The following is a 56,334-nucleotide window of genomic DNA, read 5'->3' as shown; positions in this document are numbered from 1 at the left end:
GCGCGAACAGGAACGGCTTCACGGCCGACTGGATGCTGAACCCCGACTCCGCGTCGGCGCTCGCGCGGACGGACCCGTCGGGCAGGACGAGCGCGATCGCGCAGAGTCCCGGGTCGGCGTCCGCGAGCGCGGGGATGCTGTCGTCGACCTCGCCCCCGTCGTCCGGCAGCACCTCCCGGCGCAGCGCCTCGAGGTCGAAGGCCAGGGGATCGGGGAGGGGGCTCATCCGTCCACTCTGTCAGGGCGGGGAGCCCGTCGCGTCCCGGGCCTCAGACGAGCCCGAACTCCGCGTCCAGCGCGTCCAGCTCCGCGGCGAACGACGCGCGCAGACTCTCCTTCTCGTCGGCGGGCAGCCAGGAGGCCTCCGCTCCGGTGAGCGCCATCGCGCGCAGCTGAGCGGCGGTCGCGCCGATCGGGCCGGCGGCGAGACGGTACTCGTCGGCGAGCGTGGTCGGGAACATCCCGGGATCGTCGGAGCACGGCACGACCCGCAGTCCCGCGTCGAGCATCGCCCGGATGGACGCGCGCCGCCAGGGCCGCCAGGAGCGGCGCGAGGTCGTCGAGGCGACGGTGAACACGACGCCCTGCTCGCGGACGCGCTCGACGACGGCGGGGTCCTCGAGGACGAAGTAGCCGTGGTCGATCCGGTCGCAGCCCAGCAGATCGAGGCAGGTCGTCGTGTTGGCCGCGGTCGGGGCGTGCTCGGAGGAGTGGGCGGTCCGGCCCAGGCCGGCCTCCCCGGCGAGGCGGTAGGCGTCGGCGAAGCGCTCGGGCGGACCCGCCGTCTCGAGGTTGTCGAGCCCGATCCCCGCCACGTACTCGTGGGGGTGGCGGACGACCTCGCGGACCAGCTCGAGCGCCTCCTCCCCGCTGTGGCCCGGGGCCTGAGCCGGGACGGTTCCCGACGGGGCCCGCGGGTCCGCGCGGCTCCGGGAGGCCGGACGCGGTCCCGCGGGTCGGACGCCGCTACTCCGTGAGCGCGACCGCCGTCCACGAGACGGGCGGGAGGGTCAGCGTCAGCACGCCGTCCTCGAGCGTCGCCGGGGCCTCGCGCAGGCGAACGCGGTTCTGGTCGTCACGCGTGTTCTTCGCGTAGGGGTCCTCGTCGAACAGGGCCACCGCCTCCGCGATGCTCGACACTCCGAGGCCGCTGACGTCGACGGTGACCTCGATCGGCTCCGTCTGCGACCGGTTCACCAGGAAGACGGCCGCGCGGCCCTCGTCGACGGTGGCGACGGAGTCGATGAGCGGAGCGTCGCCGTGACGGGCGGTCGAGTAGGTCCCCGCGTCGATCCGGGGGCGCAGCACCGAGCCGGAGGCCAGGCGTGCAGTGGTCGAGAACGGGAAGAACGTGGTCTGGCGCCACGCGGCTCCGCCCGGCTCGGTCATGATCGGCGCGATCACGTTGACGAGCTGCGCGAGGGAGGCGGAGGTGACCCGGTCGGAGTTCTTCAGCAGCGTGATCATCAGGTTGCCGAGGACGACGGCGTCGGCGACGGAGTAGACGTCCTCGAGCAGGCGCGGGGCGTAGGCCCACTCGCGGGCGCTCTGGTCGCCCTCGGCGTCGGCCTTCTCCTTGGCCTGCCACTCCTCGAGGTACCAGACGTTCCACTCGTCGAAGGAGAGCTTGATGTCCTTCGTCTTCTTGAGCTTGAACTTCACGTGGTCCACCGTCGCTGCGACGGTGGCGATGAAATACTCCATGTCGAGGGAGGAGGCGAGGAAGGAGCCGAGGTCGCCGTCGTACTCCTGGTAGTAGGCGTGGCACGAGACGTACTCGACGTCGTCGTACGCGTGCTCGAGGACCACGCGCTCCCACTCGCCGAAGGTCGGCATCGACGAGCTCGACGAGCCGCAGACGACCAGCTCGAGCGAGGGGTCGGCGATCTTGAGGGCCTTGGCGGTGCGGGAGGCGAGCTTGCCGTAGTCGTCGGCGCTCATGTGGCCGACCTGCCAGGGGCCGTCCATCTCGTTCCCGAGGCACCACATGCGGATGTCGTAGGGCTCGGTCCCGCCGTTGGCGATGCGCTGGTTGGCGAGAGCGGTGCCGGCCGGCCCGTTGGCGTACTCGAGGACGTCCAGCGCCTCGAGGACGCCGCGGGTGCCGAGGTTGACGGCGTACATGATCTCGCTGCCGGTCAGCTCCGCCCACTTCGCGAAGTCGTCCAGCCCGACCTCGTTGGTCTCGAGCGAGTGCCAGGCCAGGTCGCGGCGGCGGGGGCGCTCGGAGCGCGGGCCGACGCCGTCCTCCCAGCGGTAGCCCGAGACGAAGTTGCCGCCGGGGTAGCGGATCGTCGTGGTGCCCAGCTCCTTGACCAGCTCGACCACGTCGAGGCGGAACCCGTCCTCGTTCGAGGCGGGGTGGCCGGGCTCGTAGATGCCGTCGTACACGCAGCGGCCGAGGTGCTCGACGAACGAGCCGAAGAGGCGCGGAGTGACGGGGGCGACGACCGCGGCGGGGTCGAGGCTGATGCGCGCGGTGGCGGCGGGGGCGTCGGTCATGAGGGCCTTTCGGGCTTCGGGCTCCCGCAGCGGGCTCGGCGGCGAGCGGTCTTTCTAACGTTGTACACGATGGTCCGCCCCGGCTCGGCCGCTGTCAAGAGCGGCACCGGCCCCCTCCTGCCTCGCTGCTCACCGCTGCCGACGGCGGCAGACCTCTTCGGGCGTCGCGTCTCCCCGCCGCCGCTCAGCGCACCTGTGCTCGACTGGGCGGGTGCCCTCCTCCGATGCCGTCACCGACGCCTGCTCCGAGCTCGCCGACCGCGCCGACGCCCTCGCGGCGTCGCATCCCCGCCCGCGCGCGTTCCTCGCGGCCGTCGCGAAGGACGTCGCCGGCATCCGCAGCGCCCCGCTCGGCGCTCTCGACCTGGCGCACGGCGGCCGCAACCGGGTCCGGGGGAAGGGCTTCCGCCGCCCCTACGACGACGGCACCCGCGGCCAGGCCCGCCACTTCGCCGGCGTCGCGGGCGCCACGCTGTACCTCGGCGGCCCGCTCGCGCACCTGTTCCTCCGGACCGTCGGCGGCGACGTCCGCGGCTCGGCCGACGACCGGCTGACGACGCGGGCCGTGGAGTGGAGTCGGCTCCTCCGCCGCGGCGAGCTGGCCGTCGCGGACGCGGGAGCGTGGATCCGCCGCGAGATCTGCGGCAGCGGGACCTGCGCCTAGGCCCCGGCCGACGCCCGGCCGACCGGCGGGTCCTCCGCGATCGGCCGGCCCGCGGTCGACTCCCGGGCGACCACGGTGAACGCCGCCTCGTGGAGCGTCCCGGGGCCGGTGCGGGTGCCCTCGATCCGGGCCTGCAGCACCTCGACCGCGGTGCGCGCGATCTCGTCGCGCCCCGAGTCCACGGTGGAGAGGCTGGGGGAGGAGTAGCCCGCCTCGTCGATGTCGTCGAAGCCGATCACCGCCACCTCCTCGGGCACGCGGACCCCCGCCTCCTGGAGCGCGCGGACCGCGCCGAGCGCGAGGGTGTCGTTGAGTGCGAACACGGCGTCGAAGTCGAGCCCGGAGGCGAGCACGCGGCGCATCGCCTCGGCGCCGCCGGAGCGCCGCCACGGGCCCGAGACGCCGATCATCCGCTCGTCGTAGGCGATGCCGGCCTCGGCGAGCGCGGCGCGGTAGCCCTCGAGGCGGAGCGACGCCGAGCTGACAGCGGCGTCGGGGTGGGTCCCGAGCGCCACGATCCGGCGCCTTCCGGAGGCGAGCAGGTGCGCGGTGGCCGCGCGCGCCGCCGCAGTGTTCTGCATGGTGACGTGGTCGACCAGCCCGGTGAAGATCCGCTCGCCGAGCAGCACCAGGGGGAAGCCGACCGCGAGTGCGTCCTCGTCGGCGAGGCCCAGCGGGCTGAAGAGCAGGCCGTCGGTGAGCTGCCGGCGCTCGCTCGCCAGGACGCTCCGCTCGCGCTCGGGGTCGCCGCCGGTCTGCTCGATCAGCACCGTCAGGCCGCGCTCGTCGGCGGCGCGCATCACGCTGTCGGCGAGCTCGGCGAAGTAGGGGAGGCTCAGCTCCGGCAGGGCGAGGCCGATCACGCCGGTGCGGCCGCGGCGCAGGCTCCGCGCGGAGAGGTTGGGGCGGTAGCCCAGCTGCGCGATGGCCGCCTGCACCCGGGAGCGGGTGGCCGGGCGCACGTGCGGATAGTCGTTGATCACGTTCGAGACGGTCTTGATCGAGACGTCGGCGGCGCGGGCGACGTCGTGCAGCGTGACGGCCACGGTCCTCCCTCCGCTCGGCCCTCACGCTACCCCGGGGCTCCGCTCCGGCCTGTCGCGGATCGACGCCGGGGCGGCGTGCGGGCGGGGCGCGCCGCCGGAGCAGGACGCGCCCCGCGGCCGATCAGGTGTACCAGCTGGGCTCGGGGACGGTGTCGAGCAGGGCGAAGACGCCGACCTCGCGGCGCTTGTAGGGCAGCGGATCGTGCAGGGAGTGGGTGCGGAGGTTCCGCCAGTAGAGGTCGAGTCCGACCGAGCTCGCGGAGGCGCGGGCGCCGGTCAGCTCGAAGACGCGGGTCGCCGTCGCGAGGCCGTCCTCCACGATCCGCGCCTTGGCCGCGGCGATCCGCACGGCGATCTCGCCGCGGCGCCGAGGCGTCAGCTCCTCGCGCGGAGCGTGCAGCGCGGCCGAGAGCGCGGCCCCCGTCGCGTCGATCAGCGCCTCGTCGGCCCAGAGCCGGGACTGCAGGTCGCCGTATCCCTCGAGCACGTACCACTCGTCGCCGGCGCGCTCCTTGTCGTCGCCGCCGTACGGCCAGGCCCGGGTGCGCTCGCGGGTGTACTGCGCCGCGCGCTCGAGCGCTCCCTGCGCGATGCCGAGGTAGAACTCGGCGAAGACCTGCTGGATGACGGGCACGTTGAGGGTGTTGTAGACGAGCGGACGGTAGACCTTGTCGACGAAGCCGGCCGCCGCCGCCCACGGCACGCGGACGCCGCGGATCTCGACGGAGCCGGACTCGGTGAGGCGCTGGCCGAGGCTGTCCCAGTCGCGGCCGAAGACGATCCCCTCCTGATCGGTGGGCACGATCGCGAAGAGGTGGGTGTCCGTCCCCTCGAGCACCCCCTCGAGCACGGTCAGGTCGCTGACCACGCCGCCGGTCGAGAACGACTTGCGGCCGGTGAAGACCAACTCGTCGCCCTCCTCCCGCACGGTGAGGTCGGAGTCGCGCGGGTTCACCGCGCCTCCGTAGAGGAGGTCCCCCTCGGTCGCGAGCTGCTCGACCGCGATGATCTGCTCAGGGGTCCCCACGAGGCGGGCCGCCCAGGCCCAGAGGTAGTGGTAGCCGAGCAGCTGGCCGATCGAGCCGTCGCCGCGCGCGACGGTGCGGACGACGCGGAGGGCGGTGGTCCACTCCTGGGCGCCGCCGCCGTGCTCGGCGGGCCCGAGCAGCGTGACGAGGCCGGCCGCCTTGAGCAGGGCGACCTCGGCGAAGGGGGCGGCGCCGGCGCGGTCGCGCTCGAGGGCGTCGGTCGCGAGCACGGCGGCGACCTCCTCGGCGCGGACGAGCCAGGCGTCCGGGGAGTCGGGCCGGGGTGCGGCCGACCAGTGCTCGGCTGCGGCGCCGATCGGCGTCGCGGCGTCGGTGGTCGTGGGTGCGGTGGTGGTCACGGTGTCCTCGTCTCGTCGGGGGCGGTGTGCAGCGACTGTGCCAGGGGCGAGGTGCCCGGAGCGAGGCGCGTGTCGCCCCGTGTCCGTGTGTGTCCGCGGATGACCGGCGGGCGCCTCTGCACGATTTTGACAATCGTTATCAATAGCCGTTAGCGTGGGAGCACCCGCCCGGCCCCTGACCCAGATCGGCTCACCGTGAAGACCCGCCTCCTCGCCCTCACCGCCCTCCTCGGCGGCACCGCGCTCGCCCTGAGCGGCTGCTCCGGAGCGGGCAGCGCCTCCAACAGCTCCGCCGCCGCCGCCGCGGGCGGGCCCGTGAAGGTCGTCGCGTCGACGAACGTCTACGGCGACCTCGTCTCGAGCATCGGCGGCGACCTGGTCGAGGTGACCAGCATCATCGACAGCCCGGACAAGGACCCGCACGAGTACGAGGCCACCGCCCGCGACCAGCTCGCCGTGTCCGGCGCGACCCTCGTGATCGAGAACGGCGGCGGCTACGACCACTTCCTCGACACCATGATCAGCGCGGCCGGCACCGAGGCCCCCGTCATCACGGCCACCGTGATCGCCGGCCTGGAGGACGTCCACGACCACGCGGAGGAGGAGGAGTCGGAGGGCGGGCACGAGCACGCGGAGTTCAACGAGCACGTCTGGTACGACCTCTCGGTGATGAAGGAGGTCGCTGGGCGGATCGGCGACGAGCTCGCCGCGCTCGACCCCGACAACGCCTCCGCCTACTCCGCCAATCTCGCCACCCTCGACGAGGGGCTCGACGCCCTGATCGCCCGCGAGGGCGGGCTGAAGGGCACGCTCTCCGGCCGCTCCATCGCGATCACCGAGCCCGTCCCGCTGTACATGACCGATGCGCTCGGCCTGACCGACGCGACTCCCGAGGCCTTCAGCGAGGCGGTCGAGGAGGGCACCGACGTCCCCGCGACCACGCTCCAGGAGACGCTGGCGCTGTTCTCCGGCGAGGCCGTCGACGCGCTGATCTACAACGAGCAGACCGAGGGCGCGCAGACGGACGCGGTGCTCGACGCCGCGAAGGCCGCCGGGATCCCGGCCGTCCCCGTCACCGAGACGCTGCCCGAGGGCGACGACTACACCGGCTGGATGACCGCCAACCTCGACGCGATCGAGGGAGCCCTCTCCCAGTGAGCCACGACTCCCCGACCAGGCCCGTCTCCCCGGAGGCGGGCCCTTCGGCGTCCGTGCTGCGGCTGCGCGGCGCCGGGCTCCGCTTCGGCGACCGCGAGCTGTGGAGCGGCGTCGACCTCGACGTGCGCGCCGGCGAGTTCGTCGCGGTGCTCGGGGCGAACGGCTCCGGCAAGACGAGCCTCCTGCGCGCGGTGCTCGGCCAGCAGCAGCTGAGCGCGGGGGAGCTGCAGGTGCTCGGCGAGCCCGTGCACCGCGGCAACCGGCGCATCGGCTACATCCCGCAGCAGAAGCTCGCCGACGAGGGCACTCCGCTGCGCGCCCGCGATCTGCTCGGGCTCGGGATCGACGGCCACCGGTTCGGCCTGCCCCTGCCCTCCCGCTCCCGGCGCGCGGCCGTCGACGCGCTGCTCGAGGCCGTCGGCGCCACCGCCTTCGCCGACGCCCCCATCGGCAGCCTGTCCGGCGGCGAGCAGCAGCGCGTCCGCGTCGGCCAGGCGCTCGCGGGCGACCCGGCGCTCCTGCTCTGCGACGAGCCGCTGATCGCGCTCGACCTCGCCCACCAGCGGGCGGTCAGTGAGCTGATCGACCGGCACCGCCGCGAGCGGAACCTCGGCGTCCTCTTCGTCACGCACGACGTGAATCCGGTGCTCGGCATGGTCGACCGCGTGCTCTACCTCGCCGGCGGCCGGTTCCGGATCGGCACCCCCGACGAGGTCCTGCGCTCGGAGGTGCTCAGCGAGCTCTACGATGCACCCGTCGACGTGATCCGCGCCCGGGGTCGGGTCATCGTGGTCGGCGCACCCGACCACTCGCACGTGCACGAGCACGAGGAGGGGCAGTCGTGACGGACGTCTGGTCGCAGATCTTCGACTTCTCGGACTACGGAGCGCTGCTGTCGCTGCTGATGAACTCGGTGATCGCCGGCGCGGTCCTCGGAGTGGTCGGCGGGCTCATCGGCGTCTTCGTGATGTCGCGCGACATGGCCTTCGCGGTCCACGGCATCAGCGAGCTCTCGTTCGCGGGGGCCTCCGCGGGGCTGCTGCTGGGCGTCGGCGTCGTCGAGGGATCGATCGTCGGCTCGCTGATCGCGGCGGTCCTGATCGGCGTGCTCGGCTCGCGCGCCCGCGACCGCAACTCGATCATCGCGGTGCTGATGCCGTTCGGACTCGGCATCGGCATCCTCTGCCTGGCCCTCTACCCGGGCCGCAGCGCGAACAAGTTCGGCCTGCTCACGGGTCAGATCGTCGCGGTCGACGACCCGCAGCTCGGGTGGCTGATCGGCATCTCGGTGGTCGTCCTCGTCGGTCTCGCGCTGATCTGGCGCCCCCTCACCTTCGCGAGCGTCGACGCCGACGTGGCGGCCGCGCGCGGCATCCCCACCCGGGCGCTCTCGATCGCGTTCATGCTCCTGCTCGGCCTCGCGGTCGCCGTCTCGGTGCAGATCGTCGGCTCGCTGCTCGTGCTCGCGATCCTGGTGACGCCGGCGGCCGCGGCGCTGCGCCTGTCCGCCTCGCCGGTGATCGTGCCGCTGCTGAGCGTGCTCTTCGCCGTCGGCGCGCTGGTGGGCGGCATCCTGCTCGCGCTGGGCGGATCGATCCCGATCAGCCCCTACGTGACGACGATCTCGTTCGCGATCTACGCGGTCTGCCGGATCATCGGCCGCAAGGGCGTCCGGCGCTCCCGGCTCGCCGTCGGCGGGGGGCGGTAGCGTGGCCCGGGTCGTGCGGAGTGGAGGTGGTCCAGTGGTCAAGCGCAACACGTGGCAGCGCGAGGCGGTGCGCGAGGCTCTCGGGCGTCGCGAGGACTTCGTCAGCGCCCAGGGCCTGCACAGTGCGCTGCACGCCTCCGGCTCGCCGATCGGGCTCGCGACGGTCTACCGCGCGCTCTCGGACCTGGCCGTGGAGGGCGAGGCCGACTCGCTGCAGTCGCCCGAGGGCGAGAGCCTCTACCGCGCCTGCACGCCGGGGACGCACCACCACCACCTGATCTGCCGCCGCTGCGGGCTGACGGTCGAGATCGCGGCCGACGAGGTCGAGGAGTGGGCGCGCTCGGTCGCGTCGCAGAACGGATTCACGGACGCGCACCACGTCGTGGACGTCTTCGGGCTCTGCGCGGCCTGCACCGCGGAGCTCGCCGAGGCCTGACGCCGGTCCGGCCGGGAGCCCGTCCGCGGGCGCCCCTCGATCCTGGTCCGGCTCAGGCCGGGAGGAACACCCCGATCGACCGGTCCTTCACCACGGAGCCGGCGGGCAGCACCCGCCCGCTCATCGCGAGGTAGACGCCCGGCGGCAGCAGCTGCACGGCGGCCACCGCGGTGCCGAGGTTGAACGCGGCGTCGCTGTCGAGCATCCGTGCGGGCTGCATCGCGCCGGTGAGGACGACCACCCGATCGCGGACGACGCCGAGGGCCTCGGCCGTCGCGGTCATCGTGTCGGTGCCGTGGGTGAGGACGATCCGGTCCTCCTCGGCGGCGAGCACCCGCTCGCGGATGAGGGCCCGATCGGCGTCGTCGAGCTCGAGGCTGTCCTTGGCGAGGACCTCCTCGACGCGGAACTCGAGCGTGGTGAGCACCGGGGCGAGCAGGCGCGGCACCATCGGGGCGCCGATCTCGAGCTCGCCCGCGAGCGAGTACTCCTTGTCGACGGTGCCACCGGTGGTGAGGACGAGGATGCGGTCAGTCACGCGATCAGACTAGGCGCCGCCTCCGACACCGGCACGTTCGTGCGCACTGGCCGCGCCACGGCGGCGGCGGCGGCCCGCATCGGGAACGATGGAGCGCATGACATCCTCCTCCCCGTCCCTCCTCCGCACCGGCGCCAAGGTGCTCCTCGGCTCCGCCCTCCTCTTCGCGGGGGTGAGCCACCTCACCCGCAAGCGGGAGGAGTTCCAGGCGCAGGTCCCCGAGTGGGTGCCGCTGGACAAGGACGCGGTCGTGCTCGCCTCGGGCGTGGTGGAGATCGGCCTGGGCGCCTCCCTGGTGCTCGCGCGCCGCCGGGCGCCGCTGGTCGGAGCCGCGGCCGCCGCCTTCTTCACCGCGATCTTCCCGGGCAACGTCTCGCAGTGGGTGACGCGGACGAGCGCCTTCGGCCTCGACACCGACCGCAAGCGCGCCGTGCGCCTCGCGTTCCAGCCGCTGCTGGTGGCGTGGGCGCTCTGGTCGACCCGTCGTCCGCGGGGCTGATCCCACTCGGCTGATCCCGCTCGCCGGGCGGCACGACGCCGGCCGTGAGCGCGTGCCGCCCGCCTCGGAGGATCCTCCTCAGCCGCCGCCCTGCTGCGCCTCGGCCAGCAGCGGCGCGAGCAGCTCCTCGATCCGGCGCCGCGCCCCCTCGGCGTCGCCCGCGGCGATCGCCTCGACCAGCTCGGCGTGCTGGCGGGCGTGCACGTCCTCCTCGCCGACGACGTCCTCCTCCAGCACCGACTCGAACATGCCGGTGAGGCCGTCGTAGAGCTCGACGAACAGGTCGTTGTGGGTCGCGACGACGACGGCCCGGTGCAGCGCGGTGTCGGCGGCGATCCGCTCGGCGAGCTCCGGCGCCTCCCACGAGCGGGCCCGGCGGGCCAGCAGGGAGCGGAGGGCGGCGACGTCCTCCCCGGTGCGGCGCTCGGCCGCCAGCGCGGCCGTCGCCCCGTCGATCGCGAACCGCAGCTCGAGGCCCTCCCGGCGGGCGGCGCTCGGGATGCGGCGGCGCAGCGACTCGGCGAGCTGCGAGCGCGCGGTGACGAACGTGCCGCGCCCCTGCTCCCGCCGCACGAGGCCCGCCTGCACGAGGGCCTGGACGGCCTCGCGGACGGAGTTGCGTCCGGCGCCGGTCCAGCGGGCGAGCTCGGCCTCCACCGGGATCCGCTCGCCGACGGCCCAGCGGCCCGAGCGGATCTCCTCGTGGAACAGCGCCGTGACGTGGTCGATCACGCTCTCGCGCTGGAACGGCGCCGCGGGGCTAGACTCGCCAGGATTCATCCCATCATCCTATCTCTCGGGGACTCCATGACCGCAGCACCGACGCTCCGCGCCACCGCCCTCCTGGCCCTCGCCGCCATCGCGATCACCGCGCTGAACCTCCGCACCGCCGTCACCGGCTTCAGCCCGCTGCTCGACACGATCGGCACCGATCTCGGCTTCGGGCCCTCGCTCTACGGGGCGCTGGGGACGATCGTCACCGCCTCCTTCGCCGTCTTCGGCTTCGTCGCCGCGGCCGTCTCGCGCCGGATCGGCCTGGAGCGCACGCTCGCGATCGCGACGCTGGTGACCACGCTGGGCATCGCCCTCCGCGCGCTGAGCCCGAGCCCGGTCGCTCTGGTGCTCTCGACCGTCGTCGCCTTCGCGGGCGTGGGCACCACGAACGTGCTCATCGTGCCGATCGTGAAGCGGTACTTCGCCGAGCGGATCAAGACGGTCAGCTCGCTCTACCTGGCGCTGCTGCAGGTGGGCCAGTTCGTCGCTCCGCTGGTCGCGGTGCCGCTGGCCTCGACGGCGGGGTGGCGCTGGGCGATCGGGATCTGGGCCGTGATGACGGCCGCGGCCTGCCTGCTCTGGGCGGCGCTCGCGGCCCGCGGAGGAGGCGGGGCGGCTCCGGCCGCCGCCGGCGGCCGTGTGGACGGGGCGTGGCGCACGCCGCTGCTCTGGGCGATGGTGCTGATGCTCGGGATGACCGGTCTGCACACCTACGGGATCATCACCTGGCTGCCGACGATCCTCGTCGACGCGGGCGCGGATCCGGCGCAGGGCGGGGCGCTGCTGGCGCTGTTCTCGGTGTTCGGCCTCGCCGCCGCCTTCGTGGTGCCGCCGCTGACTCTGGGGATGCGCAACCCGGTCGTGGTCGTGGTGGTGTGCTGCGTGCTGCTCGCCGTCGGCTACGCGGGCCTCGTCGTCGCTCCGCTGGAGGGTGCCGTGGCGTGGGTGGTCTGCCTCGGGCTCGGCGTCAGCACGTTCCCGATGACGCTGACGCTCGTGAACGCGCGGACGCGGACGACCACCGGCTCCTCGACCCTCTCCGGCGCCACGCAGGGGCTCGGCTACGGGCTCGCCTGCCTCGGTCCGCTGCTGATCGGCGTGCTCTACGAGGCGCAGGGGGACTGGGGCGGCGCGTACGCGCTGCTGTTCGCCGGAGTGGCGGTGCTGCTGGTCAGCGGGATCGTCGCGTGCCGTCCGCGGTTCCTCGAGGACGAGGCGGCGCTCCGCCGGGCCTGAGCGGCGGCGCTCAGCGCGACGCGGCCGGAGCGAGCGCGGAGACGATCCGCCCCAGCCCGAAGCGCCAGGCGCTCTCCACATCGCCGCCGAGGGTGAAGGCGCCGGTGATCTCCATCTCGATGAACCCCGTCGCCCAGGCGGTCAGCGTGCGCGCCGCCTCGAGGGCGTCCTCCTCGCCCGCCAGCTGCGCGGTGAGGTCCAGCAGGCGGGCGCTCGCCGCGTCGCGGTACTCCTGGGCGGTGACGGGCGTGCCGGGAGCGGGGGCCATCACGAGGAGGAACGCGGCCGGCCGGTCTCTGGCCGGAGCTCCTGGCCGAGCTGCGCGCGATGGGCCGCACCCTCGACGACGTGCGCGGCGTCGTGCTGACCCACGGCGACTCCGACCACGTGGGCTTCGCCGAGCGCCTGCGCCGCGATCACGGCGTGCCGGTCCACGTGCACGCCGCCGACGCCGAGCGGGCGAAGGGCGGGGCGAAGCCGAGGACCGCGACACCGCGGCTGCGCGTCCTGCCGCTCCTCGGCTTCGCGGCCTACGCGCTGCGGAAGGGCATCGCGACGGTCCCGCCGCTCACCGAGGTCGTCGAGGTGCACGACGGGCAGACGCTCGACCTGCCGGGCGCTCCCCGCGTGATCGCGCTCCCGGGCCACTCCCCGGGGAGCATCGCCGTGCACGTGCCGCTGGCCGACGCGGTCTTCGTCGGCGACGGGCTGACCACCCGCCACGTGCTCACCGGCCGCACGGGTCCGCAGCCCGCGCCCTTCACCGACGAGCCGGAGCAGGCGCTCGCGTCGCTCCGGGCGCTCCTGCCCACCGGGGCGCGCTGGGTGGTTCCGGGCCACGGAGCGCCGTGGAGCGGCGGGGTCGAGGCGGCGGTCCGGCTGGTCGAGAGCGCCTGAGGCGCGGAGCCGTTCAGGAGGCGGGGACGAGCTTCCAGCGGTCGGCGAGGATCTCGAGGCCCTTGTCGAAGGTCGCCGACCACGCCGTGACGTCGTGGGCGCTGTCCGGCACCTCGAGGTAGGTGGCGCTCATGCCGGCGGCGACGGCCGCGGCGTAGACGGTCTTCGCTCCGGGGAGGAACGAGGTGTCCTCGGCGCCGACTCCGAAGATCGCGACGGTGCCGGTGTAGGGGGCGTTCGCCGCGAGGACGTTCACCGGCTTCGCGGTCTCGTAGGCGGCCTGGTCGCCGCCGAACCCCTGCGCGACCGTCGCCGCCTCGCTGCCGAGGGTCGGCGCGAGCTCGCCCGAGGCGTCGACGATGTTGCCGAAGAGCGACGGGTGGCCGGCGCCGAGCTGGATCGAGCAGGTCCCGCCCTGCGAGAGGCCGCCGATCGCCCAGTGCTGCGCGTCGCCGAGCACCGGCAGGTTGGCGCGGATCCAGTTCGGGACGTCGACGGTGAGGTAGGTGGCCGACTTCCCGAGCGGCGAGTCGACGCACATCGGGTTCCTGTCCGGATCGCCCAGCTGGTCGGGCGACACGACGATCGGCGCGAGGCCGGCGTGCGCGGCGGCGTAGGCGTCGAGGGTCTGCTGGAACTTCTCGGTCGAGAGCGGATCGGAGGGCGACCCCGGCTGCCCCGAGAGCATGATCATCACCGGCAGCAGCGGCGGTGCCGCGGTGAGGGCCGCGGGCGGGAGGTAGACCACCGCGTCGCGGGCCGGGAAGCCCGACGCGGTGGCGGGGATGGCGACCGTCGAGACCGAGCCGACGGCGGGCATCCCGGCCGGGGCCGTCCAGGTCGCGAGGTCCGAGTGCGGTCCGTCCGCGGCGGCGACCGGCACGGAGGAGTCGGAGTACGCGCTGATCCCGAGCGCGCTGCGCACCGTGGGGTACTGGCCGAAGTCGATGTTGACGGTCATCGCGGCCGCCGCGACGACGAGCACTCCGGCCGCGAGCGATGCGAGAACCCCCCGCGCGCGGCGGCGGGCGATCGCGTGCCCGAGGACGACCAGGGCGACGCCCAGCCCGCCGATCCCGAGGCCGATCGCGACCCGGGTGACCGGCGTGAAGTCGACGCCGAACGGGCCGTCGGGCCCGTCGACGAGGGCGGCCAGGGCGGCGCCGCCGATCAGGCCCAGGAGGAGGACCGCGACGGCGATCCCGCCGCGCCGGGAGCGCCCGCGGCGGGGAGCGCGGACGTGGGCGGCGAGCAGGAGGAGGAGCGCTCCGATCGCGAGCACGTAGACGGCGACGACGAGGGGGCCGGAGACGAGGCTCAGGTCGAGGAGAGAGGTCATGCGTCGATCCGGTCGGAGGGTGCTCGGGCGGGCGTCAGTCTGGCGGCGGTCTCTGGAGGAGAGCCGGGAGCTGTCGGGAGCGATTCTCCTCCCCGGGCGCGGATCCACCGAGCTCTCCACCGATCGGGCGCAACCCCGCGCGCCGCGCCGCCGCTCCCGCCTAGCGTGGGACTCCCGACGCACACCGCGCCCTCACGAAGGAGCCCGCACCATGACGCAGCACCCCCGCCTCGAGACCTCCTCCCGCGAGGCCCGCGCATGAGCCGCGGAGTCGCCGTCGTCACGGGCGGCACGGCCGGGCTCGGACGCGCCACGGTCCGCGAGCTCGCCTCCCGCGGCTGGGACGTCGCCGTGCTGGCGCGCGGCGAGGACGGACTGGCGGCCACGGTCGCCGAGATCGAGCAGAAGGGCCGGCGCGGGCTGGGCATCCCGACCGACGTGGCCGACCGCGAGGCCGTCGAGTCGGCGGCCGACCGGGTCGAGGCCGAGCTCGGCCCGATCGAGCTGTGGGTCAACGACGCGATGGTCGGCGTCTTCGGCGAGTTCCTCTCGACCGAGCCCGCCGACTTCGAGCGCGCCGTGGGCGTCAACTTCTTCGGCTTCGTCAACGGCACCCGCGCAGCCCTCTCCCGGATGACCCCGCGCGACCGCGGGCACGTCATCCAGGTCGGCTCCGCCCTCGCGCACCGGGGCATCCCGCTGCAGGCCGCGTACTGCGCCTCCAAGTTCGGCGCCCGAGGCTTCACCGAGGCCGTCACCGCGGAGCTGCTGCACGCGAAGAGCCGCGTGCGCCTGTCCGAGGTCGACATGCCGGCGCTCAACACCATCCAGTTCAACTGGGTGAAGTCGCAGCTGCCGCACCACCCGCAGCCCGTGCCGCCGATCTACGAGCCCGAGGTGGGCGCGATCGCGATCGCCGACGTGGCCGACAAGCCGCGCCGCCGCACCTGGGTCGGCGAGCCGACCGCGGGCACCATCCTCGGCGACCGCTTCGCCGGGCGCTTCATGGACTGGTACCTCGCCCGCAGCGCCTTCGACGGTCAGCAGGCCCCCGACAAGACGGAGCCGATGCTCCCGAACAACGTGTACGAGCCGGTCCCCGGCGATCACGGCGCCCGCGGCCTCTTCAGCGACCGCGCGCACACCATGACGCCCCAGATCTGGATGATCCGCCACCGCGCCCTGAGCTACGCGGGGGCCGCCGCGGCCCTCGCCGCCGGCGCCGCGGGCGTCGTCTCGGCCCTGCGGAGGAAGTGACCGTGGTCGACGCCGTCGTCGTCGGGGCGGGGCCCAACGGCCTCGCCGCCGCGGTCACGCTCGCGCGGGCCGGGCTCTCGGTCACCGTGCTCGAGCGCAACGAGACGATCGGCGGCGGCGCGCGCACGGCGGAGCTGACGCTGCCCGGCTTCCACCACGACGTCTGCTCGGCGGTGCACCCGATGGCGCTCGCGTCCGGCTTCTTCCGCGCCTTCGGGCTCGACCGGCGCATCGAGCTGGTCGTCCCCGAGATCTCGTACGCGCATCCTCTCGACGGCGGCCGCGCGGGCATCGCCTACCGCGACCTCGACCGCACGGTCGAGGCGCTGGGGCGCGACGGAGCGGCGTGGCGCGCCCTGATGGGACCTCTCTCCGAGCGGGCCGACCGCGTCGCGGGCTTCACCAACGACGCGCTGCTGCGGATCCCGACGGACCCGAGCGTGCTGATCCGCTTCGGACTGCGGGTGCTCGAGCAGGGCACCCCGGTGTGGAATCTGCGCTTCCGCGAGGACGTCGCCCCGGCGATGTTCTCCGGGGTCGCCGCGCACTCGATCCGCCCGATGCCGAGCCCGTCGACGGCCGCGGCCGCCCTGGCGCTCGGCGCCTACGCCCACGCGCGCGGCTGGCCGGTGCCGATCGGAGGCAGCCAGTCGATCGTCGACGCGCTCGCCGACGACCTCCGGGCGCACGGCGGCACCATCGAGACCGGCGTCGAGGTGACCTCGCTCTCGGAGCTGCCCCCGGCCCGCGCCGTGCTCGTCGACGGCACGCCGACGGCGCTGCTCGCGATGGCGGGGGACCGGCTGCCCCCGGCGTACGCCGCGGCCCTCCAGCGCTTCCGCTACGGCAACGGCGTGGCCAAGGTCGACTTCGCCCTCGACGGACCGGTGCCGTGGACGAACCCGGAGCTCGCCGGCGCAGGCACGCTGCACGTGGGAGGCAGCCGCGCCGAGATCGCGGCCGCCGAGCGCGACGTGAAGCGCGGCCGGCACAGCCGCAGCCCCTACGTGCTGGTGGCGCAGCCCTCGATCGTCGATCCGACCCGGGCGCCCGAGGGCAAGCACGTCCTCTGGGCGTACACGCACGTCCCCCGGTACTCGCCCGCCGACCAGCAGGAGGCGATCACCGCCCAGATCGAGCGCTTCGCCCCCGGGTTCCGCGACCGCGTGATCGGCGCCTCCTCGATGACCGCCCGCGACATGCAGGCCTACAACCCGAACTACCTGGGCGGGGACATCGCCGCCGGAGCCGCGAGCGTCGCGCAGCTGCTCTCGCGCCCGGTCCTCACGACCGACCCGTGGCGGACGCCCGCGAAGGGGCTCTACCTCTGCTCCTCGTCCACCCCACCCGGGCCGGGCGTGCACGGCATGGCCGGCTGGCACGCCGCCCGCAGCGCGCTGCGGCACGAGTTCGGGGTGCGCGAGTCCCCCGACCTGTCGCCGGAGGCGCACCCGGCCTGAGCCGCCGCCGTTGCGCTGCGCCCGTCGCCGCCCCCGGCCTGCCAGGCTGAGGGACGGCGCCGCCACGCGCCCCACCACCACTCGAAGGAGTCCGCGATGTCCCGCACCACCCGCGTCGTCCACTGCCCGCCCGAGTCCGTCTTCGCGGTGCTCGCCTCCGGCTGGCTGTTCCCGAGCTGGGTCGTCGGCGCGTCGCGGATGCGGAAGGTCGACGCCGACTTCCCGCACGTGGGCTCGCAGCTGCACCACTCCTTCGGCCTCTGGCCGCTCGTGATCGACGACCGCACCACGGTCCTCGAGTGGGACCCGCCGCGCCGGATGGTCATCCAGGCCGCCGGCTGGCCGCTCGGCGAGGCCCGGGTGCGCGTCGAGGTCGAGCCGCACGCGCGCGGCGCGAAGGTGCGGATGCACGAGGCGCCCGTGAAGGGCCCGGGCACGCTCGTCCCGAAGCCGCTGATGCACTCGTTCCTCTGGATCCGCAACCGCGAGGCCGTGCGCCGGCTCGCCCACATGGCCGAGGCGGGAGCCGCGGGCCGCACGCTCGCGCCCGCCTCGCTCCCCTCGCCCGCCGACCGCGCCGGGATCGACCGGCCGAAGCACGTCTGGGCGCGCCTGACCGGAGCGATCGGGTCGATCGCGGTCGGGACGCTCGTGGTCCGCGGCGTCCTCGCGGCCGTGCGGCGCGCCCGGAGCTGACGGGCCCGGACCCGACGGCGCCCGGAGTCGGCGGCGCCCCGGCAGGACGCCGCCCGGGTCAGACGATCCGCTCGACCAGCCGCACGTGCTGCACCGCGACGCGCTTCGGCTCGCCCGCGAAGGCGGCGTCGCGCTCGGGCGAGGCCAGGTACGCCCGCTCGACCTCGGCGAACGCGTCGGCGTCGCCGGCCGTGCTGACCGCCCAGACGAACTCGTTCACCTCGCGGTCGGCGTAGGCGAACTCGATCCGGAAGCCGTGGGCCTCGCGCGCCGGCACGATCCGCTCGGGGAACCAGGCGAGGAAGTCGTCCATCACCGCGTCCATCAGCTCGTAGCGTCGGAGTTGGATCGTCCTGGTCTCGGCTGCAGCGCTCATGCTGCGACGGTACCCGCCCGGCGGCCGCGCCGTCGCCGCGCTACGCTCGCCGCCGACAGCCCCACGCCGAGGAGGACAGCACGGACCCCCGCCACCGCTCCCTCGCGCTGCTCGTCGCCGGCTGCTTCTTCATGGAGAACCTCGACGCCACGATCGTGACGACCGCCGCGCCCGCGATCGCCGCCGACCTGGGCGTCGACTCCGCCGCGGTCTCGATCACCGTCACCGCGTTCCTCCTCACCGTCGCCGTCCTCATCCCGGCCTCGGGCTGGCTCAGCGAGCGCTTCGGCGTGCGCCGCGTCTTCACCAGCGCGATCGCCGTCTTCACCCTCGCCTCCCTGCTCTGCGCGCTCAGCCCCACGCTGCCGCTTCTGGTCGGCGCCCGGGTCCTGCAGGGCGTCGGCGGCGCGCTGATGGTGCCGGTCGGCCGGCTCGCGGTGCTGCGGGCGACTCCGCGGGAGGGGATCATCCACGCCATCGCGATCCTGGTCTGGCCGGGACTGGTCGCCCCCGTGATCGCGCCGTTCCTCGGCGGGCTGCTCACGACCGTCGCCTCCTGGCACTGGATCTTCCTGATCAACCTGCCCCTCGGGGTCGTCGCGTTCGCGATCGCGCGCCGGATCGTCCCCGCCACCGCCGAGAGCGCGCCGCCCCCGCTCGACGTCACGGGGCTGGTGCTCGTCGCGGTCGGGCTCGGCGCGCTGGTCGGAGCGGCGGGGCTCCTCACCGGCTCCGAGCTCGACGGGCGGGCGGTGGCGCCGCTGCTCGTCGGCGCGGTCGTGACGGCGCTCGCCGTGCGGCACCTGCGCCGCGCCGAGCATCCGCTCGTGCGGCTCGACGCCTTCCGCTTCCGCACCTTCCGGGTCGCCAACGCGAGCGGATCGCTCTACCGGGCGACCGTGAACGCGGTGCCGTTCCTGCTCCCGCTGCTGTTCCAGGACGCGTTCGGCTGGAGCCCGGTGCAGGCCGGCTCCGTGGTGCTGGCGCTCTTCGCCGGCAACCTGGCGATCAAGCCGGCCACGACTCCGCTGTTGCGGCGCCTCGGCTTCCGCGGGGTGCTGGTCGCGGCGAGCGCGGTCGGGGCGGCGTGCATGGCGGCGATGGCGTTCCTCGAGCCGGCGACTCCGGTGGCGCTCGTGGTGGCGCTGCTGGTGCTGAGCGGAGTGGCCCGCTCGGCGGGCTTCACGGCCTACAACACCGTCACGTTCGCCGAGGTCCCGCAGGAGGGGATGTCGGGCGCGAACACCCTCAACGCCACCACGCAGCAGATCGCGGCCGGACTCGGAGTCGCGGTGGGCGCGGTGGCGCTCGCCGTCGGCACCGCGATCGGGCCCGGCCTCGTCCCGTACCGCGTCGCCTTCCTCGCCCTCGCGGTGCTGACCCTCGTGCCGCTCGCCGCCGCCGCCCGGCTCCCGCGCGACTCCGGGAGCGCCCTCACCGCCTGACCCGCGCGGGCGTCAGGCGAGGCCGAGCGCGATGCCGTCGAGGATGTCGTGCGCGGTCGAGCGGACCCGGTCGACGCCCGGCGACGCCTCGTGGACCGCGCGGAGGACCTCGCCCCAGACCAGCGCGCCGGCCGCCAGCACGTCCTCGCGCCCCGGGCGGACCCAGGGGAGGGCCGCCGTCCCCTCCGGAGACAGTGCGGCGAGCTCGTCGCAGGCGGCGAGGACGTCGGAGAGGGGGAGGGACGTCTCGAGCGCGGCGCGGTCGGTGGTGCGGAGGACGTGCGCGGTGATCGTGAGCACGGTCGCGGCGACGCCGACGACGCTCCGGGCCTGCGAGAGGTCGACGGAGGAGGCGGCCAGCGCGGCGCCCACGTCCGCCCGCATCGCCGCGCGCTCGCCCTCCGTCGGTTCGGCGGCCCGGCGGTGGCGCTCGGTCAGGCGGACGCTGCCGACGTCCATCGAGTGCGCCTGCTCCGGCTCCGCTCCGCCGAGCACGAGCTCGGTCGAGCCGCCGCCGAGGTCGACGACCAGCACGGGCCGGGCGGAGTCGACGGCCGAGACCGCGCCGCGGAAGGAGAGCCGCGCCTCCTCCTCGCCGGAGATCGTCTCCGGGGTGACGCCGAGGATCCGCTCGACGGCGGCGAGGAAGTCCTCGCGGTCGGCGGCGTCGCGGGTGGCCGAGGTGGCGACGAAGCGGAGGCGCTCGGCGCCGGCCTCCTGCGCGGCGGCCGCGTACTCGCGGGTGACGGCGAGGGTCCGCTCGAGCGCGGCCGGGTCGAAGCGGCCGGTGCGGTCGACCCCGCGGCCCAGCCGCACGAGCTCGGTGCGGCGCTGGACGTCCCGGAGGCGGCCGCCCTCCACGTCGGCGATCAGCAGGCGGAGGGAGTTGGTGCCGCAGTCGAGCGCCGCGACGCGCGTGGGGGAGGACATCCGCCCATTCTGCCCGCGCGGCCGGGGCCGGAGGCGGGCGATAGCCTGGGGGAGAGACGAAGGAGCCGCCCGTGCACCAACACCACGTCCGCGTCCACCGCAGCGACGAGGAGCTCCCGCGACACGGGCAGCTCGCCCACGCGCTCGCCGAGGTCGCCGTCGATCCGGTCGAGATCGACGACGAGGTCGCCGAGATGGTGGTCAACCGGGTCATCGACAACGCCGCCGTCGCTACCGCGTCGCTCCTGCGCCGCCCGGTCGTCGCCGCCCGCGCGCAGGCTCTCGCGCACCCCGCCTCCATCGGCGGCCAGGGCTCGGTCGTCCTCGGCGTCGACCCGGCCCGCCGGGTCTCGCCCGAGTGGGCGGCCTGGGCCAACGGAGTCGCCGTGCGCGAGCTCGACTACCACGACACGTTCCTGGCGGCCGAGTACTCGCACCCGGGCGACAACATCCCTCCGCTGATCGCCGTCGCCCAGCACGCGGGCATCGGCGGGGCGCAGCTCGTCCGCGGCATCGTCACCGGATACGAGGTCCAGGTCGACCTGGTGCGCGCGATCAGCCTGCACCGGCACAAGATCGACCACGTCGCGCACCTCGGCCCCTCGGCCGCCGCCGGGATCGGCACGCTGCTCGGCCTCGACGTCGCGACGATCGAGCAGGCCGTCGCGCAGGCCCTGCACACGACGACCGCCACGCGGCAGTCGCGCAAGGGCGAGATCTCGAGCTGGAAGGCGTACGCGCCGGCCTTCGCGGGGAAGATGGCGATCGAGGCGGTCGACCGGGCGATGCGCGGCGAGACCAGCCCGTCGCCGATCTACGAGGGCGAGGACGGCGTCATCGCCTGGATGCTCGACGGCGCCGACGCGAGCTACGACGTCCCGCTGCCCGACCGCGGCGAGGCCAAGCGCGCGATCCTCGACACGTACACGAAGGAGCACTCGGCCGAGTACCAGGCGCAGGCGCTGATCGACCTCGCCCGCCGCCTGCACCGGACGCACCCCGAGGCCGCCGACCCCGAGCGCGTCGAGCGGATCGTCCTGCACACCTCGCACCACACGCACTTCGTGATCGGCTCGGGCGCGAACGACCCGCAGAAGTACGACCCGGCCGCGTCCCGCGAGACGCTGGACCACTCCGTGCCGTACATCTTCACGGTGGCGCTGCAGGACGGCGCCTGGCACCACGTGCACAGCTACGCCCCCGAGCGGGCCGCCCGCGCCGACACCATCGCGCTCTGGCACCGGGTCACGACGCAGGAGGACGCGGAGTGGACGCGCCGCTACCACTCCACCGATCCGGGCGAGAAGGCGTTCGGCGCGCGCGTCGAGATCCTGATGACGGACGGCACGACGATCGTCGACGAGATCGCGGTGGCGGACGCGCATCCGCTGGGCGCGCATCCGTTCAGCCGCGAGCAGTACGTGTCGAAGTTCCGCACGCTCGCCGCCGACGTGCTCGAGGAGTCCGAGATCGAGCGCTTCCTCGACCTCGCGCAGCGCCTGCCCGAGCTGACCCCGGAGGAGGTCGGCCGCCTCAGCGTGATCGCCGCTCCCGGCGTCCTCGCCTCGATCGAGCCCCCGCGCGGCCTGTTCTGATCCCTCCGCGGGAGGGTCGTCCGCACGCACGGTGACGCGCGCACGGACGGCCTCCCGCGGCGGGGAGCGCCGTCGTCAGGCGGTCTGCTCGGCGACCCAGTCCTGGATCTCGGCGATGAAGCGCCGGCGCGAGAAGACCCGGGTGCGAGCCCGGAAGGCGTCGACGTCGAGCGCGAGCGCACGCCGCAGCAGGTCGCTCCAGTCGGGATCGCCCTCGAGGTCGGCGATGACGCCCCCGCCGGCGAGGGACACGCTCTCGCGCACTCCGCCGATGTCGGTCCCGATGACCGGCGTCCCGCAGGCCATCGCCTCGACGGGCATGATCCCGAAGTCCTCGACGGCGGGGAAGACGTACACGAGCGCCTGCGCGTAGAGCGCGCGGATCAGCTGGTCGGAGGGCGAGACGACGAAGGTCACGTCGGCCCGGATCTCCTCGGCGTAGGCGCGGAGCCGCGCCTCCCAGGGGCCGTGCCCGGCGATGACGACCGGGAGCCCGGTGCGGGCTCCGGCGTCCATGACCTTCTCGAGGCGCTTGTAGGGGACGAACCGCGAGGCGCCCAGGATGAACGGCCGGGCGAGCGAGTCGAGGAGGCGCAGCTCGTCGTCGTCGAGCGGGGAGCGCCAGTCGGTGATCGTCGAGAGCAGCTCGGTGTTCACCGGCGGGTAGATGACCCGCGACGGCTGGTGCCACGCGTCGCGCACCCGCTGCCCGGTGAAGAGGCTGTTCACGGCGATGGAGGAGGCCTCGGCGGCGCGGAGGCGGTCGATCGGCTTGAGGAGCAGGCTCGCGGTGCGGGCGGCGAGGCTGCTGCCGCGGCCGTCGCGGTCGGGCTCCCAGATGTAGCGGGCCGGGGTGTGCGCGTAGACGAGCTTGCGGGTCGGTCCGCTGGTGCGGACGTGGTGGGCGAAGAGGTGCGAGCTGACCAGCACCCACTCGCGGGAGGCGCCGACCGGGAGCCGCCACGTGGGCAGCATCGCCGGCAGGGCGAGGACCTTGTGGCGGCGCAGCGGCGTGCGCGCCAGCCAGGACTCCGAGACGGGCCTGCCGACGACCTCGGCGCAGTCGCTCCAGAGGACGCGGACGTCGGCGTCGGCGAAGGCCTCGGTCATCGCCTCGAGCACGCGCTCGGCGCCTCCGCGACGCTCGACCCACTCGTGCACGATCAGGCCGGGACCGACCGGCGGGACGGATCGGGAACGGGTGGTCGCGTCGATGACGGCAGTGATGGTGGGCCCCTTCCCCCGGGCGTGCGGTGAGGATCGGGCGGCCATCCGGAGACGGGAGCGGCTCCGAATGCTTATCCGTCGTCGGTGACCGATCAGCAGTGCAGTAGAAGCTAACCGGCTCGTGGAGAAGGAATCGAAAGGCGAGTACGAGTCGTCGCAGAACGACGGGGAAAGGAGAGTCCGATGATCCGGATAAGCCGCGAGTGGAATGGCGAGGATCGTCTGGAGTGCGTCGCGGAGGCGCTATTCCCTCGGAGATCACAACGATGGAGGAGAGTCGCGGAGAAGAAGAAATCACTCTTTCAGTGACGCCGTGCCCGAAGGATCAGGAGACGCCGATGCGCTGCAGGGTCTGCCACCGCCACTGGTCGCGGACGCCCTCGCGGACGGTGCGCACCGCCCGCCAGCCCAGCTCCCGCTCGGCGCGTGCCGGGTCGGCCCAGCTCGCCGCGAGGTCGCCCGGCCGGCGCCCCACGGCCCGCCACCGGACCGTCTCCCCGCTCGCGCGCTCGACCTCGTCGATCAGCTCGAGGACGCTCGTCGGCGAGCCCGTGCCGAGGTTGTAGACCCGGTGCCCGGGCCGCGCGCGCTCGAGCGCCGCGACATGCCCGGCCGCGAGATCGCAGACGTGGATGTAGTCGCGCAGCCCCGTGCCGTCGGGGGTCGGGTAGTCGTCGCCGAGGACGTCGACGCACCGGGAGGGGTCGCCCGCGGCCCGCGTCAGCACGGGCAGGAGGCTCCCCGGCGCCGTGGCCGGATCCTCGCCGATGCGCCCCGACGGGTGCGCGCCGATGGGATTGAAGTAGCGGAGGCTGACCGCGCGCAGGAGGGGATCGGCGCGCGCGGCGTCGCCGAGGATCTCCTCGATGACGCGCTTGGTCGCGCCGTAGGGGCTCGCCGCGCTCAGCCCGGCGGGGGAGTCCTCCCCGACCGGCATCGCGCCGCCCGGGCTGTAGACGGCCGCCGAGCTCGAGAACACGACGGTGCGGATCCCCGATTCCGCCGCGACCGAGAACGCCGCGGTGGCGAGCCCGACGTTGACCGTCCAGTACTCGAGGGGCCGCCGCACCGAGTCGCCGACCGACTTGAGCCCGGCGAGCAGGACCAGGGCGTCGACCGGTCCGTGGGCGGCGAGGAAGCGGGTCAGCGCGGCCGTGTCGCGCGCGTCGGCGATCAGGCGGGGGACCACTGAGCCGGTCAGCTCCTCCACCGCGTCGAGGGTCCGCTCGCTCGCGTGCGAGAGGTCGTCCACGACCAGCGCCTCGTGGCCGCTCTCGAGGAGCGCGACGGCGGTCTGGCTCCCGATGTAGCCCGCTCCGCCCACCAGAAGGACTCGCATGCGGGGGAGCCTAGATCGGCTCCCGCACGGCGTCGGCGCCGCTGCCGGGCCCGCGGGTCCGTCGATCCGCGCCGCCGTCACCCGTGCGCGGGACGCCCTCTGCCGCGGTCGTAGCCCGCGATCGCCGCGGACTCGACGGCGAGCGCGACCAGCTTCTCGCCGACCGGGCGGGGCACCACTCCGAGCGCGGCGTCCGCGACTCCCGCGACCAGTGCCGTCCGCCGCTCGCTCCCGCCGCGGGCCAGGAGGCGCACGGCCGCGTCCCACGCGCCGGCCGCGGGCACCGCCTCCCGCACCTGCTCGGGGTGCAGCCGCTCGAAGGTGCGGCGGGCCGCCCCCGAGAGGAACGCGCGCCGGCTGCGGACCGCCGCCGAGACGGAGGCGCCGTGGTGCAGGGCCTCGGCGCCGGGCTCGATCCGCACCGGCACTCCCAGGCGGTGCAGCCGGTAGCCCCAGTCGACGTCCTCCCAGCCGTACTCGCGGTAGTCGGTGCTGTAGCCGCCGACCCGGTCGTACGTCGCCCGCGTCACCGAGACGTTGCCGCCCCAGTAGCGCCAGGAGGCGTCGGAACCCGCCGCGTAGGCGCCGCGGCGGAAGCGCTCGCCGGCGGGCCGGCCGTAGGCGCGGGAGTAGGCGGTGCCCGGGTCGACGTCGGGGCAGAGGCCGACGACGCCGGCGACCGCGTCCCGATGGGCCCCGACGTGCGCGGCGGCCCAGCCCGGGCCGGGCTCGAGGTCGTCGTCGCAGCGGATCAGCACGTCGCCCCGCGCGGCGTCGAAGCCGGCGGTGAGCGCGGCGGAGCGCCCCCGGTTCTCGGGGAGCACGACGCGGCGCACGGGCACGGGGGAGGCGTCGAGGGCGCGCTCGCTGGCATCGACGACGCCGTCGAGGACCACGACCACGTCGAGGTCGCGGTGGGTCTGAGCCGCGAGGGCGGCGAGGAGGCGGGGCAGGCGCGCCGCACCCGCGTAGCTGGGGACGACGACGCTCGCGACGCTCATCGGGACTCCTCGCCGCGCGGGCTGCTCTCGACCAGGAGCAGCTCCTCCAGCCCGCTCAGCACGCGCGCCAGGTCGTCGGCGATGGCGCCGGGATCGGTGGAGTGAAGGCGGGCGAGCCGGTCGGCCAGGCCGGAGAAGTCCTGCGGCTCGTCGTCGAGCGCCCGCCAGGTCGCGGCCACGCTCTCGCGCAGCGCGTAGGGGCTGCCCATCGGGGAGACGTCCAGCGGGAGCACCAGGACGCGCCCGTTCAGATCGACGGAGGCCGTGTCCGGGCGGCGCCGCCAGAGAAGGAGCCGGGGGTCCTCTGCCATCTTCTCCGCGTCCTCTCCGCTGATCGCCGCCACTGCGAGTAGAAATCCGCCAGCGCCTCTTATCGCGACGCCTCTCTCGCTATGTTTGCCGCCGACGCGCCAAGGGGTGTACGTCGAGCGACAGCACCGGAGGGCCGCCAATGTCGGAGTCTAATCCGCTCGCATCCAGCGATAAGAGCGAGAAGAAGAGCGCGAATTCCGCGGGCGTCTTCGCACGGCGGACGGTCGTGGCCGGAGCGGTCTGGTCGGTGCCCGCGGTGATGCTGGCGCAGTCCGCCTCCGCCGTCTCGATCAGCTGCTTCCCGGTGGGCACGGTCTTCCAGGCGGTCGCCCGCGGACGCCTCCTCAGCGGCTTCCTCGGCGGCGTGAACCTCGACAATGTCGCCGGTGTCTCGGGCGTGACGGCGACTGCGCCGGCGTCGGGACCGAATCCGCCCGACCCGGTCGTCGTGACGGGCGGCGTCAACGCCACGGTACTGAACGGCATCGCCGTGAACGCGACCGGGCTGACCGGCACGCTCTCCTCCCTCCTCACGCTGGCGGCTCCCGCCACCGTCGGCACTCTCAACCAGTACGCGGAGGCGAGCACCACCGGCACCGTCCGCGGAGCCTCCGGTGCGATCACCAATGCCGGCCAGCTGGCGCTGACCCCGACCTCGGGGAGCTACCCCGACTTCGGCACCGTCAACCTCCGGGCGATCCTCGCGGCGATCGGAGGGGCAGGTCTGGCGGGACTGCTCACCAACGTCGCCGGGCTCACACTGCAGATCGGTGCTCTGACCGGGCGCGCGGCTCTGCAATCGGCCTGCGTTCCCGGATCGGACAATCTTCAGCGCGATTACCAGATCACTCGGCTGAACCTGGTGCTCACCTCGCCGACGCTGAACACGATCGCTACGACGGTGCAGGGCCTCCTCACTGCTGTCTCCAGCCTCACGCTGGGTGCGGCGACGATCAACCTTGCGGGGATCTTCGGCACGGCTCTGCCCGGTGGTGCGCAGCCGATCCAGCTCCTGATCCCGACGACACCCGCGTCCTCGACGAATCCAGCCGTTCTGACGATCGACCTGGCCGCGCTCTTCGGCCCCGCTCCAGGCCAGCCGGGAAACACGCCGTTCGGCTCCTACGCCTCCTACCTGAATGATCTGCCGCCGAACTCGACCCTCTTCTTGGACAACGGGCTGCAGGTCCCTGGCTCGGTGCTCGGTGCCTTCACGGCTGCTCTGCTCACTGAGTTGAGCGCACGCCTGCTGGCGAACATTTCGCTATTAGGTGTGAGCCTGGCCGACGGTGGCGGTGGCACATTGCGGGGCGCCCTCCTCGGGTTGATCAATACTCTGCTGACGGCGACTCTCCCGCCGCTGCTCACGACCCTGCAGAACGCGGTCCTCACCCCGGTCTTCACCGCCCTGCGGGACGTCATCCAGATCGACGTCAACGCGCAGAACCGCTCGACCAACCCGACCGGGCCCGCCGCCCTCGAGGCGCTCCCCGTCGGCCGCTACGACGTCGCGGCGCTCTACATCCGCGCGGTGGGGCTCGTGAACCTGCTCGACCTGTTCATCGCCCGCGGCTCCGTCGGGCCGAACGTCCGCACGGGCTAGCCGCGCTCGGCGCCGTCAGGCGCCGCGGACCACGAGGCCGTGCTCGACCATCGCGTCGAGCACGGCCTCGACGTGCGCCCGGGGGTCGCCCGCGGGCGGGGCGCCGTGCTCGGCGATGACGGCCCCGGTCAGCGCGTCGACCGTCGCGGGCGTTCTGAGAGCACGCCACAGCACCGGGCCGATCCCGGTCAGCGTCTCGACCCGCTCGTCGAGGAGGCAGCTGACCACTCCGTCGCGCTCGACCCACTCGACGCCGGCGGCGCGCGCGAGCAGGCCCGGGCCGGGCGCCGCCGGATCGGCCTCGGGTGCATCGGCGACGACCGGCGACGGCTCCCCGATCCGCTCGAGGAGGGGCAGCACCGTCTCCGCCTCGCGGTAGCGGAGCACCCGCGCCCCGCCGACGGAGTCGAGCAGCCCCGCGAGGTGGTGCAGCGCCGCGGGCAGCCGTGCGAAGTGGCTCAGCTCGGGCAGCAGCACCGAGAGCGCCTCGTCGAAGGCGATCGGCTCGAGCCGGGGCTCTGCCGGGCCGGACGGGTCGCGGGCGATCAGGAGCAGGGCGGCCAGGCGCAGCGGAGCGTCCGGCAGCGGCTGCAGGCCCATCGCGGCGGGGGAGCGGTGCCGCTTCCAGTCGCCGCCGTCGAGGAGGGCGACGGGCTTCCGGAACGGCAGCACCCGCCCGTCGCGGCGGACGGCGAGCGTCTCGTCGGTCACGTACCCGTACCGCCGAGCGGCGAGGCTCACGAGGGTCGACTTCCCGGCACCGGGCCGGCCGACGAACGCGACGACGCGGCCGTCGGTCAGGGCGACCGCGGAGGCGTGCACGCTGAGCAGCCGGCCCTCGCAGGCGTCGGCCGCCGCGAGGGTGAGCGCGGCGCCGATGTGCTCGGCGAGGGCGTCCTCGGTCGGCTGCGCGATCACTCCCGGCTCCCCGACCGGCTCGGTCAGCGACACCCGGTACTCGGAGCCCGGGCGATCGGCGTCGTCGTCCACGTCGTTCCACGACTCCTCCACCTCCGTCACGAAGCGGTCGGGGACGGTGTCGTCGAAGGTGAAGCGCACGCCGAGCCCGAAGGGGGCGCGGATCAGCCGGCGGGTCATGTCAGGTCCTGTCCGTCCGTCGGAGGTGGTCCCACGCGAGCGGAGCCGTGCGGGCGCCGCGGCGCAGCCGCCGCCACCAGCCGGCCGCCACGTCGATCCGGCGCGGGCCGATGGCGGGGTCGGCGGCACGCAGGGCGTGGGGGGCGGGGAAGACGGCGCGGGCGAGGAGCAGCGGCCGCTGCCGCCAGCCGGCCGCGCGCACGGCCTGCACCCACCCCGCGGAGGCGTGGGGCGAGCTCGCGTTGATCCGCCACGCCCGCAGCTCGGCCGCGGGCACCTCCCCGGCGCGCGCGCGGATGCCGAGCGCGTCGAGGAAGGGCTGCGCGGTCTGGACGGCGCCGAGCTCCTCCGCCGCCGCCCGGAGCGGAGCGTGCAGCTCCGCGCGGGCGGCCACCGCCTCGACGAGCAGGTCGTAGTCGGAGGGCCGCGTGAGGCGCGGGTCGGTGATCTGCCAGGCGTCGCGGAGCGCGTGCAGCGCCAGCACGAGCGCCGAGTCGGCGACGCTCGCGGTCGCGACCGGACGGCCGGCCAGCTCCACGATCCGGTGCCGGCTCCACAGCGCCTCGAAGGCGTCGCGCGGCGGCACGAGGAATCCCGGCCACCGCCAGTGCACGTCGATGTCGACCGGCCACGCGGCGTGCCGGTAGGAGCGCGAGTGCTTGGCCGCGAGCGTCGGTCCGTCCGGCCAGGGCCGCTCGGTCCAGCCGTCGGCGGCCAGGAGGGCCAGGATCCGGGGCAGGTCGTCGGGGGCGACCAGCAGGTCGACGTCGCCGGAGGCGCGGGGCGGCCGGAGCCGGTCGGCGGCGGCGGTCGGTCCCTTGAGCACGAGTGCGCGCAGGCCCGCCGCGTCGGCCCGCCGGTGGACGAACGCCGACACCAGCGGCACGGCCTCGTCGGCCCAGAGAACGCCCACGAGCTCCATCCGGTCAGTATTCCAGCGCTCCTGCGGCCCGCGGAGCCCGGCCGGGGGCGGTGGAGCGGAGCGCTCGTCTCGGTGAGGATGGGCCCGCGGGCCGCGGGGGCGCCGCACGGAGGCGGGCGGGGCGGCGGATGATCCACGGGGGAGCGGGCGGCGCCGGGCGGCCTCCGGTGGCGCTCGCGACCAACAACGGCGACATCGGCGGCGGCGAGGTGATGCTGCTGAGCATCGCGGAGGCGCTCGAGGCGCTCGAGGTCCCGGTCGTGGTCGTCGGCCCCTCGGAGCCGCGTGCGCTCGTCGTCGCCGCCCTCGCCGCCGGCCACCGGGTCGTCGAGCTCGAGGCCACGGGCAGACCCGCCTGGATGCGCGCGCTGCGGCGCTGGGACGCCTCCTCCCGCGAGGGCGTGCTGTGGTGCAACGGGCTGGTGCCGGCCGTCGCGACCGCAGGGCGTCCGCGGCGGATCGTGCATCTGCACCAGCGCCCGTCCGGCCTGCAGCGGCTGCTCGCGCCCGTGGCTCGCCGCGGCGCGCTGGCGACCCTCGTCCCCTCCCGCTACCTGGCGGGGGTCGTCCCCGGGTCGACCGTGCTGCCGAACTGGAGCCGCCGCGTCGACCTGCCGGAGGCGCGGCCGTGGGAGGACGGGACGACCGTCCTCGGCTTCCTCGGGCGTCCCTCGCTCGCGAAGGGGGTGCGGGTCCTCACCGAGGCGCTGGCGCTGCTGGAGGCCGGGGAACCGGGCGCGTATCGCCTGGTGCTGGCGGGCGAGCCCCGGTTCGTGGCGGAGCGGGAGCGTCGCGAGGTGGAGGCGGCCCTCGCTCCGGTCGCCGCTCTGGTGGACCGGCCGGGGTGGATCGAGCCCGGCGACCTCTTCTCGCGGATCGACCTCCTGGTGGTGCCGTCGGTGCAGCCGGAGTCGTTCGGCCTGGTCGTGACGGAGGCGATGTCGGCCGGCGTCCCCGTGGTGGTGAGCGATAGCGGTGCGCTCCCCGAGGTCGTCGGCCCGTCGATCGACGCCACGTTCCGAGCCGGGGATCCGCGGGCTCTGGCCGAGCTGATCAGAGCCCGGAAGAAGAGAGGACTATCGGAGTCGCGGGAGAGGGATCGTGCCCGCTGGAACGATTCCTACTCCCCGTCCTCCGGGAAGTCGGCTATCGACGGACTTCTGGCGCGGATGGCCCTCTCCGATGATTCCTGATCCTCCCGCCAGGAGACCGATCCGCTTTCCGGGGAATGCCGCGGGGAGCCTCTCCTCCTCCCTCGGGAAAGGACGACGATGACCCGCGAACCGGAAGTCCTCAGAGTGCTCGGACTGTTCCTCAAGCACTCGACACTGCGCCTGGCTCCGGGCGAGCCCTTCGCCCGCGGGAGGCTGCCGTACCGGGCCGACCTCCTCCGGGACGACTCGACGCGGCTCCTCGTCCCCGGTCACGCGTCTCGGCCCGCGCACGTGAAGCTCCGCGACGTCGTGGAGCACCGCACGGGGCTGAACGTGGACACGCAGCTGCGCGCGCTCCGGGCGGTCCGCTCGGCCGACGCGGTGCTCTGCGTGCTCGAGCCGGAGGCGGGCCTCCCCGCCCTGCTCCGGCGCGCGCGGCTCGGGCCGTACGGCCGCACGCCGCTCGTGGTCCTCTCCTGCTGGTGGGCGGAGGAGCTGCTCACCGGCTCGCCGGAGCGGCGCCGACAGGTGGTCCGGCTGCTCCAGGGCGTGGACCGGCTCGTCGTGCTCAGCGAGAACCAGCGCGAGGTCTTCGCCCGCCACGGCGTCGACGAGCGGCGGATCGCACCGGTGCTCTTCGGGTTGACTCCGACTACTACCGGCCCGTTCCGCCGCGTCCGAAGCGGTTCGAGGTGCTCGCCGTCGGTGTCGACCGCGGGCGCGACTTCGACTCGCTGGTCGCCGCCGCCGAGCGCCTGCCGCACCGGCGGTTCGACATCGTGACCACTCCTGCGCGGCGGCCGTCCCGGGCGCTGCCGGCCAACGTCGTCCTGCACGACCCCGTCCCGGTCGATCGGCACCGCGACAACCTGCGCGACGCCGAGCTCGTCGTCGTCACCAGCCACGACCTCGCCTACCCGACGGGCCAGAGCGTCCTGCTGGAGGCCTCCGGCTGCGGGACCTGCACGGCGGTCACCGCGAGCGCCGCGATGACCGGCTACATCCGCGACGGCGAGACGTCCTTCGCGCTGCCCCTGCACGATCCAGCGGGGATCGCGGCGGTGCTGGAGGCGGTGCTGAGCGACGACGGGAAGCGGGCCGAGGTCGCCCGCGCGGGCCGGGAGCGGGTGCTGGCCGGGCTGAACGCGCGGCGCATGTGGGCGGGCGTCCGCGCGGTACTCCGCGACGCGGTCCGCGAGCGCGGCCGCGCCTGAGCGGCGGTCGGCCGGGGCCGCACCGGGCGACCTCCGCCCCACCGGGAAGGGCCCGCCGACCGGGACCTCCGCGCCCCGGATCCGTGGATCCGCGCCGGATCGGGTGGACGCGGGAGGCGCTACTCCGGCGGCAGAGCGCGGGCGCGGGCGGACTGCTCCGCGAGCAGAGCGAGACCCGCGCCGATCACGACGAACGAGATCGGGGCGAAGAACACCTCGCCCAGCTGCGTCGCGCACAGCAGCACCAGGATGCTCGCCGCGCCGACCGCGTGCCCCGGGCGGCTCCCGGCCCCGGCGGCCGTGGTCGCGAAGCCGGCCACGAGCACGGTGCCGACGACGCCGACGAGCAGCACGACGCCGCCCTCGGCCATCAGCGCCAGGTAGGAGTTGTGGAAGAACCAGTCGATCCCGTCGACCCGCGCGGTCGCCTCTCCGAGCCCGGAGCCGGTCCACGGCGAGAGCGCCACCTTGTCGACCGAGGCGTCGAGGATGCGGGCGCGCAGGGCGTCGGAGCCGGCCCGCTCCACCCCGTAGTCGCCGGCCGTCGCCAGGTTCCGCTCGGCCCAGAGGAACAGCAGGACGAGGCCGCCGCCGAGGAGCGCGCGGAAGAGCAGGCGCAGGTACGGCGCCGCGACGAGCCACACGAGCGCGCAGGCGTAGGCCGCCATGGACGTGCGGGAGTCGGTGGCGACGACCGCGGCGGCCCCGAGCGCGAGCACGCCGACCCGCAGCCACAGCCGCGAGCTGAGCGCCGAGACCAGCAGCGCCGCCGCTCCGTAGACGAGACCGGCCACGTTCTTGTCCTGCAGGTAGCCGGTCAGGGCGCCCTGGTAGCTGTCCGGGGCGAGTCCCGCGACGAACAGCACGGCGTTCAGCGACAGCGCCGCGGCGAGTCCTTTGAGCCCCGAGACCACGTCGATCCGCCCGCTCGCGAGGAAGCCCGCGGCGAGCATGACGAGCGCGATGTTCGCCGCCCGGCGCAGGGCGTCGAGGCCGTCGAAGGACGAGCCGGCGAGGACGAAGGCGAGCAGGGCGAGGCACAGCCACGGGTACCAGGCGTCCCGTCCGAGACGGCGGGTGGGCCGCCGGAAGAGGCTGACGAGGACCAGGGCGGCCAGCGCCGTCTGGGCCAGCGGGACGCTCCCCGGGAGGAAGGGGGTGGGGAGCCGGTAGACCAGGAGGCCCATCAGGACGGCATCGAGTATCCGAGCGGAATGTGCTATCGGAAAGGCCTCGTGAACGAGCGGGGAACGCCTCTCGACGACGATCTCTCCCCCTGGCGCGGACATGTCGTCATCCTCGCAGAAAGGGCCTCCCGAGGGGTCGGGGACCGCCTAGGGAAAGGCGCTCCGCATTGCTAGCGTGACCGACACCTCAGCATCGTCGTGCGGCGCATGCGCGGCACGCAGAAAGGTGCGCAGTGACTGTCGTCGATCTCATCGCATTCATCCGGCGGAACTGGCGGACCCTCGTGGGCGCCGTGCTCGTCGGAGCTCTGGCGATGGCCGCCTTCTCGTTCCTCACTCCGAAGGTCTACGAGTCGAGCTCGGCCGGATTCGTGATCGCCGCGAGCGACGGCAGCTCGGCCGATGCGATCAGCGGGTCGCAGACCGCGGTGACCCGGGCGAACGCCTACCTGCCGCTGATCTCGAGCAGCGCCGTCTCCGAGCGGATCGAGGCCGACCCGGAGGCGAACCCCGGCGGAGAGGCCCTGAGCGGCCGCCTCACCGCGAGGGTCGCTCCGGGCAGCACCCTGATCGAGGTCACCGCCGCGGCCGGGACCGCGCAGAACGCCGCAGCCCTGGCCAACGGGGCGCTCGCGGCGCTGGCGGCCGTCATCACCGACATCGAGACGCAGTCCACCGCCGACCGCACACCGCAGATCACCGTCGTCCCGCTCGAGAACGCGGAGCCGCCCGCCGCCCCGACGAGCCCCGACTGGGTGCGGAACATCCTGCTCGGCGCCCTGGGCGGCCTGGTGCTCGGCTTCGGTCTCGCCTTCCTCCGCCGGGCCCTCGACATCCGCGTGCGGACCGTCGACGACCTCACCGAGCTCTTCGGCGTCGGCGTCCTCGGGCGCATCCCCAAGGCCGGACGCCCGGGCCGGACCGGCGGCCGCCGCGGCACCGACGCGCTCACCGCGGAGGCGTTCCGCTCGCTCCGGACGGGCCTGCGCTTCTCCAGCGTCGACGAGGAGACGCGCAGCGTCGTGATCACCAGCGCCAACCAGGCCGAGGGCAAGTCCACGATCGCCGCCGGACTGGCCCGCGTCACCGCGGAGTCCGGGCAGCGCACCCTCCTGGTCGACGCGGACCTCCGCCGGCCCTCCGTGGCGCGGATGCTGGACATCGACGGCGCCATCGGCCTCAGCGAGGTCCTCAGCCACCAGATCCCTGTGGACGACGCGATCCGCCCCACCGGTACCGCGGGGCTCTACGCCCTCCCGGCCGGGCACATCCCGCCGAACCCGTCCGAGATGCTCGGCTCCGAGGCGATGCGCGCCCTGGTCGCGCGCCTCTCGAAGGACTACTTCGTCATCATCGACGCGCCGCCCGTGCTGCCCGTCACCGACGCCTCCATCGTCGCGACCGTCGTCGACGGCGTCGTCTTCGTCGTCGCCTCGAACCAGACGCACCGGCCCGAGGTGGTCGCCGCCCGGCGGATCGTCCAGCAGGTCCGCGCCCGCGTGCTCGGCACCGTGCTCAACATGGTCACCGCCCGTGACGGCGACACCGGGTACTACTACTACGACCGCAAGAACGCGTACTACGCCGAGCCGCAGCCGGCGACGGGGCGCAAGCGCGCGGCGGCGGCACCGCGCCGGTCCGAGCTCGCCCCGGTGGAGTCGCGGGCCCTGCCTCCGCAGACGTCCCGCCGGGCGGCTCGATGAGCGGGCGCCTGCTCCTGCTCTGCCATGCGAACGTGGCCCGGTCGCCCTCGGCCGAGCTGATCGCGGCGCGCCTGCTCGGCGCCGGCTCCGACTGGCGGGTCGAGAGCGCGGGAACGCACGCGGAGGCCGGCCGCGGGCTCGACCCCGAGCTCAGCGATGCGCTGCGGGCCCGCGGACTCTCCACGGCCGGGCACCGCGCGCGCCAGGCCGACGGCCGGATGCTCGCCGGCACCGATCCCGTGCTGGTGTTCGAGGCGGGCCAGCGGGAGTGGGTCACCCGCCACTTCCCGGCCGCCGCGCGCCGCACCACCACGGTCCGCCGGGCGGCGCGGCTGGCGGGAGCCGCCCCCGGCGTCCCGCTCCTGCGGCTGCTCGCCGACGACACCGCCCCCTACGGCGCCGAGGACGACTTCGCCGACCCGTTCGGGCGCGGACCGGACGTCGCCGCGGCGGCCGTCGAGGACATCGACGCCCTGCTCCGGGTGATCCTCCCCGCTCTCGGTGCTCTGCCCGTCGGCGCGGAGCCCCCGGCCGCCACCGTCCGGAGCACCCGCCGCTCGCTCCGCCGGGACCGCGCCGCCGAGACGGTCGCGAGGTGACCGCCGAGGGGGTGAGCGTCGTGATCCCGCACTACGGCGACCCCGCGCCCGCGCTCGCCCTCGTCGAGCGGCTCCGCAGCCAGGAGTCGCCCCCCGCCCTCGAGATCGTCGTCGTCGACGACGCCTCCCCGGTCCCGTTCCCGGCCGGGATCGACGGAGTGGAGGTCGTGCGGCGCGAGCGGAACGGCGGCTTCGGCGCCGCGGTGAACACGGGCGCCGCCCGGGCGCGCCACCCGCTGCTCCTGGTGCTCAACAGCGACCTCGTCGTCGGACCCTCCTTCCTCCGCGACCTGCTCGAGGCGGGACGGCCGTGGCTGCCCGCGGTCGTCGCTCCGGACCTCGTCGACGCGGGCGGGGAGCGGCAGTGGGTCGGCCGGCGCTTCCCGCGGCTGCGCCACTACGTCGTGGAGTGGCTCACTCCGCTCGCGCGCTGGCGCCCGCGGCTGCACGCCGCCGTCGGCCACGACACCCGGTGCGCCCCGGGCGCGACGGTGCCGGTGGACTGGGTGGTGGGCGCCGTGATGCTGCTGCCGGTGGCCGAGTTCCGCGCGGTCGGCGGGTTCGACGAGTCCTTCCACATGAACTGCGAGGAGGTCGACCTCCAGCGCCGGCTGCGCGAGCGCGGCGTGCCCTCGGTCTTCGCCGGCTCCGTCGTCGCCGAGCACACGGGAGGCGGCTCCTCCGACCCCGCGCGCCGGCTGGTCTGGCTGGTCGCCTCGCGCCTGCGCTACGCCCGCAAGTGGGGCGGACGCCCCGCCGCCCTCGCCGCGGCCCTGCGCGCCGCCTCCGCCGTGAACCTCGCCGCCAACGCGGTGCGCGCCGCCGCCGGCAGCGACGTGCGCCCGCTGGCCGTCCTCCGGCGCGAGCTCCGGCTCGTCGCCGCCGCCGAGGCGGCGTCCCGGTGAGCGGGCCCGTGCTCGTGGTGAGCCCGGTCTTCCACGGCTACTGGGAGGCGCTCGAGTCGGCGCTGGCCCACCTGGGCGACGACGTGGTCGTCCACCGCTACGACGCCGCGACCGGGCTGGCTCACGTGCGCGACGCCCTCGGCCACCGGCTCCCCGGGGGCCGGCTCCGGCGCTCGTCGATGCGCGCCGAGACCGACCGCGCGATCGCGGCGCTGCGCGCCGTCCGGCCCCGGGCCGTCCTCGTGGTGAAGGGCGACTCCCTCGGCGACGCCTGGTGGGAGGAGGTCGGCCGCGCCGGCGTCCCCGTGGTGCTCTGGCTCTACGACGAGCTCCGCAACATGGGACACCCCGTCGACCGCCTGCGCTCCCTCGCCGGGGAGGCGGTGTCGATCGTCAGCTACTCAGCCGCCGACGTCGCCGAGCTCGCCCGCGCGGGGGTTCCGGCCGGGCACCTGCCCGACGCCTTCGACTCCCTCCTCTCCTTCCGCCCCCGCCCCTCCGCCGCGGTGACCTTCGTCGGCGCCCGCTACCCCGAGCGCGAGCGCGTGCTGCGGGAGCTCGCGGCCGGCGGTGTCGCGGTCGAGGCGTACGGGCGGCAGTGGTCGCGGCACCCCTGGGACGTGGCGCGCACCGGCCGCTGGCGCTCGGCAGGCGTCCCCGCCCGCCGCGACGTCCCGCGGGCGGGCTACTACGGAGTGATGGCCGGCTCGACCGCGACCCTGGCTCTGCACGGCGCGGGCCACGGCGGACTCTCGATGCGCGCCTTCGAGGCGCCGGGCGTCGGGGCGCTGACCCTGATCGACCGGCCCGAGGTGGCGGAGTTCTACGAGGTGGGCAGCGAGGTGCTCGTCTTCGAGGAGCGGGACCAGCTCGTCGAGCACGTGCGGCGGGCGGGCGCGGACCCCTCGTGGGCGCGGCGCATCCGCGAGGCGGGCGCGCGCCGCACCGGCGCCGAGCACACCTTCGTGCACCGGATGCGGGAGGTGAGGGCCCTGTGGCGCTGACGCACCCGACCGATCTGGAGGCCTGGCGCCGCTGGCAGCGAGGCCGCGACCCGCTGCGCACCGCCCGGGCGGCGCTCCGGCGCTCCGAGCCGACCCGCCTGGTGCTGCACGTGCGCGGCGACCGGCCCGCGGTCCTGCTCGCGGTGGAGGCGTCGACGGCGAGCGCCCTCGCCTCGACCGCGGCCTCGCTCGCTCCTCTCGGCGGGGCTCCCGCGGCGGTCCTCGCTCCCTCCGGAGCCGGCGACGCGCTGTCCGGGCTGCTGCCGGGCCGCTGGAAGGCGCACCCGGTCGACCCGGAGGCGGACCCGCCCGCCGAGCTGCGGAGCCTCCGCGCCGTGATCGCCACCGGCCACTTCCTCGCGGCGGGAGCGGCCGCCCACCGCTGGTCCGCGATCCTCGGCGCCCGCTTCCTGGTCGTGCAGCACGGCCTGCTCACCCCCTCCGCCCCGCCGCTCCCGCCCGGAGCGACGCTGCTGGCGTTCTCGGAGGAGGACGCGGCCTTCTGGACCTCCGGCCGCAGCGACGTGGAGACCGAGGTCGTCGGCAGCCAGCTGCTCTGGACCGCGTCGCGCCGCCCGCGCCCCGAGCGGCTCGAGGAGCGGCCCCTGTTCCTCGGCCAGCTGCACGGCGCGGAGCTGCCCCGGCGGACGGCCGCGGCCACCGCCTCCCGCTTCTGCCGCGAGGCGGGCGCCGACTACCGCCCCCACCCCGCCGAGGTCGACCGCCGCTCGCGCTGGCAGCACGCGCGGTGGGAGCGCCGCGGCATCCGGGTGCTCCGCGGCGGCGACCTCGCCGCGCAGGCCCGGCCGGTCGCCTCGATCTTCTCGACCGGGGTCCTCGAGGCCGCGGCCGCCGGGATCCCCGCGTGGGTCGTCTGCGAGGACCCGCCCGCCTGGGTGCTCGAGTTCTGGAGCCGGTACCGGCTCGCGCGCTGGGGCGGGGAGACGCCGAGCGCGGCTCCGCCCGTCCCGGCCGTCGAGCCGGCCGTCGCCGTCGCCCGCCGGGCACTCGCCATCGCCGAAGGAGGCACCCCGTGACCGTTCTCTGCGTCATCCCCGTGCGCGGGGGCTCGAAGGGCGTCCCGCGCAAGAACGCCCGCCCCGTCGCGGGCCGCCCGCTGGTGGTCTGGAGCATCGAGCAGGCGCTCGCCGCCGGTCTCGACGTGCTCGTGTCGACCGACGACCCCGAGCTGGCCGCGATCGCGGAGGGGGCGGGAGCGGACGTGCCGTTCCTCCGGCCCGCCGAGCTGGCGCGCGACGAGACGGCGACCGAGCCCGTCGTGCTCCACGCGATCGAGAACCGGGCCGCGCTGGGGCGCCGCCCGGACGCGGTGATGCTGCTCCAGGCGACCTCGCCGATCCGGCTCCCGGGCACCCTCGCCCGCGCGCTCGAGCAGTTCGCCTCGACGGGGGTCGACTCGCTGGTGGGCGTCGTCCCGCAGACGCCGTTCCTCTGGCGGCTGCAGGAGGGGGCCGCCGTGCCGCAGTACGACGTCACGGCCCGGCCGCGGCGCCAGGACCTCGCCGAGGCCGACTTCTTCTACCGCGAGACCGGGTCCCTCTACCTCACCCGCACCGAGGTCTACGAGCGCGAGCGCAACCGGATCGGCGGCCGGGTCGGCCTGTTCGTCATGGACGAGGCGGAGGGCGGGGACATCGACACCGAGGCGGACCTCGCGGTGGTCGAGCAGACCCTCCTCAGCCTGTCGGCGGGAGGCGGCGCATGATCATCGACCGGCACCTCGCCCCGTTCATCGTCTTCGCCGAGGACCCGGTGCTCACCGCGCTGGCCAAGATCAACGCGAACAAGCAGCGGATCGTCTTCTGCGTCGACGGGCACGGGATCCTCCGCGGGTCGGTGTCCGACGGCGACTTCCGCCGCTGGATCATCGCGAACCCGACGGCCTCCCTCGACGTCCCGGCCCTCGCCGTCGCGAACACCGCCGTCCGCACGGCGGGAGCGGACGAGCCGGCCACCGCGATCGCCGCCCGGCTCGGCCGCGACGGGATCAGCCACCTCCCGCTCGTCGACGATCGCGGGCACCTCGTCGCGATCGCGGTCGAGGGCGACCGGGCGCTGCGGATCGGCCGCCACGAGGTGGGCGACGGCCACCCGGCCTTCCTGATCGCGGAGATCGGCAACAACCACAACGGCTCGGTCGATCTGGCGCGGCGGCTGGTCGACCTCGCGGTCGAGGCGGGCGCCGACGCGGTGAAGTTCCAGCTGCGCGACCTCGACTCCCTCTACCGGCGCGCCGGCGGGGCCACCGCGGGGGAGGACCTCGGCGCCCAGTACACGATCGACCTCCTGCGCCGCTTCTCGCTGCCCGCCGAGCCGCTCCTCCGGGTCTTCGACCACGCGGCCGAGGCCGGGATCGACGTCCTCTGCACCCCGTGGGACGCCCCGAGCGTGCAGGCCCTCGTCGACTACGGGATCCCGGGCCTCAAGATCGCCTCGGCGGACCTCACCAACCACGGCCTGATCGAGGACGCCGGCACCCGGGGGCTGCCCCTGCTGCTCAGCACCGGGATGTCCCGCGAGTCCGAGATCCTCGAGTCGGTCGCGCTGCTGCGCTCGCTCGGCACCTCCTTCGCCCTGCTGCACACCCAGTCGACGTACCCGGCGCCCTACCGCGACCTCAACCTCGCCTACCTCGACCGGCTCGCCGAGATCGGCGGCGGCGTCGTCGGCTACTCCGGCCACGAGCGGGGCTGGCACGTCCCCGTCGCCGCGGTCGCCCGCGGGGCCCGCATCGTCGAGAAGCACTTCACGGTCGACCGGGGGATGGAGGGCAACGACCACACGGTGTCCCTGCTCCCGGACGAGTTCCGCCGCATGGTCGGCGAGATCCGCGACATCGAGGACTCGCTCGGCACGCGCGACGCCCGATCGGTCTCGACGGGGGAGTCGATGAACCGCGTCTCGCTCGCGAAGTCGCTGGTCGCCTCCCGCGACCTGTCGATCGGGGACGTGGTGCGCGCCGCCGACGTCGTCGTCCGCAGCCCCGGCCGGGGCCTCCAGCCCAACGAGCTGCCGCAGCTGCTCGGCCGCGCCCTCCACCGCGACGTCGAGGAGGGCGGGTTCTTCTTCGCCGGCGACCTGCGCGAGAGCACGCCGTCCGGCCGGCCGTTCCGGTTCCGCCGCCCCTGGGGCCTGCCGGTGCGGTACCACGACCACGCGGCGCTCGCCGCGGAGTCGAACGCCGACTTCCTCGAGTTCCACTTCTCGTACCGCGACCTCGAGATCGAGCCGGACGACGTGTTCACCCGCCGCCTCGACTCCGGCTTCACCACCCACCTGCCGGACCTGTTCGCGGGCGACTTCCTCGTCGACCTCGCCTCCTTCGACGACGACGTGTGGGAGCGCTCGATCGCGGAGGTGCAGCGCACCGTCGAGACCACCCGGAGCCTCGCGCGCTGGTTCCGCCAGGAGGAGGACCCGATGATGGTCGTCACGATGGGCGGCTTCACCCGGCACGCGCACGTGGCTCCGGATCAGCGCGCTCCCCTCTACGAGCGCGTCGCCGACGCCCTCGAGCGGATCGACGCGAGCGGCGTCCGCGTGCTGGCGCAGACCCTTCCGCCCTACCCGTGGCTCATGGGCGGGCAGCAGTTCCACAACCTCTTCGTGGACCCGCGCGACACCGCCGAGTTCGCGGCCGCGACCGGCACGCCGCTCTGCCTCGACGCCTCGCACACCAAGCTCGCGGCGAACCACCTCGGGCTCGCCTTCTCGGAGGCGGTGGCGCTGCTCGCTCCGCTCAGCGCGCACCTGCACCTCGTCGATGCGACGGGTGTCGACGGCGAGGGGGTGCAGATCGGCGAGGGCGAGATCGACTGGCCGGACTTCGCGGCGTCGCTCGACGAGCTGGCGCCCGGGGTGCCGTTCATCCCCGAGATCTGGCAGGGGCACGTCAACAGCGGCGAGGGCTTCTGGACCGCGCTCGAGCGGCTGGAGGAGTGGCTGTGACCCCGCTCGCGCTCTGGGCGGTGCCGGTCGGCGAGTTCGGCGGGGTGGCCCGCCACGTCCTCGACGCCGCCCGGCACGGGATCCCCGGCCACCGGCTCGTCGTGCTCTGCCCGGAGGGAGCGCTCGCCGAGCGGCTGCGGGAGCAGGGCTCGGCCGTGACGACCGGGCGCTTCGGAGTGTCCGCCGGTGCCGCCGCCTCCGTGGCGACCCTGCGCGCGACCGCGGCGGCTCTCCGCCCGGCGATCGTCCACTCCCACCTCGCCCACGCCGACCTCGTGACCGCGGCGACCCCGCTGCCCCGCGGGGTCCGCCGCGTCACGACGGAGCACGGCATCGCCGGGCCCGACGTCTACCACCGCACCGCCCTGCGGGCGCGGACGACCGCGGCGGCGCACCACGCGCGGCTGCGGTCCTTCGACGGCGCGATCGCCGTCTCGGAGGCCACCCGCCGCACCATGATCGAGAAGTGGCGGCCGAGCCTGCCGGTGCAGGTCGTGCTCAACGGAGTCGACGCCGCGCCCCGCGACCGCGAGCCGGGGGAGCCGGGCTCCCTCCGGGTCCTCTCGCTCGCGCGCCTGGCGCCGGAGAAGCGCCTGGACGCGCTGCTCGAGGCCTTCGCGGTGCTGCGCCGGCGCGTCCCCGGCGCCACGCTGACCGTCGCCGGCGAGGGACCGCTCGACGGCGCCCTGCGCGCCCGGGCCGAGCGGCTCGGCCTCGGCGACGCCGTGTCCTTCCCCGGCTTCGCCGATCCGGAGGCGGCGCTCGCCGCGGCGGACGTCGTCGCCCAGCTCTCGGTCTGGGAGAACTGCTCCTACACGCTGCTCGATGCGGCCGCCCGCGGGATCGGCGTGGTCGCCTCCGCGGTGGGCGGGAACCCCGAGATCGTCGAGCGGGACTCGCTGGTCGACGCCGACGACCCGGAGGCGGTGGCCGCGGCGCTGGAGCGGCAGGCGTCGAGGGCCGCGGCTCCTCGCGCCGTGCGGGACGTCTCCACCATGTGCGGCGGGATCGCCGCCGTGTACGAGGGGATGGCGGCGTGAGCGGCGGATCGCTGCGACCAGGACTGCGCACCCTCCTCTCGCTGGCCGGCGCCGCCTCTCCGGGCTGGATCACCGCCGCCGTCGCGGGCTCCCTCGCGCTCGCGGTCCTCGACACCCTGGGCGTCGCCGCGATGGTGCCGCTCATGGCGCTGCTCACCGGGACCGACACCACCACGGGCGCGCTCGGCGTCCTCTCCGGCGTCCTCGGCTCGACCGACGTCCAGACCCTCCTCCCGATCATCGCCGGCTTCGTCGCGGTCGTCTTCGTGCTCAAGAGCGCCGGGACGATCGTCTTCCGGTGGTGGCTGCTCGGCCGCACCACGCGGATCTCGGCCGACGCTGCGACGGAGCTGCTGCGGCGGTACGTCCTCGCGCCCTACGCCGTCCACCGCTCCCGGCGCCTCGCCGAGGTGTACCGGACCATCAACGACGCCAGCGCGCAGGCGGCCGGCGTGCTGCTCGGCGTGATCGGCATCGCCTCCGACCTGCTGGTGCTCGTCGCGATCGTGGCGATCCTGCTGGTCGCCTCGCCGGTCGCGACCCTGTTCGCGGCCGCCTTCTTCGCGGTGCTGCTCGGCGGCGTCCAGGCCCTCCTGCGGCGGCGGCAGGGCCGGATCGGCGAGGAGATGGCGGAGGCGGCGCTGGAGTCGTGGCAGTTCCTGCTCCCCTCGCTCGACGGGTTCCGCGAGGCGCGCCTCACGTCGAGCGCGGCGAGCCTGGTCGCCGGCTTCAGCGGGGCCAAGCGCCGCAGCGCCCAGGCTCTGCGTTCCCTCTCGCTCGTCTCGGAGCTGCCGAAGTACCTGCTCGAGATCGGCTTCGTCGTCGCCGTCGTGGGCGTCTCGGGGATCCTCGTCGCCACCGGCTCCGGCGCCGAGGCGCTCTCCGTCCTGGGCGTCTTCGCGGCCGCCTCCCTCCGCGCCCTGCCGACCCTCAACCGCGTCTCGGCCACCTTCGCGATCGTGCGCAGCGGGCAGGCGGGCCTGCGGATCGTCTCCGAGGCGGCCGAGGAGCTCGCCTCCGAGGGGGCGCACGACGAGAGGCCCGGGCCGGGCGGCCGCTACTCCGGCGACATCGCGCTCGAGCACGTCACGTACCGCTACGCCGACTCCGACGTGGACGTGGTGCGGGACGTCTCCCTGGTGATCCCGCGGAACGCCACGACCGCCTTCGTCGGATCCAGCGGCGCCGGCAAGAGCACCCTCCTCGACCTGGTCCTCGGCCTGCTCCCGCCCACGAGCGGCCGGATCCTCTGCGGCGGGCGGCCGATCGACGAGGACCCCGCGGCCTGGTACGCGGGGCTCGGCGTGGTGCCGCAGGACGTGTTCCTCCTGGACGCGACGGTCGCCGCGAACGTCGCCTTCGGGGTGCCGGCGGCCGAGGTCGACCACGAGCGCGTGCGCGAGGTGCTGCGGACGGCGCAGCTCGAGGAGTTCGTCGGCGGGCTGCCGCAGGGTCTGGACACCCGCGTGGGCGAGCGCGGCGTCCGCCTCTCCGGCGGCCAGCGCCAGCGGCTCGGCCTCGCCCGGGCGCTGTACCGGCGCCCCTCCGTCCTCGTCCTCGACGAGGCGACGTCGGCGCTCGACAACCGCACGGAGCACGAGATCTCGCGGGCCGTCGCCGAGCTGCACGGCAGCATGACCGTCCTCGTGGTCGCCCACCGGCTCTCGACCGTGCGCGGTGCCGACCGGCTGCTCTTCCTCGACGGCGGCCGGATCGAGGGGGCCGGCACCTTCGAGGAGGTGCGGGCCGCGCACCCCGGCTTCGCCCAGCTCGTGGCGCTCGGAGAGCTCTCGTGAGCGGGGGAGGCCCGCGGTGGTGACGCTCGGCGACGTCCGCTCGGCACTGCTGGCGCCCCTCCGCCGAAAGGGCACGACGGTGCTGCTGCCCGGCGAGTCGTTCGGGATCGGGAACCTCGCCTACTTCTGGCTGCAGGCCCACGCCCGTCGGAGCCGCGGGGTGCCGACCGCGGTGCGCGCGACGCGGAGGACCGCGGAGTGGGCGGAGGTCTTCCCGCGGGTCCTCGAGGAGCTCGTGGTGCCCCCGGCGGAGATGTCGTTCTTCAGCCCCCGCGAGCTCGGGAGCGTCCACCAGGAGCTCGGCGTGGAGTTCACAGCGGACGAGCTGGCGGACTTCGTCGCGACGATGCTGCTCCCGCCCGGCGGCCCCTTCACCGCTCTGGCGGCGGCGGCGCGACCGGAGGCGGACCTCACCGTGAACATCCGGCGCGGCGACTACTACAGCGTCCCGGCCTTTCGCGGCCGCTACTCCTTCGACGTGGTCGAGTACGTCGACGCGGCGCTCGCCCTGGCCCGCGAGCGGGAGCCCGTGCGCAGCGTCCTGATCGTGTCGGACGACCTCGACTGGTGCCGGGTGAAGCTGGCCCGCGTCCTCGAGGGCCTCGAGGTGCGCTTCCCGGGGGCGGGGACGCCGGTGCCGCAGCAGCTCGCCCTGCTGGCCGCGTCCCGCCGCCTGGTGCTGACGAACTCGACCTTCTCGTACTGGGGCGCGCATCTCGGCGACCACGTGCACGGCGGCGCCGACGTGATCGCGCCGTGGTTCCACAGCCGCGCGTGGAACGGAGGGGCGGCGACGCAGCTCGACCCGCGCTGGCGGGTGGTCCGCGACCTCCCCGGCGGCTGGGACGGCTGACGCGGAGAGTCGGAGTCCGGCGGCTGCGCGGGGCTCGCGGGTACCGGCGGGGGCTGCGGGCGGGCGGCTCCGGGGGCGCGACCGGGCGTGGACGGCTGCGGGCGGGCGTGTTGTGCGAGGACGGCTGCAGGGTCGCGGCTCCGGGCTCTCGGCTCGGCTCTCGGCCGCGGGCTCTCGGCTCCGGGCTCGCGGCTCCGGGCTCTCAGCGCAGGACGTGGCCCTCGACGTCGACGGGAGCCCGGGCGGTGAGGCGCTTCAGCCGCATCGCGGGGCGCTCGACCAGCAGCCAGCTCGCCCACGCGAGGGGGACCGTCGCTGCGACCGAGAGCGCGATGTAGGCCCAGAGCGGCACGTCGGCTCCGGCTCCGACGATCGCCAGCGAGAGCAGCTGCTGCACGGGGAACGCGTAGATGTACATCCCGTAGGAGACGTCGTGGGTCGCGCCCACTCGACGCAGGGGGAGCCGGGCGCCGAGCGCGACCATCAGATAGGCGAGGGGGAGGCCGGCGAGCACGCGGTAGAGGCCGGTCGCGATCACGAGGACGAGCAGCACGGCCGCGACGGCGGTGAGTGCGCCCGTCAGGGGGAGGCGGTCGCGGTACAGGTGCACGAGCGCGCCGGCGAGGAAGTACCCGACGAGCGTCACCGTCTGGTTGAGGGGTGCCGGGAACGGGACGAGGTCCGTCGCGAGCACCGCCGCGACGAGGGTGAGGCCCGCGAATCCCGCGACCACGAGGGGGCGCACCCAGCGCGCGGGCGCCAGGGAGACGAGCAGGCCGATCACGACGTAGCTGACGAACTCGTAGAACAGGCTCCAGAGCGAGCCGTTCCACGCGCCCGGGTAGGGGACGGAGCCGAGCATCCCCGCGATGCCGTACTCCCGGATGTAGAGGGCCGCATTGGCGACCACGAAGCGCACCGCCCCGGCCGCGCTGTACTCGCCGGCTCCGAGGAGGAGCGACGCGAGCGGTGCGGTGACGAAGGCCACGACCAGGAGCGAGACGAGGAAGGCGGGATAGATGCGGAGGAAGCGCCGCCAGAGGAAGTCGACCAGGGATCGCGAGCGCAGCCGGCTCGCGGTGATCAGGAAGCCGGAGGTGGCGAAGAACCCGCCGACCGCCCAGGCGCCGAGGGTGGAGCCGCCGAACCCGGGGTCGTCGCCGTAGCCGCCGAGGGGGAAGGAGTGCGACACGACGACGAGGACCGCCAGCCCGAGCCGCAGGGCGTTGATGCTGTTCGACCGCGGGTCGAAGGCGGAGCCGACGGTCGGGCGCGTGCGCGGGCGTGGCGCGCGGGCGGGCGCGGCGGTGCGCCGGCCGTTCTCCTGGCGGGTCATGCGCACATCCTGCTGACCCCGGCCGCCGCCGTCGATCGGGCGTGGGACGCGCCGCGCTCCTCCCGGAGGGCCCGCGCGCCAGCAACGACGCGCGCTCCACCCCTGCGGACCCGCCGCGGAGCTGACGCGGACTGACGTGCGGCCTGCGGCTGACCCCTCTCCGCCCGGTCGTTCCTCCGTCGCCCTCTCCGCGAGACGCCGCTCCGGTAGTCGACACGCCGGAGCGGGTTCACCGGAGCGGGATCCCGCGGCGGGCGGTCGGATCACGCCGGTCGGATCGCGCCGGTCAGAGCAGCCCGTCCGTGAGATGGTCCGGCGTGCCGAAGCGGTGGGCCGTGATCGACACGGCCTGCTCGCGGAGGAACGGCAGCAGCTCCAGCCGGCCCGCCTCGGTCGCCGCGCCCGCGTAGACCGCGAGGTCGGGGCGCCCGCCCGTCACGGCCGTCACCGTCGCGGCGGACGCGCCCAGCAGACGCACCCGTCCGGCGCCGTGCGCGCGCACCCGCGCCTCCCACGCCGCGTCGTCCTCGACCACGACGGCGCCTGCCGCCTCGTCGAGACCGGCGGCGAGCTGCGGAGGCAGCGCCACGGCGCTCGAGACGACCACCCGTGCCTGCGCGGTCGCCGCCGCGACGGCCACCCGCACGAGCGAGCCCAGCGGCTCCCCGGCGGCCAAACGCACCAGCACGGCGGAGTCGTAGGGCAGGCGGCGGAAGACGTTGCGCTCCGCCTCCAGCCCCGTCACGTCGCGAGGAGCGCTCGCGGCCCGCGCCGCCGCGCAGCTGCGCGCCGTCCGCTCCACCGCGGCGTGCTCCTCCGCCGGGAGCTCCGCGCAGGACGCGGCGAGCAGGCGGGCGGCCGGTCCGACGACCGGAGCGGTCGCCTCCGACGACGCCGCGGTCCACGAGCCCAGGCCGAGCAGGTAGTCCGGCCCGCCCGCCTTGGTGCCCGGGCCGACCGCCGACTTCTTCCAGCCGCCGAACGGCTGGCGCTGCACGATCGCCCCGGTGATCCCGCGGTTCACGTAGAGGTTGCCCGCCTCGATCCCGTCGAGCCAAGTGCCGATCTCCTCCGGGTCGAGCGCGTGCAGGCCCGAGGTGAGCCCGTAGTCGACCTCGTTGACGATCGCGATCGCCTCGTCGAGGGTCGCCGCCGTCATGATCCCGAGGATCGGCCCGAAGTACTCGGTGCGGTGGAACTCGGACCCGCGGCGCACGCCGTCGCGGACGCCGGGGCTCCACAGGCGTCCGGAGTCGTCGAGGCTCCGCGGCTGCAGCAGCCAGGTCTCACCGGCGCCGAGCTCGGTCAGGCCGCGCAGCAGCTTGCCCTCGGCGGGTTCGATCACCGGCCCCATCCGCGTCGCGGGATCGGTCGGGTAGCCGACCGTGAGGGAGGAGACCGCGTCGAGCAGCTGCGCGCGGAACCGCTTCGAGCGCGCGACGGAGCCCACCAGCACGACGAGCGAGGCGGCGGAGCACTTCTGGCCCGCGTGCCCGAAGGCGCTCGCCACCACGTCCTTCACCGCCAGGTCGAGGTCGGCCGAGGGGGTGACCACGATCGCGTTCTTGCCGCTCGTCTCGGCGAGCAGCGGGAGGTCGTTCCGGAAGGAGCGGAACAGCTCCGCCGTCTCGTAGGCGCCGGTGAGGATCACCCGGTCGACCTGCGGGGAGGCGATCAGGTCGCGCCCCAGCTCCTCCTCCGGCAGGCGGAGCAGGCGCAGGGCTTCGCGGGGCACGCCCGCCGCCCACAGCGCCTCCGCCACCACGGCGCCGCAGCGCGCGGTCGGACCGGCGGGCTTGAGCACCACGGCGGAGCCGGCCGCGAGCGCCGCGAGGACGCCGCCGGCCGGGATCGCGACCGGGAAGTTCCACGGCGGAGCGACCAGGGTCAGCGCGGCCGGGTGGAAGCGGGCGCCGTCGACCGCGTCGAGCTCGAGGGCGCGCTCGGCGTAGTAGTGGGCGAAGTCCACGGCCTCCGAGACCTCGGGGTCGCCCTGGTCGAGGGTCTTGCCGCCCTCGGCCGCCATGACCTCGAGCAGCTCGGCGCGGCGCGCCTCCAGCTCGTCGCCCGCGCGGTACAGGATGCGGGCGCGCTCCTCGGCCGGGACGTCGCTCCAGCCGCTGCCGCGGGCGCCGGAGAGCACCGACTCCAGCTCGTCGAGGGTGCCGATCGTGGCGGCCTCGATCGCGTCGGCGCCGGCCCGGGAGGAGGGGACGCGCGCGAGGATCGCCTGCGCCCACTCGCGGTTCGCGGCGACGGACGGGTCGGTGTCGGGGGTGCTGCGGAAGTCGCCCGGTCTCGGGCGGCCGCTCGCGGCGAACCGGTCGGGCACGCGGTGCGCCGGGGGGACGGCCCCGTCGAGGGCGGCGACGGAGGCGCGGAACCGCTCCTCCTCCCTCGCGAAGAGCGCCGGGTCGGCCTCGAGCTCGAAGACGGCCGACATGAAGTTCTGGCTCGACGCGCCCTCCTCCAGCCGGCGGATCAGGTAGGCGATCGCCACGTCGAACTCGGCCGGCGCGACGACCGGCGTGTAGAGCAGGAGCGAGCCGACCGTGCGGCGCACCGCCTCCGCCTGGCCCTGTGCCATGCCGAGGAGCATCTCGTACTCGATCCCCTCGCGGACGCCGCGGGTGCCGGCGAGCAGCCACGAGTACGCGACGTCGAAGAGGTTGTGCCCGGCGACGCCGACCCGCACGTTGCGGATCCGCTCCGGGTGCAGCGCGTAGTCGACGACGCGCTTGTAGTTCGTGTCGGAGTCCTGCTTGCTGCTCCAGGTCGCCAGCGGCCAGCCGTGGACCGAGGCCTCGACCTGCTCCATCGGCAGGTTCGCGCCCTTGACCAGGCGCACCTTGATGCCGGCGCCACCGCGGGCCCGGCGGGCGGCGCTCCACTCCTGCAGGCGGATCATCGCCGAGAGCGCGTCCGGCAGGTAGGCCTGCAGCACGATGCCGGCCTCGAGACCGAGGAACTCCGGTCGGTCGAGGATGCGGGTGAAGACCGCGATGGTGAGGTCGAGGTCCTTGTACTCCTCCATGTCGAGGTTGATGAACTTCTGCGGCGAGGACGCGGCGGCCCGGGCGAACAGCGGCGCCAGCTCCTCCACGATGTCGTCGACCGCGGCGTCGAAGGCCCACGGGTTGTGCGGGGCGGTGCTCGAGGAGACCTTGATCGAGACGTAGTCGACGTCGTCGCGGGCGAGGAGCCGGTGCGTCCCCTCCAGGCGGCGGTGGGCCTCCTCGCGGCCGAGGACGGCCTCGCCGAGCAGGTTCATGTTGAGCCGGACGCCGTCGCGGCGGATCGCGGCGATGGCCGGGCCCAGGCGCGAGTCGGTCGCGTCGATGATCAGGTGGCCGACCATCCGTCGCAGCACCCGGCGCGCGATCGGCACCACGACGTCCGGGAGGAGCGGCGCCATGACGCCGCCGAGGGCGACCGCGCCGCGCATCGGAGCCGGGAGGAAGGACGGCACGCCGCCCGCGATCGCCTTCAGCGCCGCCGCCGCGACGCGGGTGTCCTCGGGGCGGACGACGCCGTCGACGAAGCCGACCGTGAAGTCCAGGCCGGCCGGGTCCTTCAGCACGCCCGCCAGCTGCGCCCCGGAGGCGTCGATCGGGATCGCGGACGCCTCGCGCAGCCAGCGCCGCACCAGCGCGACGCTCTCGTCGACCAGGCGGGGATCGATCGAATCGGTGGACGGGCCGTCGGCGGCGGGGCCGGTGGCGAGAGCGGGGCTGGCGAGATCCGTCATGGTGCGGTCCTTCTGCTCTGAGGTGGGTGCCTTCAGTATTCGACCGGCTACCGTTGAGCAGAAGCGACCGTTTCTTACCGGTACCGGTCAGCTCAGCTGAACGATCGGAGAGACGCCGTGCTCGATGTCCGCCGCCTGGTCCTGCTCCGCGAGGTGGCCATCCGCGGCACTCTCGCCGCCGCGGCCGAGGCCCTCGCCTACAGTCCCTCCGCCGTCTCGCAGCAGCTCGCCGTCCTCGAGCGCGAGGCCGGCGTCGAGCTGCTGCGGAAGGCGGGCCGGCGCGTGCAGCTCACACCCCAGGCCGAGATCCTGGTCGAGGCGGCCGGCGAGGTGATGGCCCTGCTCGAGCGGGCGGAGGCGGCGCTCGCGGCCTCGGGGGAGTCGGTGACCGGGCGGGTGCGCGTCGCGGTGTTCCAGTCGGCCGCGCTCGCGCTCATGCCGGGTGCGCTCCGGGCCGTCGCCGACCGCTTCCCGGAGGTGCGCGTCGAGATGGTGCAGCGCGAGCCCGAGGGTGCGCTGCACGAGACGTCGTGGGCGCGGGAGTTCGACCTCGTCGTCGCCGAGCAGTACCCCGGCCACTCGACCTCCTGGCTGCCCGGACTGGTGCGCAGCGACCTGACGACCGACGCGATCCGCCTCGCCGTGAGCCGCGACTCCGCCGTCGTCGACCTCGCCTCGGCCCGCGGCTCCGCCTGGGTGATGGAGCCGCGCGGCACCGCGAGCCGCCACTTCGCCGAGCAGACCTGCCGGGTCGCGGGCTTCGAGCCGGACGTCCGCTTCGAGACCGCCGACCTGCAGGCGCAGATCCGCCTCGCCGCCTCCGGCCACGCCGTCGCCCTGATGCCCGACCTGGTCTGGGCGGGCGAGGCGCCGGACTGCCGCCTCCTCGAGCTGCCCGGCACGCCCCGCCGCACGATCTTCACCGCCCAGCGCGAGGCGCAGCTGGCGTCGCCGGCCGTGCGGGTGTTCCGGGAGTGCCTGGCGGAGGTGGCGGGGCGTTTCGCGTGAGGCTGCGGGCGTGCGGGGGTGCGTGAGGCGGTGCGGTTCGCGTGAGCGGGGGCGTGTGGCGGTGCGGTTCGGGTGAGCGGGGGCGTGTGGCGGTGCGGTTCGGGTGAGCGGGTGCGTGTGGCGGTGCGGTTCGGGTGAGCGGGGGCGTGTGTGGCGGTGCGGTTCGCGTGAGCGGGGGGCGTGTGGCGGTGCGTGTGGCGGGGTGTTGCGCCGGTGTCCTGCGCGCGCCGCCCCGAGGACGGCGGGGATGTGCGGCGTCGGCTGCGGTGATCCCTCCCTCCACAGGAGGGCCTCACGCCGGTTCTCCACGGATGTGACGATCCGTCGCTTCCGTGTCGGTGGTCGCTGATTGAATACACGTATGACGATGATCAGCAGGTCGACAGCAGCGGAGGCGGTGCTCAGCGAGGCGCGTGCTCGCGGCGACCGAGCCGCGGCGCTGGCCCGCTCGGCGTCCCCGCTGCTCCTGGCCGCGGCCGAGGAGCTGCACGCCGGGCACCGGGCCGCGCTCGAGCATCCGGAGTCGTTCGCCCGCGGCTCGGCGCCCCACGCGTCGAGCGACCTCGCCGAGCGGTCGATCCGCGCGGAGTTCGCGGTCGCCCTCGGAGTCTCCGAGCGGGTCGCCTCCCGCGAGCTCGACCACGCGCGCCTCCTCGTCGAGGACCTGCCGACCACCCGCGCCGCCCTCGCCGGGGCGCGCCTGCGGTGGGAGGCGGGCCAGGTCGTCTGCGCCGTCGCGGCCACCCTGCCTCCGGGCTCCCGCGCTGCGTTCGATACGCGGGCGGCCGAGCTCGCGGCCCGCACCACGCCGACCCAGCTGCGGCGCGCTCTGGCCCGACTGCGGGAGGAGCTCCACGAGCAGCCCCTCGCCGAGCGCCACCGACGTGCCCGCGAGGACCGCGCGGTCTGGCTGACCCCCGAGGTCGACGGCATGGCGACGCTCTGCGCCCTCCTCCCCGCCCCGGTCGCCGTGGGGGCGTACAGCCGCCTCGACCGGATCGCCCGGATCCTCCGCGACGCGGCGGAGGGGACGCCGCCGCTCGCCGCCGCGGGAGCGGGCTCCTGCGGAGCGGAGTCCAGCGGGACGACCGGAGCGGAGCCCGCCGGAACCACCGGGGCGGGCGCCGTCGATGCGATCTCCCGAGCGGGCGACGAGCGGACCCTCGCCCAGCTGAGAGCCGACGCTCTCGCCGACCTCCTCTGCGATGCGGACGTCATCGGCACGGTGCCCGACTCGGTCGGTGCCGATCGGCCCGTTCCGACCCTCGTCACCGGCGTGCGCGCCGAGGTGCGGGTCACCCTGTCGGCGAGCACCGCGTCCGGCGCCGACGACGCCTCCGCCGAGCTCGACGGCTACGGCCCGATCCCGGCGGACGTCGCCCGGAGCCTCGTCCCCGCGACCGTCACCCGCGTGCTGACCGAGCCCCGGACGGGCGCCGTCCTCTCGGTCGGGCGCACACGCCGACTGCCGCACCGCGAGCTGCGGCTCCTCCTCCAGCTCCGCGACGTGACCTGCCGCTTCCCCGGCTGCACCCGCTCCGCCGCGGGCGCCGAGGCCGACCACGTCGTCGAGTGGCGAAACGGCGGCGGCACCGACCCCGCCAACCTCGCCAGCCTCTGCGTCGCCCATCACCACGTGCGGCACGGCGACCGCTGGACCTACGTCCTCCACCCCGACGGCACCGCCGACTGGACCACCCCCACTGGCCGCCGCATCACCACGCGCCCGCCGGGCCTCGAGGCACGGCTCCGTCCAGACCCACCCGCGACCCCGAGGTTCGAGGACCGGCCGCCGCCGTTCTGACACGCTGCCGTGCTGACACGCTGCCGTGCTGCGGTGCTGCCGTGCTGCCGTGCTGACGTGCTGCCGTGCACCCCTGAGGGAATCGGCTGTCGGGCGGGTTCGGCGCATTGCGCGGGTTCGCACTGGTGATCGGGCCGTGCTGTCGCTCGGAGGCGAGTGCTCAGCGACCTCCCGCCGCGCCGCTGACGCTCGGATCTGCGCCTTCGCTCGGGTTCACGCGGCCGCACCGTCGCACCACCGCCGCACCACTGCCGCTGAGGCGCGGACCGCCACCGGGGCCGCACCGTCGCCTGACGCCGTGCCGACACCAGGGCCGTGCCGCCGCCTTGCGCCCTGCCGCCGTTCGGCCACCACGATGCAGCACCTCAGCACTCAGCACCTCAGCACTCAGCACTCAGCACCTCAGCACCTCGGCGGCTCAGCGCGCGCCGTACCGCCGTAACACGCCATCGCGACGGCCCGCCGTTCGGTCAGCGCGTCTCGCGACTGCGCTGGCGCCCCGCACGGCCCCACGGCTGATCCGGCGGGGTGCGCAGTCCGGGCGCGCAGTCCGGGCACGCCCGCGCGGTCAGTCGGCGACGCGGAGGAGCACCTCGCCCGTCGTCCCGCCCCGCGGCCGCCCCGCAGCCGCCCCGCAGCCGCGACGCTACGCCGCCAGGAAGCGGTCCGCCGTCCGCAGCGAGAGCGCCATCGTCGCGAGCGCCGGGTTCGCGATCAGCGCGCTCGGGAACACCGAGTTGTCGCACACCCAGAGGTTCGGCACGTCGAAGCTGCGGCCGTCCGCGTCGATCACGGCGTCGCCCGCGTCGGTGCCCATCCGCACGGTGCCGAGAGTGTGCGCCGTGCGCGCCATCACCCGCGTGCTCGTCGCGCCGGCCGCCTCCACGATCGCGGTCATCGTCCGGATCGCGTGCCGGTCGATCGCCTCCTCGTTGGCGCCCGCCGAGAACGTGATGCGCGCCTTCGGCACCCCGTGCTCGTCCAGCTCGTCGGTCAGCTCCAGCCGGTTGCCGTCGGCGGGCAGGCACTCGGCATTGATCCCGACGCCAGCCGCGAAGCGGTAGCCGTCGAGCGCGTCCATCAGATCGCGGCCCCAGAGTCCCGCGCCGCGGGCGAGCGTCGTCGCGTAGGTCAGCGGCATCACTCCGAGACTCTGGATCAGGTAGCCGCCCGCGAAGTCCGCGTCGGCCGGGCGGACGGTGTCCTCGGTGATCACCGAGGAGGGGTAGCCGCGGTAGCCGCGCATCTCGTTCTCGAAGGTGCCCCAGACCTGGGTCGCCCCGTGCGCCAGGAAGTTGCGGCCCACCTGGCCGCTGCTGTTCGCGATGCCGGTGTGCAGGAGGAGCCGGGGCGTCTCGACGCCGCCCGCGCAGAGGAACAGGGCGGAGCAGCGCTGCCGGTGCTCCACTCCGCCGCTCGTGTAGACCACGGCGCACACGCGGCCCGCGGCGTCCAGCTCGATGCCGTGCACGAACGAGTCGGCCCGGATCTCGGCACCGGCCCGCACCGCCTCCGGCAGGTAGGTCACGTCCATGCTCGTCTTCGCGCCGGTCCGGCAGCCCTGATGGCACTGGCCGCAGTTGACGCAGGAGGGCCGGCCGTCGTCCCGCGGGCCGCTGAGCACGGCGGCGGGCGCGTCGGTCGCGCGCATCCCGATCGCCGCGCAGCCGCGCAGCATCATGTCGGCCGAGGCGTTCCGCGCGAGCGGGCCCTGCAGGTAGCGGCGCGACGGGTCCCACGGGTACTCGGCCGGGCCCGCCACTCCGATCGTCGCCTCCACCTTCTCGATGTACGCGGTGAGCTCGGCGTGCTCGATCGGCCAGTCGCGGCCGACGCCGGAGTCGCTCCGGAGCCGCAGGTCGCGCGGGTCGGGGCGGGGCGTGAACGCTCCCCAGTGCAGCGTCGAGCCGCCGACCCCGCGGCCGCTGTTGTTCTGCCCGAAGGCGGTGGGAGTCTCGCCTCCGCTGAGGCGCTCCTCCATCCAGTTGATCTCGACGGCCGCCGTCTCGTCGGCGGTGTGGCCGAGCGGATCTAAGTGCGGCCCGGCCTCGAGGGCGACGACCCGCAGCCCTCGAGCGGCGAGCACCGAGAGCAGGGGCGCTCCGCCTGCCCCGGTGCCGATCACGACGGCGTCGACCGTCTCGTCGAGCGGGAAGCGGCGCATGCCGGTCGTGTTCATCGGTGACTCCTCGTCGTCGGTTCCCAGGTCTCGCGGTCGTCGGCGCCGAGCAGGCGGAAGCCCGTCACGAGCGGCAGCGTGTCGCCGCCACTGGCGTAGCCGTCGTAGCCGATCCGCGCCATCGATGCGGGGTGGGCCAGCCACTGCCTGACGAGGTCGACGCGGCAGTCCTCGAACCAGGCGGTCAGCTGCTCGGCACCGAGCCCGCCGGCCGAGCGGTCGCCGAGCTCCGCGGAGCCGTCGGCGATCGCGGTGAGGCGCGCGTCCTGCTCGGCGGGGCCGAGGCCGGCGAAGCCGCGGAGGGTGTCGAGCGCCAGACCGTAGGCGATCGGGTCGGCCGGCAGGTCGGCGTTGCGCCAGCCGTCGCCCTCGCCGTTCGCGAGCTGCGTGTCCACCCGTGCGGCCAGGTCGATCCGGCCGCCCTCCTGCGGGACGACCCGGTCGGCGATCGCGCGCAGCTCCGCGAGCTGGGCGACGGTCAGGGCGCGGGGCGCGTACTCCGGGTCGTCGGCGAGCGCGCGCACGGCCAGCAGCCCGCGCACCCGCGTGGAGGTGCGGGCGGAGGCGATGGCCGCGCCGACGTCGGCCGGGACCGACGGCGCCGTGCCGGCCTCCTCCTCCCAGAACCGGCGGATCGCCGCCGCCACCTCGACCGGGCGCTCGAACGGCAGCAGGTGGCCCGCCCCGGCGAGCGTGAGCAGCCGGGCACGGGAGTAGAGGGAGCCGTTCAGGCGGCGCTGCGCGTCGGCGCCGAGGTCGCCGTCCGCACCGCCCGCGATCAGGAGCGCGGGCACGGCCCCGAGGGCGGCCTCTCCGGTGCGGTCCTCGCGGCTGCCGTGCTCGAGCCAGTCGCGCCAGCCCTCGGGGGAGTAGCGGCGCAGCTCGGCCAGCACCTCCGCGTCGGCGTCGGCGGGCAGCGGCGAGCCGACGTTCTGGTCGACGAACTCGCGCGCCTGCGCCTCGTCGAGGTGCCCGTCGTCGACCCAGCCGAGCATGGTCGAGCGGCGCGCCTCCTCCATCGGCTCGGGCGAGAGCGGCGACCCGGCGAGGAGCACGACGCCCGCGAGCCCGAACAGGCCCGAGCGGCCGGTGACCGTGCGCGAGGCCACGAGGGAGGCGATCTTCCCGCCCATGCTGTGCCCGAGGAGCAGCCAGCGGGAGGCGTCGTGCTCGCGGATCCGGCGGATCGTGGCGGCAGTCATCTCCTCGAGCGAGGTCCCGGATCCACCGGGCAGGTCGAGCGCGACGAGGTCCGCGACGTCGGCGAGCTCGCGGCCGAGCGCGTCGAAGGCGCGGCCGTCGAGCCCGAGTCCGGGCAGGGCGAAGAGGGTGGGGCGGGGGCTGGTGGACACGGGCGTCCTGTCGGATCGGCCGCGCCACGGCAGTGGGG

General features: G+C 74.9%; 51 protein-coding genes (1 of these 51 only partly in view). 29 read left to right on the top strand and 22 right to left on the bottom strand.

The window, feature by feature from the left end:
- The 3 genes from glsA to C5C56_RS12585 form a co-directional block, all read right to left on the bottom strand.
- On the bottom strand, positions 1-226 hold the 5' end (the start) of the coding sequence (gene glsA / locus C5C56_RS12595) for a glutaminase A (protein WP_104319724.1). It extends 713 nt beyond the left edge of the window; the window shows 226 of its 939 coding nt (coding positions 1-226); it begins with the start codon at positions 224-226; the stop codon falls past the left edge of the window.
- Between the two features lie 43 nt (positions 227-269).
- Positions 270-851 (bottom strand): hypothetical protein, encoded by a 582-nt coding sequence (locus C5C56_RS12590; protein ID WP_104256444.1) that lies wholly within the window; start codon positions 849-851, stop codon positions 270-272.
- Between the two features lie 115 nt (positions 852-966).
- Complete coding sequence (locus C5C56_RS12585) at positions 967-2,502, bottom strand: alpha-N-arabinofuranosidase (protein WP_104319723.1); 1,536 nt, start codon at positions 2,500-2,502, stop codon at positions 967-969.
- A 211-nt stretch (positions 2,503-2,713) separates the two neighbouring features.
- Here C5C56_RS12585 and C5C56_RS12580 point away from each other — a divergent pair, with 211 nt between their 5' ends.
- The gene (locus tag C5C56_RS12580) at positions 2,714-3,166 is read left to right on the top strand and encodes a hypothetical protein (RefSeq protein ID WP_104224546.1); all 453 of its coding nucleotides are present in this window, start codon (positions 2,714-2,716) and stop codon (positions 3,164-3,166) included.
- On the opposite strand, the gene C5C56_RS12575 is transcribed toward C5C56_RS12580, so the two are convergent.
- Positions 3,163-4,212, bottom strand: a complete 1,050-nt coding sequence (locus C5C56_RS12575) for a LacI family DNA-binding transcriptional regulator (protein ID WP_104263358.1) — start codon at positions 4,210-4,212, stop codon at positions 3,163-3,165. The two genes, C5C56_RS12580 and C5C56_RS12575, sit on opposite strands and share 4 nt — an antisense overlap.
- A gap of 121 nt (positions 4,213-4,333) precedes the next feature.
- Complete coding sequence (locus C5C56_RS12570; RefSeq protein ID WP_258065671.1) at positions 4,334-5,599, bottom strand: acyl-CoA dehydrogenase family protein; 1,266 nt, start codon at positions 5,597-5,599, stop codon at positions 4,334-4,336.
- Positions 5,600-5,794: 195 nt separating this feature from the next.
- On the opposite strand from C5C56_RS12570, the gene C5C56_RS12565 reads away from it, so the two are divergent.
- From C5C56_RS12565 to C5C56_RS12550, 4 genes are read left to right on the top strand one after another with little or no spacing between them, the layout of a single operon-like run.
- Complete coding sequence (locus tag C5C56_RS12565; protein ID WP_104319722.1) at positions 5,795-6,757, top strand: metal ABC transporter solute-binding protein, Zn/Mn family; 963 nt, start codon at positions 5,795-5,797, stop codon at positions 6,755-6,757.
- On the top strand, positions 6,754-7,602 hold the full coding sequence (locus tag C5C56_RS12560) for a metal ABC transporter ATP-binding protein (protein WP_104227225.1): 849 nt from the start codon (positions 6,754-6,756) through the stop codon (positions 7,600-7,602). The genes C5C56_RS12565 and C5C56_RS12560 overlap by 4 nt, the downstream gene beginning before the upstream one ends.
- Before the next feature lie 59 nt (positions 7,603-7,661).
- Positions 7,662-8,465: a metal ABC transporter permease gene (locus C5C56_RS12555; RefSeq protein ID WP_104233592.1), complete on the top strand. Its 804-nt coding sequence runs from the start codon at positions 7,662-7,664 to the stop codon at positions 8,463-8,465.
- A gap of 34 nt (positions 8,466-8,499) precedes the next feature.
- Positions 8,500-8,901 (top strand): Fur family transcriptional regulator, encoded by a 402-nt coding sequence (locus tag C5C56_RS12550; RefSeq protein WP_104238381.1) that lies wholly within the window; start codon positions 8,500-8,502, stop codon positions 8,899-8,901.
- Between the two features lie 52 nt (positions 8,902-8,953).
- Here C5C56_RS12550 and C5C56_RS12545 read toward each other — a convergent pair whose 3' ends face one another.
- The gene (locus C5C56_RS12545; RefSeq protein ID WP_104224541.1) at positions 8,954-9,439 is read right to left on the bottom strand and encodes an asparaginase domain-containing protein; all 486 of its coding nucleotides are present in this window, start codon (positions 9,437-9,439) and stop codon (positions 8,954-8,956) included.
- An 88-nt stretch (positions 9,440-9,527) separates the two neighbouring features.
- Here C5C56_RS12545 and C5C56_RS12540 point away from each other — a divergent pair, with 88 nt between their 5' ends.
- Complete coding sequence (locus C5C56_RS12540; protein WP_181027249.1) at positions 9,528-9,938, top strand: hypothetical protein; 411 nt, start codon at positions 9,528-9,530, stop codon at positions 9,936-9,938.
- A gap of 78 nt (positions 9,939-10,016) precedes the next feature.
- On the opposite strand, the gene C5C56_RS12535 is transcribed toward C5C56_RS12540, so the two are convergent.
- Positions 10,017-10,718: a FadR/GntR family transcriptional regulator gene (locus C5C56_RS12535; protein WP_104319721.1), complete on the bottom strand. Its 702-nt coding sequence runs from the start codon at positions 10,716-10,718 to the stop codon at positions 10,017-10,019.
- Between the two features lie 27 nt (positions 10,719-10,745).
- Here C5C56_RS12535 and C5C56_RS12530 point away from each other — a divergent pair, with 27 nt between their 5' ends.
- Positions 10,746-11,948 carry an MFS transporter gene (locus tag C5C56_RS12530; protein ID WP_104261300.1) on the top strand — a complete coding sequence of 401 codons (1,203 nt, stop codon included), beginning with the start codon at positions 10,746-10,748 and terminating at the stop codon, positions 11,946-11,948.
- A gap of 10 nt (positions 11,949-11,958) precedes the next feature.
- On the opposite strand, the gene C5C56_RS12525 is transcribed toward C5C56_RS12530, so the two are convergent.
- Positions 11,959-12,216: a TetR-like C-terminal domain-containing protein gene (locus C5C56_RS12525; protein ID WP_146086486.1), complete on the bottom strand. Its 258-nt coding sequence runs from the start codon at positions 12,214-12,216 to the stop codon at positions 11,959-11,961.
- Between the two features lie 41 nt (positions 12,217-12,257).
- On the opposite strand from C5C56_RS12525, the gene C5C56_RS12520 reads away from it, so the two are divergent.
- A complete protein-coding gene (locus C5C56_RS12520; protein ID WP_308471506.1) occupies positions 12,258-12,845 on the top strand; it encodes an MBL fold metallo-hydrolase in 588 nt (195 codons plus the stop codon).
- 13 nt (positions 12,846-12,858) lie between these two features.
- Here the strand turns inward: C5C56_RS12520 and C5C56_RS12515 are convergent, their stop codons facing one another.
- Positions 12,859-14,184, bottom strand: coding sequence for an esterase family protein (locus C5C56_RS12515; RefSeq protein WP_104315537.1), 1,326 nt, complete (start codon positions 14,182-14,184; stop codon positions 12,859-12,861).
- Positions 14,185-14,442: 258 nt separating this feature from the next.
- On the opposite strand from C5C56_RS12515, the gene C5C56_RS12510 reads away from it, so the two are divergent.
- The 3 genes from C5C56_RS12510 to C5C56_RS12500 all read left to right on the top strand — a co-directional run bounded on the left by C5C56_RS12510 (position 14,443) and on the right by C5C56_RS12500 (position 17,597).
- A complete protein-coding gene (locus C5C56_RS12510) occupies positions 14,443-15,441 on the top strand; it encodes an SDR family oxidoreductase (protein WP_104233564.1) in 999 nt (332 codons plus the stop codon).
- A 2-nt stretch (positions 15,442-15,443) separates the two neighbouring features.
- Positions 15,444-16,901: a phytoene desaturase family protein gene (locus C5C56_RS12505; protein WP_374954277.1), complete on the top strand. Its 1,458-nt coding sequence runs from the start codon at positions 15,444-15,446 to the stop codon at positions 16,899-16,901.
- A gap of 96 nt (positions 16,902-16,997) precedes the next feature.
- Complete coding sequence (locus C5C56_RS12500; protein ID WP_104233566.1) at positions 16,998-17,597, top strand: SRPBCC domain-containing protein; 600 nt, start codon at positions 16,998-17,000, stop codon at positions 17,595-17,597.
- Between the two features lie 58 nt (positions 17,598-17,655).
- Here the strand turns inward: C5C56_RS12500 and C5C56_RS12495 are convergent, their stop codons facing one another.
- On the bottom strand, positions 17,656-17,973 hold the full coding sequence (locus C5C56_RS12495; RefSeq protein ID WP_104248004.1) for an NIPSNAP family protein: 318 nt from the start codon (positions 17,971-17,973) through the stop codon (positions 17,656-17,658).
- Between the two features lie 131 nt (positions 17,974-18,104).
- Here C5C56_RS12495 and C5C56_RS12490 point away from each other — a divergent pair, with 131 nt between their 5' ends.
- Positions 18,105-19,418: an MFS transporter gene (locus tag C5C56_RS12490; protein WP_104251039.1), complete on the top strand. Its 1,314-nt coding sequence runs from the start codon at positions 18,105-18,107 to the stop codon at positions 19,416-19,418.
- 12 nt (positions 19,419-19,430) lie between these two features.
- Here C5C56_RS12490 and C5C56_RS12485 read toward each other — a convergent pair whose 3' ends face one another.
- Entirely contained in the window at positions 19,431-20,348 is a 918-nt protein-coding gene (locus tag C5C56_RS12485) for an exopolyphosphatase (RefSeq protein ID WP_104248006.1), read from the bottom strand.
- Between the two features lie 71 nt (positions 20,349-20,419).
- Between C5C56_RS12485 and C5C56_RS12480 the strand changes: the two genes are divergently transcribed.
- A complete protein-coding gene (locus C5C56_RS12480; RefSeq protein WP_104248007.1) occupies positions 20,420-21,943 on the top strand; it encodes an MmgE/PrpD family protein in 1,524 nt (507 codons plus the stop codon).
- 75 nt (positions 21,944-22,018) lie between these two features.
- Here C5C56_RS12480 and C5C56_RS12475 read toward each other — a convergent pair whose 3' ends face one another.
- From C5C56_RS12475 to C5C56_RS12460, 4 genes are all read right to left on the bottom strand, one after another.
- Complete coding sequence (locus C5C56_RS12475; RefSeq protein WP_104319717.1) at positions 22,019-23,215, bottom strand: glycosyltransferase; 1,197 nt, start codon at positions 23,213-23,215, stop codon at positions 22,019-22,021.
- Between the two features lie 280 nt (positions 23,216-23,495).
- On the bottom strand, positions 23,496-24,509 hold the full coding sequence (galE, locus tag C5C56_RS12470) for a UDP-glucose 4-epimerase GalE (protein WP_104319716.1): 1,014 nt from the start codon (positions 24,507-24,509) through the stop codon (positions 23,496-23,498).
- Positions 24,510-24,586: 77 nt separating this feature from the next.
- A complete protein-coding gene (locus C5C56_RS12465; protein WP_104248009.1) occupies positions 24,587-25,510 on the bottom strand; it encodes a glycosyltransferase family 2 protein in 924 nt (307 codons plus the stop codon).
- Positions 25,507-25,821, bottom strand: coding sequence for a hypothetical protein (locus tag C5C56_RS12460; protein WP_146079006.1), 315 nt, complete (start codon positions 25,819-25,821; stop codon positions 25,507-25,509). The genes C5C56_RS12465 and C5C56_RS12460 overlap by 4 nt, the downstream gene beginning before the upstream one ends.
- 140 nt (positions 25,822-25,961) lie before the next feature.
- Between C5C56_RS12460 and C5C56_RS12455 the strand changes: the two genes are divergently transcribed.
- Positions 25,962-27,425 carry a choice-of-anchor G family protein gene (locus tag C5C56_RS12455; RefSeq protein ID WP_146086485.1) on the top strand — a complete coding sequence of 488 codons (1,464 nt, stop codon included), beginning with the start codon at positions 25,962-25,964 and terminating at the stop codon, positions 27,423-27,425.
- Between the two features lie 15 nt (positions 27,426-27,440).
- Here C5C56_RS12455 and C5C56_RS12450 read toward each other — a convergent pair whose 3' ends face one another.
- Together C5C56_RS12450 and C5C56_RS12445 are read right to left on the bottom strand one after the other, a co-directional pair.
- The gene (locus C5C56_RS12450; RefSeq protein ID WP_104319714.1) at positions 27,441-28,523 is read right to left on the bottom strand and encodes a PqqD family protein; all 1,083 of its coding nucleotides are present in this window, start codon (positions 28,521-28,523) and stop codon (positions 27,441-27,443) included.
- A gap of 1 nt (position 28,524) precedes the next feature.
- Positions 28,525-29,445 (bottom strand): nucleotidyltransferase family protein, encoded by a 921-nt coding sequence (locus C5C56_RS12445; RefSeq protein WP_104248013.1) that lies wholly within the window; start codon positions 29,443-29,445, stop codon positions 28,525-28,527.
- A 128-nt stretch (positions 29,446-29,573) separates the two neighbouring features.
- On the opposite strand from C5C56_RS12445, the gene C5C56_RS12440 reads away from it, so the two are divergent.
- From C5C56_RS12440 to C5C56_RS17940, 3 genes are all read left to right on the top strand, one after another.
- Positions 29,574-30,638: a glycosyltransferase family 4 protein gene (locus tag C5C56_RS12440; protein ID WP_104319713.1), complete on the top strand. Its 1,065-nt coding sequence runs from the start codon at positions 29,574-29,576 to the stop codon at positions 30,636-30,638.
- A 78-nt stretch (positions 30,639-30,716) separates the two neighbouring features.
- A complete protein-coding gene (locus C5C56_RS17945; protein ID WP_181137603.1) occupies positions 30,717-31,382 on the top strand; it encodes a hypothetical protein in 666 nt (221 codons plus the stop codon).
- A complete protein-coding gene (locus tag C5C56_RS17940) occupies positions 31,379-31,813 on the top strand; it encodes a glycosyltransferase (RefSeq protein ID WP_181137602.1) in 435 nt (144 codons plus the stop codon). The genes C5C56_RS17945 and C5C56_RS17940 overlap by 4 nt, the downstream gene beginning before the upstream one ends.
- Before the next feature lie 119 nt (positions 31,814-31,932).
- Here C5C56_RS17940 and C5C56_RS12425 read toward each other — a convergent pair whose 3' ends face one another.
- Positions 31,933-33,000 carry an O-antigen ligase family protein gene (locus C5C56_RS12425; protein WP_104319710.1) on the bottom strand — a complete coding sequence of 356 codons (1,068 nt, stop codon included), beginning with the start codon at positions 32,998-33,000 and terminating at the stop codon, positions 31,933-31,935.
- Positions 33,001-33,233: 233 nt separating this feature from the next.
- On the opposite strand from C5C56_RS12425, the gene C5C56_RS12420 reads away from it, so the two are divergent.
- From C5C56_RS12420 to C5C56_RS12375, 10 genes are read left to right on the top strand one after another with little or no spacing between them, the layout of a single operon-like run.
- Positions 33,234-34,703 (top strand): polysaccharide biosynthesis tyrosine autokinase, encoded by a 1,470-nt coding sequence (locus C5C56_RS12420; RefSeq protein ID WP_104247947.1) that lies wholly within the window; start codon positions 33,234-33,236, stop codon positions 34,701-34,703.
- Positions 34,700-35,302, top strand: a complete 603-nt coding sequence (locus C5C56_RS12415) for a hypothetical protein (RefSeq protein ID WP_104227202.1) — start codon at positions 34,700-34,702, stop codon at positions 35,300-35,302. The genes C5C56_RS12420 and C5C56_RS12415 overlap by 4 nt, the downstream gene beginning before the upstream one ends.
- The gene (locus C5C56_RS12410; RefSeq protein WP_104287810.1) at positions 35,299-36,207 is read left to right on the top strand and encodes a glycosyltransferase family 2 protein; all 909 of its coding nucleotides are present in this window, start codon (positions 35,299-35,301) and stop codon (positions 36,205-36,207) included. Before C5C56_RS12415 ends, C5C56_RS12410 begins: the two co-directional genes overlap by 4 nt.
- Positions 36,204-37,211: a glycosyltransferase gene (locus C5C56_RS12405; protein ID WP_104258156.1), complete on the top strand. Its 1,008-nt coding sequence runs from the start codon at positions 36,204-36,206 to the stop codon at positions 37,209-37,211. Before C5C56_RS12410 ends, C5C56_RS12405 begins: the two co-directional genes overlap by 4 nt.
- Positions 37,202-38,248, top strand: a complete 1,047-nt coding sequence (locus C5C56_RS12400; protein ID WP_104319709.1) for a hypothetical protein — start codon at positions 37,202-37,204, stop codon at positions 38,246-38,248. Before C5C56_RS12405 ends, C5C56_RS12400 begins: the two co-directional genes overlap by 10 nt.
- Entirely contained in the window at positions 38,245-38,937 is a 693-nt protein-coding gene (locus C5C56_RS12395; protein WP_104319708.1) for a cytidylyltransferase domain-containing protein, read from the top strand. Before C5C56_RS12400 ends, C5C56_RS12395 begins: the two co-directional genes overlap by 4 nt.
- Entirely contained in the window at positions 38,934-41,180 is a 2,247-nt protein-coding gene (locus tag C5C56_RS12390) for an N-acetylneuraminate synthase family protein (protein ID WP_104319707.1), read from the top strand. The genes C5C56_RS12395 and C5C56_RS12390 overlap by 4 nt, the downstream gene beginning before the upstream one ends.
- The gene (locus tag C5C56_RS12385; RefSeq protein ID WP_104319706.1) at positions 41,177-42,220 is read left to right on the top strand and encodes a glycosyltransferase family 4 protein; all 1,044 of its coding nucleotides are present in this window, start codon (positions 41,177-41,179) and stop codon (positions 42,218-42,220) included. Before C5C56_RS12390 ends, C5C56_RS12385 begins: the two co-directional genes overlap by 4 nt.
- Entirely contained in the window at positions 42,217-44,016 is a 1,800-nt protein-coding gene (locus C5C56_RS12380; RefSeq protein WP_104319705.1) for an ABC transporter ATP-binding protein, read from the top strand. Before C5C56_RS12385 ends, C5C56_RS12380 begins: the two co-directional genes overlap by 4 nt.
- A 16-nt stretch (positions 44,017-44,032) precedes the next feature.
- Entirely contained in the window at positions 44,033-44,869 is an 837-nt protein-coding gene (locus C5C56_RS12375; RefSeq protein ID WP_104319704.1) for an alpha-1,2-fucosyltransferase, read from the top strand.
- A 202-nt stretch (positions 44,870-45,071) separates the two neighbouring features.
- On the opposite strand, the gene C5C56_RS12370 is transcribed toward C5C56_RS12375, so the two are convergent.
- A complete protein-coding gene (locus tag C5C56_RS12370) occupies positions 45,072-46,205 on the bottom strand; it encodes an acyltransferase (RefSeq protein WP_104319703.1) in 1,134 nt (377 codons plus the stop codon).
- A gap of 286 nt (positions 46,206-46,491) precedes the next feature.
- Positions 46,492-49,953 carry a bifunctional proline dehydrogenase/L-glutamate gamma-semialdehyde dehydrogenase gene (locus C5C56_RS12365; protein WP_104319702.1) on the bottom strand — a complete coding sequence of 1,154 codons (3,462 nt, stop codon included), beginning with the start codon at positions 49,951-49,953 and terminating at the stop codon, positions 46,492-46,494.
- 117 nt (positions 49,954-50,070) lie between these two features.
- Between C5C56_RS12365 and C5C56_RS12360 the strand changes: the two genes are divergently transcribed.
- Both C5C56_RS12360 and C5C56_RS12355 read left to right on the top strand, forming a co-directional pair.
- The gene (locus C5C56_RS12360; RefSeq protein WP_104319701.1) at positions 50,071-50,961 is read left to right on the top strand and encodes a LysR family transcriptional regulator; all 891 of its coding nucleotides are present in this window, start codon (positions 50,071-50,073) and stop codon (positions 50,959-50,961) included.
- A gap of 367 nt (positions 50,962-51,328) precedes the next feature.
- Positions 51,329-52,765 (top strand): HNH endonuclease signature motif containing protein, encoded by a 1,437-nt coding sequence (locus C5C56_RS12355; protein ID WP_181135052.1) that lies wholly within the window; start codon positions 51,329-51,331, stop codon positions 52,763-52,765.
- A gap of 646 nt (positions 52,766-53,411) precedes the next feature.
- Here C5C56_RS12355 and C5C56_RS12350 read toward each other — a convergent pair.
- Positions 53,412-54,944, bottom strand: coding sequence for a GMC family oxidoreductase (locus C5C56_RS12350; protein WP_104292931.1), 1,533 nt, complete (start codon positions 54,942-54,944; stop codon positions 53,412-53,414).
- Entirely contained in the window at positions 54,941-56,296 is a 1,356-nt protein-coding gene (locus tag C5C56_RS12345) for an alpha/beta hydrolase (protein WP_181137601.1), read from the bottom strand. The genes C5C56_RS12350 and C5C56_RS12345 overlap by 4 nt, the downstream gene beginning before the upstream one ends.
- Positions 56,297-56,334: the final 38 nt, after the last annotated feature.

Source organism: Rathayibacter sp. AY1D1, from assembly GCF_002932635.1.
Classification (GTDB): domain Bacteria; phylum Actinomycetota; class Actinomycetes; order Actinomycetales; family Microbacteriaceae; genus Rathayibacter.
This window is presented reverse-complemented; position numbering and strand designations above follow the sequence as displayed.

What these genes read in the sequence shown, in the direction of transcription:
- C5C56_RS12585 (WP_104319723.1), bottom strand. Translation starts at nt 2,502, where the DNA reads ATGACCGACGCCCCCGCCGCCACCGCGCGCATCAGCCTCGACCCCGCC.
- C5C56_RS12555 (WP_104233592.1), top strand. Translation starts at nt 7,662, where the DNA reads ATGAACTCGGTGATCGCCGGCGCGGTCCTCGGAGTGGTCGGCGGGCTC.
- C5C56_RS12540 (WP_181027249.1), top strand. Translation starts at nt 9,528, where the DNA reads ATGGAGCGCATGACATCCTCCTCCCCGTCCCTCCTCCGCACCGGCGCC.
- C5C56_RS12535 (WP_104319721.1), bottom strand. Translation starts at nt 10,718, where the DNA reads ATGAATCCTGGCGAGTCTAGCCCCGCGGCGCCGTTCCAGCGCGAGAGC.
- C5C56_RS12530 (WP_104261300.1), top strand. Translation starts at nt 10,746, where the DNA reads ATGACCGCAGCACCGACGCTCCGCGCCACCGCCCTCCTGGCCCTCGCC.
- C5C56_RS12525 (WP_146086486.1), bottom strand. Translation starts at nt 12,216, where the DNA reads ATGGCCCCCGCTCCCGGCACGCCCGTCACCGCCCAGGAGTACCGCGAC.
- C5C56_RS12515 (WP_104315537.1), bottom strand. Translation starts at nt 14,184, where the DNA reads ATGACCTCTCTCCTCGACCTGAGCCTCGTCTCCGGCCCCCTCGTCGTC.
- C5C56_RS12510 (WP_104233564.1), top strand. Translation starts at nt 14,443, where the DNA reads ATGAGCCGCGGAGTCGCCGTCGTCACGGGCGGCACGGCCGGGCTCGGA.
- C5C56_RS12500 (WP_104233566.1), top strand. Translation starts at nt 16,998, where the DNA reads ATGTCCCGCACCACCCGCGTCGTCCACTGCCCGCCCGAGTCCGTCTTC.
- C5C56_RS12495 (WP_104248004.1), bottom strand. Translation starts at nt 17,973, where the DNA reads ATGAGCGCTGCAGCCGAGACCAGGACGATCCAACTCCGACGCTACGAG.
- C5C56_RS12490 (WP_104251039.1), top strand. Translation starts at nt 18,105, where the DNA reads ATGGAGAACCTCGACGCCACGATCGTGACGACCGCCGCGCCCGCGATC.
- C5C56_RS12485 (WP_104248006.1), bottom strand. Translation starts at nt 20,348, where the DNA reads ATGTCCTCCCCCACGCGCGTCGCGGCGCTCGACTGCGGCACCAACTCC.
- C5C56_RS12475 (WP_104319717.1), bottom strand. Translation starts at nt 23,215, where the DNA reads ATGGCCGCCCGATCCTCACCGCACGCCCGGGGGAAGGGGCCCACCATC.
- galE (WP_104319716.1), bottom strand. Translation starts at nt 24,509, where the DNA reads ATGCGAGTCCTTCTGGTGGGCGGAGCGGGCTACATCGGGAGCCAGACC.
- C5C56_RS12465 (WP_104248009.1), bottom strand. Translation starts at nt 25,510, where the DNA reads ATGAGCGTCGCGAGCGTCGTCGTCCCCAGCTACGCGGGTGCGGCGCGC.
- C5C56_RS12460 (WP_146079006.1), bottom strand. Translation starts at nt 25,821, where the DNA reads ATGGCAGAGGACCCCCGGCTCCTTCTCTGGCGGCGCCGCCCGGACACG.
- C5C56_RS12455 (WP_146086485.1), top strand. Translation starts at nt 25,962, where the DNA reads ATGTCGGAGTCTAATCCGCTCGCATCCAGCGATAAGAGCGAGAAGAAG.
- C5C56_RS12450 (WP_104319714.1), bottom strand. Translation starts at nt 28,523, where the DNA reads ATGACCCGCCGGCTGATCCGCGCCCCCTTCGGGCTCGGCGTGCGCTTC.
- C5C56_RS12445 (WP_104248013.1), bottom strand. Translation starts at nt 29,445, where the DNA reads ATGGAGCTCGTGGGCGTTCTCTGGGCCGACGAGGCCGTGCCGCTGGTG.
- C5C56_RS12440 (WP_104319713.1), top strand. Translation starts at nt 29,574, where the DNA reads ATGATCCACGGGGGAGCGGGCGGCGCCGGGCGGCCTCCGGTGGCGCTC.
- C5C56_RS17945 (WP_181137603.1), top strand. Translation starts at nt 30,717, where the DNA reads ATGACCCGCGAACCGGAAGTCCTCAGAGTGCTCGGACTGTTCCTCAAG.
- C5C56_RS12425 (WP_104319710.1), bottom strand. Translation starts at nt 33,000, where the DNA reads ATGGGCCTCCTGGTCTACCGGCTCCCCACCCCCTTCCTCCCGGGGAGC.
- C5C56_RS12415 (WP_104227202.1), top strand. Translation starts at nt 34,700, where the DNA reads ATGAGCGGGCGCCTGCTCCTGCTCTGCCATGCGAACGTGGCCCGGTCG.
- C5C56_RS12390 (WP_104319707.1), top strand. Translation starts at nt 38,934, where the DNA reads ATGATCATCGACCGGCACCTCGCCCCGTTCATCGTCTTCGCCGAGGAC.
- C5C56_RS12370 (WP_104319703.1), bottom strand. Translation starts at nt 46,205, where the DNA reads ATGACCCGCCAGGAGAACGGCCGGCGCACCGCCGCGCCCGCCCGCGCG.
- C5C56_RS12365 (WP_104319702.1), bottom strand. Translation starts at nt 49,953, where the DNA reads ATGACGGATCTCGCCAGCCCCGCTCTCGCCACCGGCCCCGCCGCCGAC.
- C5C56_RS12355 (WP_181135052.1), top strand. Translation starts at nt 51,329, where the DNA reads ATGATCAGCAGGTCGACAGCAGCGGAGGCGGTGCTCAGCGAGGCGCGT.
- C5C56_RS12350 (WP_104292931.1), bottom strand. Translation starts at nt 54,944, where the DNA reads ATGAACACGACCGGCATGCGCCGCTTCCCGCTCGACGAGACGGTCGAC.